The sequence below is a fragment of the Mesorhizobium sp. M0991 genome, from assembly GCF_040318915.1.
GTDB lineage: Bacteria > Pseudomonadota > Alphaproteobacteria > Rhizobiales > Rhizobiaceae > Mesorhizobium.
Map to the genome: position 1 here is coordinate 230067 of NZ_JAMYNE010000006.1, position 53047 is coordinate 283113.

Below are 53047 nucleotides of genomic sequence, written 5' to 3' on the forward strand. Positions count from 1 at the left end.
CATCTGTCCTCTCTGCGTCCGGTAAGGCTGCGGGCGAGGATGCTCAAGCCCAGAACCGTCAGGGTGATTATGAGTGCGCCGGTCCACGCCAGCTGCTGCCATTCCTCGTAAGGGCTGAGAGCGAACTGGAAGATGGTCACCGGCAGGCTGGCCATCGGCGCGTTGATATTGCTGCTCCAGAACTGGTTGTTGAGCGCGGTGAAGAGCAGCGGCGCCGTCTCGCCGGAAATGCGTGCTATCGCCAGCAATATACCGGTGACGATGCCGGACAATGCGGCGCGATAGGCGACCGAACGGATCACCACCCAGCGCGGCGCGCCGATCGCGGCACCGGCTTCACGCAACGCGTTCGGTACCAGGTTGAGCATGTCTTCAGTGGTGCGCACGACCACCGGAATGACCAGGATGGCAAGCGCCACGGCGCCGGCAATGGCCGAGAAATGTCCCATTGGCCGCACCATCAGCTCATAGACGAACAAGCCGATGATGATCGACGGCGCCGACAACAGGATGTCGTTGATGAAGCGGACGACGGTGGTGATGCGCGAAAAGCGTCCATACTCGGCCATGTAGGTTCCCGCCAGCACGCCGATCGGCGTGCCGACGACAACGGCGATGATCGTCATCAGCAGGCTGCCCGCGATGGCATTGAGCAGGCCGCCGGCCTCGCCGGGTGGTGGCGTCATCTCGGTGAAGACCGCGAGCGAAAGCCCGGCCGTACCCTTATAGACCAGCGCGCCGAGGATGAGCGCCAGCCAGGCAAGCCCGATGCCGGCGGCGACGACGCAAAGCGCCATCATCACCGAATTCCTGGCTTTGCGGCGGCTGTGGAGCGATGAGGATGTCGACATCGGTCAGGCTCCCGTACGGGCGTCGATCCGCATCAGCATATAGCGGGCGGCGGCAAGGATCAGGAAGGTGATGACGAACAGGATCAGGCCGAGCGAAACCAGCGAGGAGGTGTAGAGGTCGCCGTCGGCCTCCGTGAATTCATTGGCGATGGTCGCCGAGATCGTCGTGCCCGGCGCGAACAGAGAGGCACTGATGCGGTGCGCGTTGCCGATGACGAAGGTCACCGCCATGGTCTCGCCGAGCGCCCGGCCGAGGCCAAGCATGACGCCGCCCATGATGCCGATGCGGGTATAGGGAATGACCACGCGCCGGGTCACTTCCCAAGTCGTGCAACCGATGCCGTAGGCCGATTCCTTGAGCACCGCCGGCACTGTATCGAAGACGTCCTTGGTGATCGAGGTGATGAAGGGCAACACCATGATGGCGAGGATCAGCGCCGAGGTCAGAAGGCCGATGCCGTAAGGAGGGCCGGCAAAAAGGCTGGATAGTCCCGGCACGCCGTGGAAGATGTTGATGATGAAGGGCTGTATCGTCGTCTGCAGGAACGGCGCGAACACGAACAGGCCCCAGATACCATAGATGATCGACGGAATGCCGGCCAATAGCTCGACCGCTATGCCGATCGGGCGCCTGAGCGGGCGCGGGCAGAGCTCGGTGAGAAACACGGCAATGCCGATGCCGATCGGAACCGCGATCAGGATGGCGATGGCCGCCGTTACCAGGGTGCCGTAGATCGGCGCCAGTGCGCCAAATTTTTCCGTGACCGGATTCCAGCTCTCAGTCGTCAGGAAAGAAAAACCGAAGGACGACAGCGCCTGCCATGAGCCGGCAAACAGCGAGATCGCGACACCGCCGAGGATGACCAGCACCAGAATTGCGGAAGCGCGGGTGAGTCCGCGGAATATGGCATCTGTGAGCGCGAAGCGCCGGACCGTAGCTTCCCTCGCCCGGGCTGCTGCAGATGATGGCATGGCATCGGAAGCGATGGTCATTGGGTCCTCGCGATTGAAGGCAACAGGGAGGGCGCCGTCGACGCCCTCCCTGAAGGACATTACATAGCCGAGTAGAGCGGCTTGCCGTCGCTGCCGACGACTTCCTTGGCCCACATGGCCTTGACGCTCTCGACCACCTTGTCGGGCATCGGAACGTAGTCCAGCTCGCCGGCCATCTCGTCGCCCTTGTCATATGCCCAGGCGAAGAATTTAAGGGCTTCGGCGGTGGTCGCGGCGTCGTCCGGCTTCTTGTACAGGAGTATCCACGTCGCCGCCGTCATCGGCCAGGACTCGGCGCCCGGCTCGTTGGCGAGGATGACGCCATAGCCCGGCTGCGAGCTCCAGTCGGCATTGGCCGCTGCCGCCGAGAACGCCGCCGCGGCAGGCTCGACCTTCTTGCCGTCCTTGTTGATCATGTCGGTGTGGGTGAGCTTGTTCTGCTTGGCATAGGCGTATTCGACATAGCCGATCGCGCCGCCGGTCTGGGAGACGTTGTTGGCAACGCCCTCATTGCCCTTGGCGCCGATGCCAACGGGCCATTCCACGGCCTTGTCGACGCCGACCTTTTCTTTCCAGTCCGCGCTGACGTCGCCGAGGTAGTATGTGAAGTTGAACGTCGTGCCCGAACCATCGGAACGGTGAACGACCGCTATCGCTTGCGAAGGCAGCTTGACGTCGGGATTGAGCTTCTTGATCGCCTCGTCATCCCAGCTCGTGATCTTGCCGAGGAAGATGTCGGCCAGCGTCGGGCCGTCGAGAACCAACTCGCCCGGCTTGATGCCTTCGAGGTTGACGACGGGAACGATGCCGCCCATCACCATCGGGAACTGAGCCAGTCCGGACGCTTCAAGCTCTTCGCCTTTGAGCGGCGCATCCGAAGCGCCGAAGGTGACGGTCTTGGCCTTGATCTGCTTGATGCCGCCGCCGGAACCGATCGACTGGTAGTTAAGGCCAACGCCTGTGTCTTTCTTGTAGGTGTCGGCCCACTTCGCATAGATCGGGTAGGGGAAGGTGGCGCCGGCGCCGGAGATGTCCGCGGCGAGCGCGGCGGACAGGGTGAGGGTGGTCGTCGCCGCAGCCATTGCAATCGCAACGGCCGCCGAGCGGATGAAATGTCTCATGTGGCCTGCTCCTGTTCGGAATATGGTCTCTCGGCGCCATTCCTCCGGCGCCCGCTGAGGCCAATAGCCCCCGATTATTACAGTCGCATGACAGTTTCATGTCGCTCCGGTAACGTCGTCCAGCCGGGTTAAGAAGGAGCGGCCGCGGCCTTTGTCGGCATGGGCCGCGGTTTGCCGCTGGAATCAGCAGCTTGCGTGAATTCCGGCCGGCATCGTCTGCTCGGCGATCGCAGCAACCGGCTTTAAAAGAAAAAAACCGGACGGGAGCGCGTTGCATGCAGCCAGAACGTGTCATGGCCGAGCCATCGCCGAAACAGGTCCGTTGGGGTAAATCTGACCCTGTTTCTTGCCGGCGGTCGCTGCTCCCGCCCGTAACTGGAGGAGCGGAACTTCGAATATCCCATTGTCGCCACTGAGCGCGGCTTTGGTATGGTGCGATCGCACCATGGCTTTACGCTGGAAGCGTTGACGAATCGAGCAGGGCTTCGACTGGAAGTGCGACGACTTCTACTTCACCCTATCTACTCCCTCCGCACTATTCCGCCGGTTGTCGGTTAGGCCGAAGCAGCGTTATAAGCTTGCAGGGGTGTTGCTGATGTTTCGACGGATTCTGCCTGTCTTCCTGTGCCTGGCGCTGCCTCTGGGAAGCGGCTGCGCGCGCAGCTATGACGGCACTGTGATCATTCCCAAGCCGCTCGATGTTCGCCGGTTCTGGGACCGGCCTTCGCCGCAGGCGCAAACCGAACAGTCGCAGTTGGAGACCGACGTCTTTCCAGTGGCGCCGCAAACGCCGAAAAGGCCGGCGGTGCGCAGGAGCGCAGCTTCCGTTGCAGCGCCACGGAGGAGGGTCGCCAACAATCCGCCCATGCTGTCATCGCAGCCGGCGAAGCCGCTCACCTGCAGGAATGTCAGCGAGCCCGGCAAACGGGCCCGCATGGTCTGCGAATAACCAGCCGATATCGGTCGATGCGCACGGCTCCAGGCCTTGAAGCGGCTATTCGGCCAGCCGTTCGCCGTTTCGCCCGCCTAGGTCAGTCCGCCGGGAAAAAGGCCGGGCCGACCACTCTCACTGGCCGCGCTCCGATCGCCCTTTCGATCGACTGATGCTGGGCAGCCCCTTGCACCTCGGCAGCCGGCGTTTTGGCCCCTGAGGGAGCGGCACCGGCGGCTTCGATCCCGGACTCAGGAATTTCCGCGACGACATCAAAATCCGGCTTTGCCGTCGGCAACGGAATGATGGCGTTGGTCATGTTGGCCGGTGTCACGGTTCGTGCCCTGAGTTCGGCGACGCGCCGGTAATAGCGCTTGACGTCACAGGCCTTGAAGTTCGCGTCGTCGCGGTACCGGAACGCGGCAGGTAGCTCCACATAGGGCTTTCCCGACTCGAGCGCGATCATCTCTTCGGTCTCGCGAGTGGCGTCGCTCAGCGTATAGAGGTCGACGCCGGCATCGTCGCAGATATAGCGGCACTGATCGACCGTTTCCTTCAGATCGTCGCTCTTGGCGAACTGCGATTTTGGCGCGGGGAAGAAATATCCGTCCGACAAGCGAACGCAAAACAGCATCCGATTGCCGCCAATTGTTGCGCCTGCGGACTGGGTTTTGGGTGCTGTGCGCTGCTGCGCCGGCTGTTTCTTGGCAGCGGGGGCGGCGCAACCCAGCGCGACAAACCTGGCCTTCAATCCGGACGTGTCCCTGCCCGAATTCGACAGTCTGGCGATCTGCCGTTGCACCTCCGCCTTGCTGGCGACCAGGTCGGCGCAAGGGTTGAAGAAGAAGCCGGCCGTTTTCGCCGTGCATCGGCGCTGTCTCTCCAGCCTTTGAATCGCGGCGAGTTGCCGGCGCAGTTGGGCAAGCTCGGGGCTGGTCCCGGCGCCGCGCCCCGCCGAAAGCAATTGGCTCCTGATGGCGCCGCAGCTATCCGCATAGGAGGAGGACGTACCGAGCGCAACGGCTATTGCCAACACCAGCATCAAAATCGTGAGAGGCCAGAAGCGTGTCATTGGAACGACCATTATCCTTGTTGCGCCGAGAACAAGATTTCTTTGTCGACTATGGATAAGTACTGGCTAAATCAGTTTTATCTAATTAAAGTAGACCACGCCGCCGCCAGAGACTTTAGTTCTAGTGTATTATATCCACTGACGTAAATTCAATATTACATTTTTATTTCAAGATTGAGACGAACCGGCAGCAACGCCGGCGGACGCCCGCCACGGCGAAGTTTGATGCGCGCGGCTGGTTCCGCAGCGCGATCAATCCGGCGTTACCGGCCGGCCGTTGCTGAAACCTTAGCCCCAAGTTCGGCGTTGAACGGCCAAAGGAGGAGACCGCAAATGTCGATCCACTTCACTGTCGCGGACCTGACCAGGAATCTGTTCCATTCACTTGGGTTGGACCATGAACGCGCACCGAGGCCACTCGACCACGAGCAGAGGCTTTTGCTGGAGTGCTATCTCGCCGGCCAGATACCGGAATCGGCCTGGAGCGACTATGTCTTCGAGATGCCGGAACTGGCGCGACATGTCGAGGCCAGACGAAGCCGCCACTAAAGCGCATCGCGATCGATCGGGCCTCATGCGACGCGCTTAGGTTCTTGTTTTATGCATGTCGTTGTCGCAAAACCGCTGCACACTTTTGCGCGACATGCACTAGATCCCGAAAAGTGGAATCCGGTTGTCGGAAAAGATCAAGGCGAAGCCTGCACTCGCGTTGCAGGCTGTTTTTGTTTGGGCGAGTTGAATTGCAGAGTGAACACCTTGCCCGGGATGCCTTCAGCCAGCGCCGGTGAAAGGCTCAACGGCAGGCAATGGTCCACGGCCGCAATCGCCGCATCGACAAAAGCCTGCCGTGCCTTCTCGTCGCCGGCCACGCGGATGGCGGTCGGCTTGGGCCGGCCGATCAGCGTGCCATTGCGCCTGAAGCTGAAGCTCAGGGTGACGGTGGAATTCCCGGCATTCGCCGGCGGGGTCCAGCACGCCTGGATGGCAGCCCCGACCTCGGGCATGGTGTTGAGCGTCGCTGCATTCGATTGACCGGCTGCACCCGCCAGCATGGCGCCTGCAATCACCACCATTCCAGCAATGCTTTTCATGACAGGGCCTCTGTCCTTGAACCGCCCTCGAGGACGTGACTAACTTCGATGGTAGGGCCGACATCGGCGATGACAAGATGGCGGCAACGCGCTTCATCAGCCATGCAGGCGTCGTGAAGCGCCGTCAGCCGCAACTTCGGCAGGCTGCAACAAGCAAAAGGCCGGCGAGTAGCCGACCTTTGCTTTCCATCCGCGCCAGTACATCCGTGGTCGCGGGCTGGAGGTAAATACCAGTAGAAAGGGTTTCGGTTAACGAAACCTTAAGCTCCCCACATCGTGCAAACAGGGGAGAGCAAAAAAGAATTACCCCAGATCATTACCGGCTCCTGCAGAACGTGCGCACAATCGCCGGCCTGCAGGTGCCTCAGGCGTTGGCCTGCGACCGCACATAGGCGATATAGCCGCGTACATCGCCGGCCGGCTCGGCATAGGCCTTGCCGAGCTTCTTCTCGATCGCCGCCATATAGTCTTTTGCCCATTGGGGCAGCGCATAGTCGATGACGGCGAGGAATTCGAGCGTCGCCGCCAGGCGGATGTCGGCGATCGACGGGTTCTTGCCGCCGATGAACGGCTTGCCGTTCCTGAAGAAGCTGTGAAACACCTCCAGCGGCTCGGCTATCGCTTCTATAGCGGCCTTTTGGGCTTCCGACTTCTTGTCGGGATGAGCGTCGCTGTGGCCGACCTCGCCGGCATATTGCGGGAAATTCAGTGCAGGATAAGTGGCGCGCGCCACGTAGGGGTAGAGCGTCCCGATCAGGTAGAACATGGCACTGTCGATCATTGCCCGCTTGGCCGGGGCCTTGGGATATAGTTTCTCCAGCCCGTGCTTGTTGGCGAGGTACTGCATGATGGCGCAGCTTTCCCACAAGACACCTCTCGGCAGGCCCTTGTCCTCGATCATCGGCGTCAAATGGGCCGGGTTTCGCGCCATATATTCGGGCGAGCGCGTATGGCCCCATACGTCGGTCTCGGAATGGTCGAGCCCGGCGGCGCGTGCAAACACCCGAACGCTCATATTGTTGACGCTCGGCTTCAGCATGCTGAGCATCAGCGCCGGCTTTTTCGCCGGTTTCGCCTTGGCCTTCGCGGCCTTTTTGGCGGAGACCTTTGCCGCCGGCTTTGCCACTTTCGCCGCTGACTTGACGGCAGCTTTGGCCGCCGGCTTCGCTCCTGGCTTGGCTGCCTTGGCGGCGGGCTTTTTCGCACTCTTCGTTGCTGTCTTTGCCATTATGTCCTCCCTTTGTTTGGCGTGTCGTCAGTATGGATTTTTCGGTGCGCGATCCTCCGACAAGGTTGCGCGCGAGCGCTCGACAAGCGCTTGGATCGCATCGGCAAGGTGCACTTCGGCGATGTTGTAGTCGCCGCGCGCGAGGCGGATCTTGTGCGCCTGCATCAGCACGTCGGCATGGGTGAAGCCCGCCGGCGGCTCGAAACGGTAGGAGGCGAGCTCAATCAGCAGGCCGAGCGGATCCTCGAAATAGATCGAGTCCATGAAGCCGCGATCCTTGACGCCGCTGTGCTTGATGGCGCGCTCGTCGAGCCGGGCGACCGCCTGCAAAAAGGTGACGCGCGACACCGCAAACGCGATGTGATGGACGCAGCCCGTATCGGTCGGCGTGCGCCGCTTGACCGGCGTGCGGCTTTCGTCGGTGAAGACGGTGATCAGCCGGCCGTCGCCCGGATCGAAATAGAGATGGCTTTCGCTGGCTTTGTCGAGATTGGGCTGCTCGAAGATGAAGGGCATGCCGAGCACGCCTTCCCAGAAATCGATGGAAGTCTGGCGCCCGGCGCCGACCAGCGTGATGTGATGGACGCCTTGCGATTGCAGTTTTTGCATTGCCTTCCTCCCGGCCACGCCGTCTTGCCGCCGAACGGAAGTTCGGATGCCCAGTCGCGCTTGGATCAGCGCCCGGCATGTGACCACGCCCGGCCTCGCCTGCGCTCCGCATTCCGCATCCTGCAGGAGTGCGGCCGGAGCTTTGATGAACGGATGCTAATTCAATCCGAGGCGTTGCGCCAGAAGCGCTGAGTTTCAAGAACTCCACGCAGGCACCAAGAGCGGCACCGGGATCGCGGACGCCTTCGCCGAGCTCGCCGAAACGATCCGTCGCCGGCAGCTGTAATGGTGCGGTAGCCCGCAGGTCGCTGGGTTTCCCGAGCGGCCGGTTTGGCGACGGCAGGTCAAAGGGGCCTCGTTGACGCATGCCGCGCCTGGTTCGGATTACGAGCATCCGCGGCCCTTAGATGAAAATCACATATTCTTCATCGGCACGTCGGGATCGACATGTCCCCCATCGGCAGTGATCTTCAGCCTTGAGAGGTAGTGCTCCCATCCCCTTCGGTGGCTGTCACGCTCCTTTGCGTTCGGCAGTCCGCTGTGCGTGAAGCGGATCAGTGTCCCCGCATCCCTCGCGATCAGGTCGATCTCGACATGGCTGGAGCCGGGCGGCACGGTCTCGTTGTCTTCCCAACCAAAACTGTAGGCAAGACGGTGGACCGGGATCACCTCGGTGAACTCACCGCGCGCCATATGGCGACCACCGACATTGACGAGGAACAGACCGCCCGGCGATGCATCCAAATTCGCTTCGGTCCCGATCCATCGCACGATCTGGTCCGGATCCGTCAAAAGCGCGAACACGGTCGCTTGTGGCGCGGCGACCTCAATCTCTGTGTAAACCGATTCCGCCATCGCTCACTCCAGGTCACATCCACTCCGAATGCCGTGCATGATTGAAGCGAATGTGGGGAGTTGCAAGAAGATGTTCGAGGCGTAAGCATAAGCCGGTGCCGAGTGACCTTCTACCGATGCTTCTCGCAAACTCGCTTTCATTCCTTCTGGACGACGCCGCGCATATTGGCGACGGTGGGCGACTTCTATTGCAGCTCTCAACGCATTTGATGGAAGACGGCTTGCCGATCATCGCCGGCGCGCTGGCGCAGGACGCTCCCGACCCGATCATTTCACGCCGCATCTGGCTCTGGCGAGCGCCTGGGGGTGAAGTGGTCGAGGCTTTGGGGATAGGCGCCGACCGCCAGAATGCCGATCCCCGGCTCGTGCTGCGGGAGTGGCTTGGCACGACGCGGGCGATCGTGTTCGACGAGCGAGCGGGCGGTGTCGCACCGACTTTGGTGTGGGCGTTCGATCATACTCCAGATGAGGCGCAGTCAGAGCTGCTGCGGCAAATCTCCCGGTTTGCTGCGGCTCCGATGACCGCACTCGCAGAACGGTCCGCGAAACGCGCATTGCTCGAAGCATATTTGGGAAAGCGCAGTGCAGCACATGTGCTCAACGGTCATTCTCGTCGAGTAAAGGGAGAGACGATACGGGCTGCGCTTCTGTGCGCGGACCTTCGAGGTTTCACCGATCTATCCGAGGTTCATGATGCAGACGAGATCGTATTGGTACTTGATGCCTGGTTCGATTGCGTCGCCGGCGCGGTGCACGCATTTGGTGGTGAGGTTCTCAAGTTTATAGGTGATGGCGTCCTCGCGATTTTCCCGATTGGCGAGCGCGATGCAAATGCCGCATGTGACGCTGCGGTACGCGCCGTGAAGGCCACGCGCGCCGGGATAGATCATCTCAACCAAACTCGGCGCCGCAATGGCGGCCCTGAGCTCGGATATGGCATTGGTCTGCATGTCGGCGAGATACTCTGGGGGAATATCGGCACTGCCGGCAGGTTGGACTTCACCGCGATCGGCAAGGCTGTAAATCTTGTCAGCCGCATCGAAGGGCTGTGCAAGCCGTTGGGACGGACGGTGCTCGCGTCGACAGTGTTCGAGGCAGAAACTACCGAGCCGATGATCGCCATGGGCAGTCATCCGCTCGGAGGAATAGCAGGCGCGCAAACACTTTTCGGCTTGCCGGAATAGATCGAATGATTGAGCGCGCCGTGGATGTGTCGTTCGCAGCATATCTTGGTATCGTGCGAAGCCATGACTGAGAGAAATTCGAACGGCAAAGAAGCTACAATACTGCAACTGGAGTATGGCGCGTTTAGAGCCCAGCCATGCGCGTCGCGCGCAGCTTCGCTGGCCGGTGCTAAGGGCCGAGTATTCCCGGCATCCACCCTTCGAGGGAGAGGCGCCTTCGCCGAGCTCGCCAAAACGATCCGCCGCCGGCAGCTGTAGCTCAGGTCGGCTCCAGGCAGTGCCGACCAGCGTGATGGACGCCTTGCGATTGTAGTTTCTGTCTCTGGCTCCTCCCCGCGTGGCATCGACTGCCCTCCGCTGCGCCAGGAGCGGCAATGAGCCAAACCCGCCGCGACCCAAGGCGATGGATCGGATTGATGGTTTGCCGAGAGCTTGGAGAGACTTGGTACGCCCAAGGGGAATCGAACCCCTGTTCCCGCCGTGAGAGGGCGGTGTCCTGACCGCTAGACGATGGGCGCGTTCAAGAACCGGCGATATAGGCTGACGGCTGGCAAAAAGCAACTAGGCTTAAGGCAGCCTGTCACGCCGGTGAAATATCCGCTGCAAGCCTAGCGTTTTGACTCGATCAGGTCCCAGAGATTGCCATAGAGATCAGCGAAAACCGCCACAGTGCCATAGGTCTCGTGCCGGGGCGCCTCACGGAATTCGACGCCCTTTTCGAGCATCAGCGCATGGTCACGGGCAAAATCGTCGGTTTCGAGGAACAAAAAGACTCGCCCGCCGGTCTGGTTGCCGACGGCGTGCCTTTGCGCATCGCCGGACGCCTCGGCGAGAAGCAGCCGCTCGCCCTGCCCGTTGCCCGGCGTGATCGTGACCCAGCGTTTGCCGCCGCCAAGATCGACATCTTCGGTGAGGACAAAGCCCAGCCGGTCGACATACCACGAGATCGCCTCGTCATAATTTGCGACGATAAGCGCGACGGTGGCAATGCTGCGGTGTTCGGCAAAACCGGTCATTTGTTCCTGATCGAAAAACGGCCGATGATGCGGCGCTCGGTGATGTCATAGACGAAGATGGCGCGGCTGCCGTCGGCCAGCTCGGCGTCGATCGAGAGGTGATTGCCGGAGAGCGATTGACTGATCACCCTGGCGCCGACCGGCAGCACGATGTCGCCGTTGACTGGCTCGCCTGCCGGCACCTGGATGTCGCTGCTCAGCGGAGGGCTGACAGGCGGCGCGTTGCGCGCTTTGTAGACAAGCGCCGCGATCACCACCATAAGGGCGAGGAACAGCAGGCCGAGATTTATGGCGACGAAGTGGACGAGCTTCCTCCGCACCTTTTCGACCTCGGGGTCGAGCGGCTTTTCCTCGTCTTCGTCGGCAAGCGGCCGGGCCATGGCAGCAGATTCCGGAACTGTTTTCGATGAGCGCTCATAACGAAGAGGCCAGACAATTAATAGGGGCCGGACCGATCGTGCTGGAGGCGGGCGCCGATGCGGCCGGCCAGCGGCTCGACCAATGGCTTGCGGCCAGGCTCGGCCCCGACATGTCGCGCAGCCGCGTGCAGATGCTGATAAGGCAGGGCGCGGTCAGGATCGGCGGCAGGCAGGTCGACGAGACGAAGCGCAAGATGGCACAAGGTGACAGCGTGTCGGTCGATATGCCGGAGCCGGAACCGGCGGAGCCGCAAGGCGAAGAAATTGCGCTGGACGTCCTCTACGAGGACAGCGCGCTGATCGTCATCAACAAACCGGCCGGGCTGGTCGTGCATCCCGGCGCCGGCAACTGGACCGGCACGCTGGTCAACGCGCTGATCCATCATTGCGGCGACAGCCTGTCGGGCATCGGCGGGGTGAGACGGCCGGGCATCGTCCATCGCCTCGATAAGGAGACCAGCGGCGTCATGGTCGTCGCCAAGACCGATCGCGCCCACAAGGCGTTGTCGGAGGCCTTTGCCGACCACGGCCTGACCGGCGATCTCGAGCGGGCCTATCTGGCGTTGGTCTGGGGCATACCGGCGAGGCCGACCGGGACGGTCGACGCGCCGCTCGGCCGCGCCGCCGACCGGGTACGCCGCGCCGTGGTACCGCAAGGCCGCGACGATGCCCGCCATGCCATAACGCATTTCACCGTCGTCGAGCGCTTTGGCGAGCAGCAGCAGGAATTCGCCACGGCGAGCTTGGTCGAATGCCGGTTGGAAACCGGCCGCACCCACCAGATACGCGTCCACATGGCTCATATCGGCCATCCGGTGATTGGCGATCCCGAATACGGCCAGGCTTTCCGCACCAAGGCCAATCGGTTGCCCGAGCCGCTAAGGAGCAAGGTAAAGGCGTTTCCGCGACAAGCTTTGCACGCCCGCCTCCTTGCATTTCGGCATCCGGATACCCATTTAACGATGAGGTTCGAAGCACCGATACCGTGGGACATGGAGGAACTCGTCGACGGCTTCCGCAAGCTCTGAACCAACCACCCGAAAACCTGACCGGCGTTGTTCACTTCAACGTGACACACTGTTTCGTGTTGAACAAATGCCTGTCTTTCTGGTTTTGTTCCTATATATGTCGGTTGGCGCGAATGTGCCTTTGGCATTCGCGCCACATGCCCGCCGCGTTTCGGGGGCATCACTCCAATAGAGAGGGGGCGCTATCATGGCCCAGTCATTACCCAGTATCGTTTCCGGCGAAGGCGGTCTCAGCCGCTACCTGGAAGAAATCCGCCGCTTTCCGATGCTTCAGCCGCAGGAAGAGTACATGCTCGCCAAGCGCTACGCCGAGCATGAGGACACCACGGCTGCGCACAAGCTCGTCACCAGCCACCTTCGGCTCGTCGCCAAGATCGCCATGGGCTATCGCGGCTATGGGCTGCCGATCGGCGAGGTGATCTCGGAAGGCAATGTCGGCCTGATGCAGGCCGTCAAGAAATTCGAACCGGAGCGCGGCTTCCGTCTCGCCACCTATGCGATGTGGTGGATCAAGGCCTCGATCCAGGAATACATCCTGCGCTCGTGGAGCCTGGTCAAGATGGGCACCACCGCCAACCAGAAGCGCCTGTTCTTCAACCTGCGCAAGGTGAAGGGCAAGATCCAGGCGCTCGACGAAGGCGATTTGAAGCCCGATCAGATCACCGAGATCGCCACCCGGCTGAACGTCTCAGAAGCGGAAGTCGTGTCGATGAACCGCCGTCTGTCGGGCGACGCCTCGCTCAATGCGCCCATCCGGGCCAGCGAAGGCGAATCCGGCGAATGGCAGGACTGGCTGGTCGACGACCACGAAAGCCAGGAAGAGATGCTGATTGAGCAGGACGAGCTGGAAAACCGGCGCGGCATGCTGTCCGGCGCTCTTGCTGTGCTCAACGACCGCGAACGCCGCATCTTCGAGGCGCGCCGCCTCGCCGATGAGCCGTTGACGCTGGAAGAGCTGTCGGCCGAGTTCGATATCAGCCGCGAGCGCGTGCGCCAGATCGAGGTGCGCGCCTTCGAGAAGGTGCAGGACGCGGTCAAGGCCGCAGCCAAGCGCCAGATGCAGGCGCTGCGCACCATCGAGGCGCAGCCGGCGGCATAAGGCGTTCCAAGAGAAACAAATAACGGCGGCGTCAGGTAACTGGCGCCGCCGTTTTGTTCTAGCGCGCCGCGTTCGACCGGCCTTGTGCGACGCGCTTTAGTTTCTTGTTTTAGGCATGTCGATATCGCAAAACCGCTGCACACTTTTGCGCGACATGCATCAGCGGTTGCCGGTTCCGCGGCGCCTTCGCGGATGTCCTATGCGCCGCCATAACTGCTCAGTAGCCTTGCCATGGCGTGTGCAGACGATCTCATTGATAGCGGCATTATCGCAATTTTCCCCAAGCCCTGGAAACCGCAACGCTGCAAGCTGTGGCGACAATGTTCCGGCGCCGACCGCGGCATTCCACAACCCGGCGCTTGCGGCAGGCGGGTGCGACAACGGTCCGCCGGGGCTGCGCCGGGCAGTTGAGCTCGTCTATTGAAAACGAAAGGCAGTATGACGATGACGATTTCTGCGTTTCTGACCGCTCTCGTATCCGAAGGTCCGCCAGCCGACCGAGCGAAAGACATGGCCCTGTATGGATGGCTAATTGGAAGCTGGGAAATGGACTCGGTCCACTACCTCGACGACGGCACAATCCAAAAATGGGATGGCGAATGCCATTTTGGCTGGGTGCTCGAAGGCCGCGCGATTCAGGACGTTTGGATCAGGCCCAAGCGCCCTGCGCCGTCGACGATGTATGGCACGACCTTGCGCATCTTCGACCCTGGGATCGATGGCTGGCACATCATATGGAACGACCCGCTCAACCGGGATCACTCGCGCCAGATCGGCCGGGCCGAGGGTAAGGACATTGTCCAGCTCGGCAATGACTCGCGCGGTCTGAAAACTCGATGGCGTTTCACTGAGATCGCTGCCAACAGCTTCCATTGGATCGGCGAGGAGAGATCTTCCGAGAGCGATCCTTGGCAAATCACGTATGAACATTTGGCCCGCCGAACAAAACCCTGACGCAGGACTGGCTGGCATCCGCGCCGCTCCTCATTCGGCTGCCGCACCTTATCCTCGTAAGTTACCTATCGGAGGCACACATCGCAAAAATCGAATCAGGATCAATAACTTGGATGACCATCTCGGAACGATGAGGGCGGCGCCGAGTTTGAATGGCATTGTAGTGCCAGCGACCCATCTCCTCACAGGCAATCGAGCGGAAATTTCAGATAGCGCCGCCCGTTGGATTCCGGTTCCGGCAGGCGTCCGCCATTCATATTGACCTGCAGCGCGTGCAGGATCAGCCGCGGCATCGGCAACGTCCTGTCGCGGGCTTGGCGGAGCGCGACGAAGTCGGCTTCCGTCTTGCAGCCGGCAACATGGATGTTGCCGGCTTTCTGCTCCGCGACCGTGCTTTCCCAGCGCGCTTCGCGGTCACCCGGCTGGTAGTCGTGACCGACGAACAGACGTGTCTCGTCCGGCAGTGCCAGAATATCCTGGATCGAGTGCCAGAGCCGCTCGGCGCTGCCGCCGGGAAAGTCTGTCCTTGCGGTGCCGCTGTCCGGCATGAACAGCGTGTCGTGGATGAAGGCGGCGTCGCCGATGACGTAAGTTATCGAGGCCAGTGTGTGGCCCGGCGAAAACAGCACTCTTGCCGGAAGGCCGCCGACCGAAAAAGTTGCGCTGTCGGCGAACAGCCTGTCCCATTGCGAACCGTCGGCGGGGAATTCCGGCCAGTTGTAGATCACCTTCCACAATTTCTGGACGTCGATGACCTTTTCGCCGATTGCCGTCGGCGCTCCGGTTCTCCCCCTCAGATAATGGGCGGCGGAGAAATGATCGGCATGCGGATGCGTGTCGAGGACCCACTCGACCTCCAGCCCGCTTTCCCTGACGAAGTCGAGCAGGGCGTCGGCGTTTTTCGTTGCCGTTGCACCGGACCTTTCGTCGAAGTCGAGCACCGGATCGATGATGGCGCATTTGCGGGTCGCCATGTCGGCGACCACATACTGGACGGACCCGCTCGGCTTGTCATAGAAGCCGGTGACCTGCGACCTGGCCGATAATGCGTCCAATCCCAGCCTCCTTCGCCCCTCACCACGGCAGGAAGGATTTTCTCTGCCACGGCAAATTAAAGGCATGGTTGTCCGTCAACCAGGCATCGTCAAGCACCCCATGCTCACACGGCCAGGAAAACCAAAAATTCTCTGTGCCGCCTCTGCCTGCTCAGGCAGAAGGCTGCTTGGTTTTCCTGAGATATGGCAGGATCGTCTCATAGGCGCCGAAGCGCTTGATGGCATCCTCATTCGAGACGGCAGCGGTGATGATGACGTCCTCGCCCTGCTTCCAGTTCGCCGGCGTCGCCACCTGGTGCTTGGCGGTCAGCTGCATGGAATCGATGGCGCGCAGGATTTCGTCGAAGTTGCGGCCGGTCGTCATCGGATAGGTGAGAACCAGCTTGATCTTCTTGTCGGGCCCGATGACGTAGACCGAACGCACCGTGGCATTGTCCGCGGGCGTGCGGCCTTCCGAGCTCTCGCCGGCACCCGCCGGCAGCATCTCGTAGAGCTTGGCGACCTTGAGATCCTTATCGCCGATCAGCGGGTAGTTCACCGAATGACCGGTCGCGGTCTTGATATCGTTCTGCCATTTTCCGTGGCTTTCGACGGGATCGACCGAGATGCCGATGATCTTGACGTTACGCTTCCTGAACTCGCCTTCGAGCCCGGCCATCGTGCCGAGTTCGGTCGTGCAAACCGGCGTAAAGTTCTTCGGATGGCTGAACAATACCGCCCAGCCGTCGCCGATCCATTCATGGAAGCTGATCGGTCCTTGCGTGGTCTCAGCGGTGAAGTCCGGTGCGATGTCGTTGATACGAAGGCTCATGGCGTGTCCCTACCTTGTGAGTGCAGATCGCAGCCGGCGTTGACCGGCGCTGCTTTTGCCTTTCTACCACTCCGGCGTCATCCTTCAAACGGCTGTTGCGCCGGCATCAAGGCCGGCGGCGAAATATTTTCATTGCTTCTCGGCAAATGCAGCAGGAATCTTCGCTGCGCTGGCTCAGGCCTTGTTCACTGCCAGCGTCGTCGCCAGGTCTTCCATGCGCTGGGCCAGCGCGCCAAGCGCCCCGGTCAGCACGGAATCGTTCTTGTCGGCCTTGGTCAGTGCATCGTCGCGCGTCTTGCGCAGCGTCAGCACTTCGCTTTCCATGCCCTTGACCCGCTTTTGCAGTTCTGAAAGCTCGTCCATGACCATGATGCCGGCCATCACGGTCAGCCGCTGGTCGCCGATCTCGCCAAAAGAATCCTTCAGATGCGAGACATAGCGGTCGAAGCGCTCGGCAAGATCGATCAGATGCTCTTCCTGGCCCTCGTCGCAGGCCATCCGATACTGCTTGCCGTCGATGGAAACCGTGACTTGTGCCATTGGCCTACCTGTCCAGTACCGCGCGGATGGTTTCCATAGCTGTAACCAGCCTTCGCGACACTTCCTTGTTGGCATCTTCCAGCCGTTCGGCGCGGGCCTCGGAATTGTCGAGCTCCTGCGCCAGCCGCGAGCGGTCGGCGTTCATCCGCTGCACTTCGGCCTCGGCTTCCGAATAGTCCCGCTCGTGCTCGAGCTTGGCCGCGACGGCGTTTTCCAGCCCTTCGATGGCCTTACCCAGCCTGGCAATGACTTCCTTGAGGGTCGTTTCCCCGGTCATGGCTTTCGTCCTGCGCCCTGCCCATCACCGAATCATCCACGTTCAGAACGCGTTATCCCTGAAACATTACGCGCCGTGTGAACCGCCCGTCAATAAAGCTGTCGCGACTGTCCCCTGCTAACACTAATGTAAGTGCTGCATGGCCATCACAAGACCGGCAAAAGCACACCGATTTGTTGACTAAAAGGCCGCGCCTGCTATGTGTCGCGCACCCTTTTCAAGGGCTCTCCCAAGGCCCAAACCCCCATTTTGGAGGAAGCATGACCTCGCGCGAACAACATGACCGGATGGCCAATGCGATCCGTTTTCTCGCCATGGACGCCGTCGAGAAGGCAAATTCCGGCCACCCCGGGCTGCCCATGGGCTGCGCCGACATCGCCACGGTGCTGTTCACCCGCTTTCTCAAATACGATCCGAAGAACCCGCATTGGCCGGACCGCGACCGCTTTATCCTGTCGGCCGGCCACGGCTCGATGCTGCTTTACTCGCTGCTCTATCTGACCGGCTACGAAGACATCACCATCGACCAGATCAAGCAGTTCCGCCAATTGGGGTCGAGGACGGCGGGCCACCCGGAATACGGCCATGCCGCCGGCATCGAGACGACGACCGGCCCACTCGGCCAAGGCCTTGCCAACTCGGTCGGCTTCGCGCTCGGCGAGCGCATCATGAATGCCGCTTTCGGCAACGACCTCGTCGACCACTACACCTATGTGCTGGCCGGTGACGGCTGCCTGATGGAAGGCGTATCCCAGGAAGCCATTGCGCTTGCCGGACATCTGAAGCTGAACAAGCTGATCGTCTTCTGGGACAACAACAACATCTCGATCGACGGCCCAGTGTCGCTGGCCGACAACACCGATCAGGTCGCCCGCTTCCAGGCGTCCGGCTGGAACGCCAGCCATATCGACGGCCAGGACCCGGAAGCGATCGCCTATGCCATCGAGGCGGCCCGCCACTCCGACAAGCCGACGATGATCGCCTGCAAGACGACGATCGGCTTCGGCGCGCCGACCAAGGCAGGCACCAACAAGGCGCATGGCTCGCCGCTCGGCGCCGAGGAAATCGCTGGCGCCAGAAAATTCTTCGGCTGGGATTATCCGCCGTTCGAGGTTCCGGCCGATATCCTTGACGCATGGCGTACCGCCGGGCGGACCGGCGTCAAGGCGCGCACCGACTGGGAAAGCCGCCTTGCCAAGGCCGACGCCCAATTGCGCGCAGAGTTTGAACGTCGCATCAGCGGCACGTTGCCGGCCAACTTCGACGCTGTCATTGGCGATTACAAGAAGAAGCTCGCGGCCGACCAGCCGAAGGTCGCCACCCGTAAGTCATCGGAAATGGCGCTGGAGGTCATCAACGGCGCCGTGCCCGAAACCATCGGCGGCTCGGCCGATTTGACCGGCTCCAACAACACCAAGACCAGCCAGACCAAGAACATCACTGCCGACGATTACGGCCAGCGCTACGTCCATTACGGCGTTCGCGAGCACGGCATGGCGGCCGCGCTCAACGGGCTGACATTGCATGGCGGCATTATCGCCTATGGCGGCACCTTCATGTGCTTTTCCGATTATGCCCGTCCGGCGATGCGGCTTGCTTCGCTGATGGGCATCCGCTCGATCTTCGTCATGACCCATGATTCCATCGGCCTTGGCGAAGACGGCCCGACCCATCAGCCAGTCGAACATCTGGCAGCACTTCGCGCCATTCCAAACCACAATGTCTTCCGCCCGGCTGACGCGGTGGAAACCGCGGAATGCTGGCAGTTGGCCATTGAATCGGAAAAGACGCCTTCGACATTGGCGCTGACCCGGCAGAACCTGCCGACGGTACGCAACGACTTCGTTGCGGAAAACCTCTCCAGCCGCGGTGCCTATGAACTTGCCGCCGCCAGTGGCGAGGCGGCTGTGACGATCTTCGCTTCGGGCTCCGAGGTGGAGATCGCGCTGGCCGCCCGCGAGGCCTTGGAAAAGCACGGCCACGCGACCCGCGTCGTCTCGGTGCCGTGCTTCGAATTGTTCGACAAGCAGAGCGCCGACTATCGCAGCAGGACGATCGGCAATGCGCCGCTCAAGATTGCCATCGAAGCCGGCATCCGTCAGGGCTGGGATCACTTCATCGGAACCGACGGCATCTTTGTCGGCATGACCGGCTTCGGTGCCTCCGGCACCATCGAACAGCTCTACCCGCATTTCGGCATCACGGCCGAAGCAACGGTGAAGGCGGCGGAAGCCCGTCTGCACGGCAAATGAAAGTGAGCCCCGCCCGGCAAAGGCTGGCATAGCGGTTTTGCCGGGCGGCGGGGCACTAATCGATTTAAATCCAAGCCTCGGCGGCTGGATTCTTTGCCCGTCCGCCGTTATGAAGCTGCGGACTTGATCTTCGGCCTCCAACTCCCAGGGAGAGAACAATGACCGTCAGAGTTGCCATCAACGGATTCGGCCGCATCGGCCGCAACATCCTGCGCGCCATCCATGAATCCGGCCGCAAGGATATCGACGTCGTCGCGGTCAACGATCTCGGCCCGGTCGAGACCAACGCGCATCTGCTGCGCTTCGACAGCGTGCATGGCCGCTTTCCGCACGAGGTGACGGTTGACGGCGACCAGATCATCGTCGGCAAGGAAAAATTCAAAGTCACCGCGATCAAGGATCCGACGCAACTGCCGTGGAAGGAGCTCGGCATCGACATCGCGCTCGAATGCACCGGTATCTTCACCGCCCGCGACAAGGCCGTCGCCCATCTGACCGCCGGTGCCAAGCGCGTTCTCGTCTCCGCTCCGGCAGAGGGCGCCGATCTCACCGTCGTCTATGGCATCAACCACGACAAGCTGACCAAGGACCACATCGTCATCTCGAACGCCTCCTGCACCACCAACTGCCTGGCGCCGCTGGCGGCCGTGCTGAATGAGGCGGTCGGCATCGAGAAGGGCATGATGACGACGATCCATTCCTACACCGGCGACCAGCCGACGCTGGACACCATGCACAAGGACCTCTACCGCGCCCGCGCCGCCGCGCTGTCGCAGATTCCGACCTCGACCGGTGCTGCCAAGGCCATCGGCCTGGTACTGCCCGAGCTCAAGGGCAAGCTCGACGGCATCTCCATCCGCGTGCCGACCCCGAACGTCTCGCTCGTCGATTTCAAGTTCATCGCCAAGCGGCCGACCACCGTCCAGGAAATCAACGACGCGGTGATCACTGCCTCGAACGGCAAGCTGAAGGGCATCCTCGCCATTACCCGTCACCCCAATGTTTCGATCGACTTCAACCACGATCCGCATTCCTCGATCGTGGCGCTCGACCAGACCAAGGTCATGGACGGCAACTTCGTTTCGGTGCTGTCGTGGTACGACAATGAGTGGGGCTTCTCCAACCGCATGGGCGATACCGCCGTCGCCTTCGGCAAGACCATCGCCTGATCGCAGAACCATCTTCTCGACCTGGAAGACGCCCGGCTCAGTCCGGGCGTTTTTCGTTGCAGCACCAACCGCCGAGGCACGCTCCGCCGCTCGGGGATGCCAAAACTTTCGACGATCGGCAGCGTGGGGCAAAAAGCCACGCTGCTGCCTTGCAGCGGCCATGTCTTCGCCCCACTCTCCCGTGATGCCGGAGCATATCGACTAGGGGCGACCAACGAATGGAGCATGGTATCTATCTGGTGACGCTCGTTGGCGCAGCTCTTGTCGTTGCTGCCGCGTTTTCGAGCCTGATCGCCTTCCGTTTCGGCGCCCCTCTCCTGCTGCTGTTTCTCTGCATCGGCCTCGCCACCGGAACCGACGGTCTCGGCATCCATTTCGACAATGCTCGAGTTGCTTATTTTGCCGGCTCATTGGCGCTGGCGGTCATCCTTTTCGATTCCGGCTTCGGCACGCCGCTCAACGCCTTGCGGCAGGCGGCCGGGCCGGCGCTGTCGCTGGCGACCTTCGGTGTCCTTTTGACCACCGGCCTGTTCGGCGCCGCCGCCTATTATCTGCTCGACCTGACCTGGCTGGAATCCTTCCTGCTCGGTGCCGCCGTCGCCTCGACCGACGCCGCGGCGGTGTTCTTCCTGCTGCGCGCCGGCGAGATCAATTTGCGCGAGCGCGTGCGGTCGACGCTCGAGGTGGAATCCGGCACCAATGACCCGATCGCCATCTTCCTGACCATCACGCTGGTCGAGGTCATCGCCGCCAACACCCACCCCGAGGCCAAGGTGCTGGTCACCGATCTTGCCGTCGGCTTCCTTGTCAACATGGGGCTCGGCGCGGTCATCGGCATTCTCGGCGGCATGGCCATCGTGCGCCTTGTCGATCGCCTCAATCTCGATCACGGCCTGCTGCCGATCTTCGTGCTGACGCTGTCGCTGATGGTGTTCGCTGCCGCCGGCGCCGTCGGCGGCTCCGGCTTCCTGGCGGTCTATCTCGCAGGCCTGATTGCCGGCAATTCCGATATCCGGGCCGTCACCATCCTCAAGCGCTTCCAGGACGGCATGTCGTGGCTGGCGCAGATCATCATGTTCCTGATCCTCGGCCTGTTCGCGACGCCTTCGCAATTTCCGGCGATCCTGGTGCCGGCAGTGCTGCTCGGCCTGTTCCTGATATTTGTGGCACGGCCAATCGCGGTCTGGCTGTGCCTGGTGCCATTTCGGCTGCCACGCCCGGAAGTCGCCTTCGTCTCATGGGTCGGCCTGCGTGGCGCCGTGTCGATCCTGCTTGCCATCACGCCGCTGCTCGGCGGCCTTGAGAACGGCCGCCTCATCTTCAACACCGCCTTCATCATCGTGCTGGTCTCGCTGATCATCCAGGGATGGACCGTCGGCCCGCTGGCGCGCCGCCTCGGCCTTATCGTGCCGGCCCGCCTGGGACCGCTCGACAAGGTCGAATTGGAGCTGCCGGGCTCCGCCCATCATGAGCTTCTCGCCTACCGCGTGGCACCCGGCAGCCCGGTGGCGCGCGGCGAACGCATTCCGCGCTGGGCGCGGCCGTCGCTTGTGTTGCGCGACGGACGCTCGATGCGCTTCCAGGACATGGGCCGGCTGGCGGCCGGCGACCATGTCTACATCTTCGTGCCAGACCGCTATCCGCGCCTGCTCGACAAACTGTTCGCCAGCCGTGCCGTGGTCGATCCCGAGGATGCGGACTTCTTCGGCGCCTTCGCCGTCGATCCGTCACGCTCCGCCGAGGAACTGGAGACCGCCTATGCGCCGGGCCTGACCGAAGCGGAACGCAAGCTCAGCATTGGCGACCTGGTCACTACGCGGCTCGGCGGCCACGCCGAATACGCTGACCGCGTGCTGCTCGGTCCGATCGAGCTGATCGTCCGCGACGTCGACGACAAGGGCAGGATCACCGGCCTTGGCCTGTCCTTTGAGCCGACCGCGCCGGTGGCGCGCGTTCCGGTATTCCTCAGCGCCGGTGAAATCCGCGACCGCATCGCCGCGTTCATCCGCAACCGGCGTAAGCCGGCTGAAGCGCAGGCTGTCGAGGCGGCGGCCGAGATGGAACCGGTCCCGCAGCCCGTGGTGGAAAAGACAGCTGGCGAAGGCTGACCGCTGTCCACCCGAGCCGCGGAACCCTGCCGCGAGGCTGAAGAATGGCTCGGCAACTGGCGTGGCGGGCCCATGTGGTCCGACATCGCCGGAAAGGATCCCGATCGGTCGGCTGCGAGGGCATCCGGCCTATCAGTCGCCAATTCTCCGGCGCGCCATAGGGGCGCTTTAATTGTTGCGGGCCGCGACGAACTCCGCCGCTTGTTTCAGAAGCGCGGCTTGTTCGCCAAAAGGCTCGAGCAGCGCATGAGCCTGGTCGACGAGGCCATGGAGCTGGTCCCGCGCCCAGCCCGGTCCGTGCAGCGCGACCAGCGTCGCCTTGCCGGCCGCGGCATCCTTGCCGGTCGCCTTGCCCATCTGATGCGCGTCGGCGGTCAGGTCGAGCAGATCGTCGGCAAGTTGAAAAGCAAGCCCGATCGCCGAACCAAATTCGGCCAGCCTTTCGCGGTCGCCCGACGGCGCGCCGGCAAGGATGGCTCCCGCTTCGCAGGCAAAGCGGATCAGCGCACCGGTTTTCATCGCCTGAAGCCGGATGATGCCGGCCTCGTCCGGCCGGCCTTGTTCGGCCTCGAGATCGAGCATCTGGCCGCCGACCATGCTTCCCGCCCCGGCGGCGCGGGCCAGTGCCAGCACCAGCGCTGCCCTGCGCTCGGCCGGCAGCATTGTCGCCTCGTCGGCAAGGATGTCGAAGGCAAGCGTCAGCAAGGCGTCGCCCGCAAGAATGGCAGTCGCCTCATCGAAAGCCCTGTGTACGGTCGGCTGGCCGCGGCGCAAATCGTCGTCGTCCATGGCCGGCAGATCGTCATGGATGAGCGAATAGCAGTGCACGCATTCGAGCGCCGCCGCGACGCGCAGCGCTGCCTCGCCGTCGGCTGAAAACAGTGCAGCACTTTCCATGACCAGGAAGGGACGCAGTCGTTTGCCGCCGTTCAGCACGCCATGTCGCATGGCCGCCATCAGGCGTTCGGGCCGCGCGACCTCGCCTGAAAGCGTCCGTCCGTCGAGCAACCGCCTCAGCAGCGCCTCGAGCGGAACTGCCCGGGCAATAAGTGCAGCTTCGAACGCCATTTGGTCGTCTTTCGTCATGGTCGGGAGCGGTAGCCGACACTCAGACGTTGCGCAAGAAGCCAAGCGCCATTATGCCGGGGGGCAGGGAGTAGCGCGGACTGGGTGGCTTGGCGGAACCGATCGTCGATCACGAAACCGAAGGGTTGGACATGGCGAGACCGAGACGCGGCAGCCGCATCGGTCTTCAACGCTGGGTCCGGCGCGGCATCGCCGTCGCCGTCGTGCTGGCGCTGGTGCCGGTGGTGCTGACCTTCCTATACCTGCCGTCATTCGTGCATCCCGTGTCGACATTGATGCTGAAGGACCTGGCGACGTTTTCCGGCTACGATCGGCGCTGGGTTTCCATCGACGATGTCGCGCCGGTGCTGGCATATTCGGTCATCATGTCGGAGGATGGGCAGTTCTGTTTCCATCGCGGCGTCGATCTGGGCGAGTTGCGCGGCGTCGTCGACGATGCGCTCGCCGGCGAGATGACGCGTGGCGCCTCGACCATCACCATGCAGACGGTAAAGAACCTTTATCTATGGTCGCGGCCGTTGGGCTCGGTCCGTAAGGTCGTCGAACTGCCGCTGGCCGTCTATTTCGATGCGGTGCTGTCGAAACGGCGGATCATGGAGATCTACCTCAACATCGCCGAATGGGGACCGGGCATCTACGGCATCGAGGCCGCCGCCCAGCATCATTTCGGCGTCTCGGCAAAACAGCTGTCGCGCCGGCAGGCAGCGCTGCTTGCCGTCACCTTGCCGAACCCGATCGTGCGCAATCCGGCGAAGCCCGGGCCGGGACTGAGGCGGCTTGCCGCGTTGATCGAACGGCGCGCAGGCCGCGCCGGCGCCTATGTCGGTTGCCTGCGATAGTGTCAAAAAAAAACACGGCGACGCTGGCCAAAACGCCATCGGGCGTGTATAGGCAGCCGACTTTCTCAGATTCCGGCCCCTGATGTGGCCCTTTCACGAGGGCCGCCGGGGCGTTTTGACCATGTAGTGGAGCATATCCATGGCCGTTCCGAAACGAAAAACCTCTCCGTCGAAGCGCGGCATGCGCCGTTCTGCCGACGCACTGAAGGCCCCGACCTATGTCGAGGACAAGAACTCCGGCGAGATGCGCCGTCCGCACCATATCGACCTGAAGACCGGCATGTATCGCGGTCGCCAGGTTCTGGAGCCGAAGGAAAGCTGAGAGAGCTCTCGACGGTTTATGGGTTGCGAAACGACCGGCCATTGGCCGGTCTTTTTGCGTTTGCGACAACTGATCGTATCAGCCGGGCCTGGCATTGTTGTTTCACGCCGTCTTTGTCCGTGTTTGCTGGCCACACGAAAATTCTTGACGGCGAACGCCGGGCGCACTCTACAAAGATCAGTCCAACCGGAGCCGCCACATGTTCGGTGCCATCCCGCTGCTGATCGTGCCTTTCATCCTCTACAATCTCGGGCTTCTGGGAATATTCGGCAGCGGCGACGATCCGTGGGCGACCGAAATGTTTTCGGTCCGGATGATGTCGGGTGGGGTGTTCTCGATGACCCTCGGCGATCTCATCGTGCTGATTGCACTGATCTTCTTGTTCGTCGAAGTGGTGAAATCGACGCGCACGACAAATGCCTCGATCATGGACCACCTTTTGTCGACCTTCGTCTTTGTGGCCTATCTGGTTGAGTTCCTGCTGGTGAAGGGCGCCGCCCATTCCGTTTTCTTCACACTGATGGTCATAGCGCTGATCGACGTGCTGGCCGGCTTTTCGGTGTCGATGCGGTCGGCCAGCCGCGACATCAACATGAATTAATGATCCCGGCTCAGCCCGGGTCGGCGCTAAAGCCAGCCGCCTCGATGCCGGCGATGGCTGCCGTTTCGTCATTGTCGGACGTGTCGCCAGAAATGCCGACGGCGCCGATGATCGTGCCGGCCTCGTCGCGGATCAGCACGCCGCCGACGACCGGCAGGACGCGCCCGCCCGACACGTCGGAGATGCCGGCGATCAGATGCGGGCGCTCCTTGGCGAAAGCTTCGACCCGGCGCGAGCCCATGCCGATAGCGAGCGCGCCATAGGCCTTGCCGGCCGACATTTGCGGACGCAGGAACGAGGCGCCGTCCTGACGCTGGAACGCGACCAGATGGGCGCCGGCGTCGAGCACCGAGACGCCAAGCGGCCTGAGCTTGAGCTCGGCACCCTTGGCAAAGGCGGCGGCGATGATTTCAAGGGCTTTGTCGAGCGTCAGTGCGGTCATGGCGGTCTCCTAAACGCGCCAGTTATCAACCGGCAGAAAGATCCCAGTGAACTGTTTGGCGTGCGAAATGAAGTATGCGTCTGGGCGCGCCGGCTTATTTTTTCTTGGCGCGAGGCTTCTTCACCGGGGCCGGAGGCGCATTGGCCAGGTCTTCCGCTTCCTTGGCGAGGCGCAGCGCCCGCAGCTTGTTGGTCTTGGCCTGGCGAGCGTCGCTCTCGGCGACATATTCCGCCATCGCCTTCTGGCGAACCGTGGCTGCCTCTTCCTGTTTCTTGAAACGCAAATCGGCCCGCGCACGGGCAGTGTCCTTAGAGTTCTCGACCAAGAGCGTTATCCAATCCCGTGAATTATCTTCAGTCCCTTGATAGCAGAGCCAGCCCGCAATTGGGAAAATAAGTTGGTCATCGCACCGGATCGCAGCCGATGCCCCGCGCGTTGCGGGCGATCACCGCATCGTATCCGGCCTGCAAAGTCGCGCGGACGGTGGGCTCGAATGGGGCAGGAGACGCACCCAGATGCTCGTGGCGCAATTCGTTCATGAACTTATCCCACATCGGCGGGCCGCCCTTTTCCAGAAGTTCGGCACGGATAGAGAGCTCTTCGCTGACCGGCAGCCAGACGCGGCCCCAGGCGCCGAGATGCGCCAGGATCGGCACCAGCGTGATCGCCATTTCGGTCAGACTGTAGATCGCCTTCTGCTTGTGGGAGGGATCATCCGCCTTGGTCAGCATGCCGAGCCCCATCAGCCGCTTCAGCCGGTCGGCGAGGATGTTGGAGGCGATGCCCTCCATCGAGCCGTTGAGCAGTTCGCGAAAGTGGCGTCTGCCGCCGAAGATGATGTCGCGAAGGATGATCAGGCTCCACCGGTCGCCGAACACTTCGAGCGACAGGTTGATGGGGCATCCGGACCGACGATCGATGTTCATGCGAATCTCCAAAAACCGGTTGCATTATCGTATCGGTTTTAATATCGTGCAACTGATTGCAAATTGCAATCGGATTGGAAGCCCAAGGAGGAAGGCCATGAGAAACGCCGAACACCCCGAAATCGTATCCCAGACCTTCGGCGATCCGGCCCATCCGGCGGTATTGTTGATCATGGGCGCCATGGCTTCCATGCTCTGGTGGCCGGAAGCGTTTTGCCGGAAGCTGGCCGGCGAGGGTCGCTTCGTGATCCGCTATGACAATCGCGATACCGGTCGTTCGACCAAATACGCGCCGGGCGAGCCGCCTTATACATTCGACGACATGGTGGACGATGCCATCCACGTCCTTGACGACCACGGAATCCGAACGGCGCATGTGGTCGGCATGTCGATGGGCGGCATGATCGCGCAGCTCGTTGCGTTGAAATATCCGTCGCGTGTCACTTCGCTGACGGTGATCAGCAGCTCGCCCCTGGGCATCGACACATCGCATCTGCCCGGAACCACCGAGGCCTATAGGAAACATTCGGCCGAAGGCGCCAAGGTCGACTGGGCGGACCGGGGCCAAGTGGTCGATTTCATCGTCAAGGACGCGCATGCGCTCACCGGTGCCGCGCACTCTTTCGACGAGCAGCGAACGCGGGCTTTCGTCGAACAGGATTATGACCGGTCCGGCGGTTTTCTAAGTGCGACCAATCATTTCATGCTCAAGAGTGGCGAAGATGGGAGCGGCGAAGACTGGACGGGTCGGCTGCGCGACATGAAAACCCCGCTCCTCGTTATCCACGGCACCGACGATCCCATCTTTCCAGTCGAGCATGGCGCCGCTCTTGCCGACGCGGTCGCCGGTGCAAGGCTGCTCCGGATCGAGGGCGGCGGCCACGAGCTGCATCCCGACGACTGGGCCGCGATCATCGATGCCATCGTCACCCACAGCCAGGCCAAATAGGGCCGAGCGTGACCCCGACACCGAATTTCCGCGAGACGAACCCCCTAAGGAACGACAAACAATGTCCCTTACTATGCATCTTCATCCACTGGCCTCCTTCTGCTGGAAGCCGCTGATCGCGCTCTATGAGAACGGCACGCCATTCACATCAGTCGTTGTCGATCTCTGCAATGAACAGTCGCGCGCGGCGTTCCTGAAATTGTGGCCGCTCGGCAAGATGCCGGTACTGCGTGATGAAGCGCTGGACCGGACCGTACCGGAATCGACGATCGTCATCGAATATCTCAACGCGTATTATCCTGGGCCGGTCGAACTGATCCCCGCCGATCTCGATCTCGCTCGCCAGGCCCGGCTCGCCGACCGCTTCTATGACTTCTACGTCCAGGAACCGATGCAGAAGATCGTCGGCGACCGGCTGCGGCCGGAGGGCAAGACCGATCCGTTCGGCGTCGAGCAGGCCCGCGCCCAGCTGCGCAGCTCCTACGCCATCATCGAACGGGACATGCCGTCGAGGACATGGGCGGTGGGTGCGAGCTTCACCATGGCCGACTGCGCTGCCGCCCCCGCGCTGTTCTACGCCAACAAGGTCGAGCCGTTCGGAGACGAATATCCTGCGGTTAGGCGCTATCACGACCGGTTGCTGCAACGCCCCTCGGTTGCCCGTGTGATCGAGGAAGCGCAGCCTTATTTCAAGCTCTTCCCCTACAACAATGGCTAGAGTAGTCCATCGTTTCACGGAAACGCCGAACGCTCTATCTCTTTGTTTTTGCGCAATTCCGGACGGAAAACCGTTTCACACTTTTCCGGGAATTGCTCTAGGCCCGAAGCTGCACAGTTGCCGACGCGCTGATGACGCCCCTCAGCTTCCGGGTGAGCCGAGCTGCTCCGCGTCCCAGAACTGGTCGAGCCAGATGTTGAGCTTCAGGAAGCCGGCATTGCTGACCGTATAGACGCGCCTGGTGCCTTCCGGCTTGGCGTTGACCAGCCCGGCATCAAGCAGCACCTTCAGGTGCTGCGAAACGGCCGGGCGGGACACCGGCAAGCCGGATGCCAATTCGTTGACGGTCTTCGGTCCGCGCCGGAGCTCTTCCAAGAGATGGCGCCGGTTGGGATCGGCAATCGCCATGAAGGCGTCGGAAAGCATCATGCCTTATTTGTGGGACAAAGCGCCTCGAATCTCAACTGTCGGTTTCAGCTTTTCTGCGCGGGTCGAGCCGCAACGCTTCCGGCGTCACCGAGCGATCGGCCGGCTGGGTCTTGAAGGCATCGCGGCCTTCGATCGGCACCGGCGCACGACGGCTGATCCGCAGCAGCGTATAGCCGGCCAGGCTGAGATGCGCGAGCGCAGTAGCCAGGAACAGCCCCTCGGGGCGCATCCAGCCCATCAGGCCGGCGGCCACCAGCGGACCGATCATCGTGCCGAAGCCATAAAGCAGCAGCAGGCCGCCCGACACTTTGACGAAGTCCTCCGATCGGGCATGGTCGTTGGCATGCGCCACCGCGATCGAATAGAGCGTGTAGGCAAAGGCGCCGTAGGCGGCGGTGCAGACGATGACGAAGACGCCGGAGCGCGGTTCGAACAGGAAGATGGCGATGGCAAACAGCGCAGCGCCGAAAGCCGCACCCGCCAGCACGAAACGACGGTCCGTTGTGTCGGAGAGCCGTCCGGCCGGAAGCTGCATGGCGGCGCCGGCAATGACCACGAGGCTCATCATCAGCGCGATCTCGGCTGTCGAGATGCCGATGCGAGCGCCATAGACGGCACCAAGTGTACCCCAGGCGCCGTTGGCGATGCCGATCAGCACGCAGGCGATCGCCGAGACCGGCGAATTGATGTAGAGCCCTTTGACGTCGAGCGACACGTCCTGCAGCGGCTTGGGGTGCGACGCCGTCGAGACCGCCGTCGGGATCAGCGACAGGCAGAACAGAATGCCGGTGATCATGAACAGCGACGCCGATTTCACATCGCCGCCGGCAACGATCATCTGACCGCCCATGATCGAGGCATAGGTGACCATCATGTAGAGGCCGAAGACGGTGCCGCGGTTTTCGTTGGTGGCCTTCTCGTTCAGCCAGCTTTCGATGACCATGAAGGCGCCGGCCATGGTGAAGCCGGTGAAGGCGCGCAGCAGGATCCAGGTATATTCGTCGATGATCAGGCCGGTGAGCAATGCGACGATCGCTCCCGATGCGGCAAAGGCACCGAAAGCCCTGACATGACCGGCGCGGCGCACGATGCGTGGCGCAAAGAAGCAGCCGGTGACGAAGCCGCCAGCCCAAGCCGTGCCCATCAGGCCGAGCGATGCCGTCGAGAAGCCCTCCACCTGACCGCGCAGCGGCAACAGCAGCCCATGCAGCCCAGATGCCGCCAACAGGAACGCGGTGCCGCGCAGCAGCGAGAGGATCGGTCTGTAGCTTGCGAACATTTTTCAATCCGGCTGGGGGGTTGGGGCACAAGTCTGGAGACAGCGGCATTCGGGCTTTTCGGCGGCGTGCCCGAGCTTTTGGAATTACCCGCAGTACTATCCGCGGCGAAACAGCGCCTCTGCCGCCGACTTGGTGGAGCCCTTGGTCTTGAGCTCGGCTTCCAGCCGGGCAATCTCGTCGCGCAGGATGCCGATCCGCTCGGACAATTCATCGACGGAAAGCAGCGACAGATCCTGCCCGATCTCGTGCGGGCGCGCTTTCTTCTTGGGTTCGTCGTCGAAGATCGCCATCGTCGCTCCTCCGTGATTGCCCATTTGCCTGATTTGCCAATGAGCATACATAGGGCAAGGGTATGGATGCAAATGGCCGGTAAGAGCTGGCACGAGAAACCGGCGAAGCACGACGGGAAAATTCATGGCGAACGCACAGAAAATTCCGGCAAAGATGATGGCGATCGCCATATCGGAACCGGGCGGGCCGCGGGTGCTGAAACCGGAAACCCGCGACGTACCGGTTCCCGGTCCCGGCGAGATCCTGATCCGGGTGCGGGCCGCCGGCGTCAACCGGCCGGACGTGCAGCAGCGCAAGGGCGCCTATCCGCCACCGCCGGGAGCATCGGATCTGCCGGGCCTGGAAGCGGCAGGCGAAGTCGCTGCCCTTGGTGACGAGATATCGCGCTGGCGCGTCGGCGACCGGGTCTGTGCGCTGACGGCGGGCGGCGGCTATGCCGAATATGTCAGAGTGCACGCCGGCAGCGTGCTGCCGCTGCCCGCCGGCTTTACCTACACCGAAGCGGCGGCGCTCCCGGAAAACTACTTCACTGTTTGGCACAATGTCTTCGAGCGCGGCAGCCTGAAGAGCGGCGAGACGCTGCTCGTGCATGGCGGCTCGTCGGGTATCGGCACCACAGCGATCCAGCTTGCTGCCGCTTTCGGCGCCTATGTCATCACCACCGCCGGCAGCAAGGAGAAATGCGAAGCCTGCCTGAAGCTCGGCGCCGACCGGGCGATCAATTATCGCGAGGAGGATTTCGTCGCGGCGGTCAAGGAGGCGACCGAGGGCCGCGGCGCCAACGTGATCCTCGACATGGTCGGCGGCGACTATGTGGCGCGCAACTACGAGGCTGCGGCGCTGGAAGGCCGCATCGTTCAGATCGCCACGCAGGGCGGGGCGGTTGCCAGCGCCGATTTCTCGAAACTCATGGTCAAGCGGCTCGTCCACACCGGCTCGACGCTCAGGCCGCGCACGGTCGAATTCAAGGCGGCAATCGCCGCAGCACTCGAGGCGCAGGTGTGGCCGTTGCTCGGCAGCCGCAAGGTGGCGCCCGTCATGGATATGATCTTCCCGCTCAAGGAGGCCTGGCGGGCGCATGAGCGGATGGAAGACGGCGAACATATCGGCAAGATCGTGCTCGACGTCGGCTAGGAACGTATCGTCCGAGACGCACGCCCCAACAAGCTGAATGAAAGCTTAATGCTGCAATGCAACAATTGCATTGCGGCCATGCAAAAGCGTCTGTTCAATTCCTGAGCAGCGATGCCTATTTACGCGTCATCGAAACGAATGATCCAACGAAATGGAGGACTACCATGAACCCGATCCGCGCTTTCCGTAACTGGCGCATGTACAACGAAACCGTGCGCGAACTGAACCGGCTGAATGCTCGTCAGCTCAACGACCTCGGCATCACCCGCGGCGACATCGAGAGAATCGCCCGCCAGGGGCTTTGATCTCGAGCACGATCCCACCCGAAGACCGGGCGCTGCTTTTCCGCAACGCCGAGCCGCGGTTCGGGATCACGTCTTAGAAGCCAGAGCCGTAGCAGACGGATTTCCGTCGCCGGTTCCGAGCCCGCCCGACCTTGGTCTGGCGGGCTTTGTCTTTTTGAAGCTTCGATTGCATGGCGTCATGTGCCGACCCTTCGCGGTCTGCTGGTCGCGCTGCCATGCCGTGCTTGACGCGCCTTCCAAAAACATTGCGAAACGGCGAGCGAGCGGTTATATAGACCGCGATTTTCCCATTTTGGTGGCTCTAAACCACCGCCCGCGCGGGAACGCGGGCGAACGAGAAGGATTTTTGTAATGGCCAATACGCTGCTGATGCCAAAGGCGACCGCCGTCTGGCTGGTTGACAACACAGCGCTTTCTTTCGAGCAGATCGCGCAGTTCTGCGGACTGCATCCGCTTGAGGTCAAGGCGATCGCCGACGGCGAGTCGGCGCAAGGCATCAAGGGCATGGACCCGATCATGACCGGCCAGCTCACTCGCGACGAGATCGCGCGCGCCGAGAAGGACCCGAACCACCGGTTGAAGCTCTCCGATCCCAAGGTGCGGGTGCCGGAATCCAAGCGCAAGGGTCCGCGCTACACGCCGCTGTCGAAGCGCCAGGACCGGCCCAACGCCATCCTCTGGCTGGTGCGCAATCATCCCGAGCTCAAGGATGCGCAGATTGCCCGCCTTGTCGGCACGACGAAGTCGACGATCGACCAGATCCGCGACAGAAAGCACTGGAACTCGGCCAATCTCCAGCCGATGGATCCGGTGACGCTCGGCCTGACGTCGCAGATCGACCTCGACATGGAAATCAACCGTGCTTCGCGCGGCCGCGAGCAGGCGCAGCCGGTCGGCGATACGCTGCTGCCGGCCGCCTTGACCGAACGGCTGGTGCCGGCGCCGGAAAAACCAAAGGACGAGGACCGCGAACTCGACGCCAACGCCGTCTTCGCCAAGCTTTCGGCGCTGAAGTCGAAGGACAAGGATACGGACGAAGAGGAATAGAGGTCTCGCATCCAAAACAAAAAGCCCGCTTTCAAGCGGGCTTTTTTGCGATCTTCCGTGTCAGCTTCGCGCTGCCCGGTCCGGCGCCATGCCATAATCCTCGCTGCGCTCCACCGCGCGATAGAAATCGGCGAGCTGTTTGCCGCGCTCCGGCTTGAAGGTGCGGCCGGCGATCACCACCGAAGCGATGCGGTCGATGCGGAAGGCGCGGAAATCGCCGCGCATCTCGCACCAGGCGACCAAGGTCCACACCTTGCCCCAGAACCACAGGCCGAGCGGGCGGATATCGCGCGCTGTGCTGCGGCCGGCCTCATCCGAATAGTCGATGGTCAGCACCTGGCGTTTCTCGATGGAGCGCTCGATCAGGTCGATGGCTTCGCGGGCGGCATCGCTTACCACCCACATCGGCGTGTGGATCTCGGTACGGGCGATGCGGTCCTTTTCGGCGTCGGGCAACACGGCGCCTATCTTGACCAGCGCCTCGTCGGCGGCTCGCGCCATGGCCGCGCCGCCAAAGGCGCGCACCATGCGGGCGCCGGCGACCAGCGCGACGATCTCGTCACGCGTGAACATCAACGGCGGAAGGTCGAAACCCTCCCTCATCATGTAGCCGACACCGGCCTCGCCGTCGATCGGCACACCGGTCGACTGCAGGTCGGCGATGTCGCGATAGATCGTCCGCTCGGAAACCTCGAGCCACGTGCCCAGCTTCTGGGCAGTGACCAGACGGCCACCACGCAGATGCTGCACGATCTGGAAGAGCCTGTCGGCGCGGCGCATCGTATGGTCCCTCGGCGTCTATCGTTCCAGCCCTTCGCGCTTGCGCTGCGCGGCGACGAATGCCGCGCCGAAGGACAGTTTCCTCGTTGTCGGCGTGCTTGCATCGAGCATCCGCCAGAACGGCGCAATGTCGCTCAGCGCCATGCCACGCTCAAGATCCTCGTTGGCGGCCTCGGCGACGGTGCGCAGATGATAGCCGATGGTGACCGGACATGTCACCTCGGCACCGTGCTCGATGCCGAGAGCGGTGCGCAAAGCGCGGATATCCATGTCCATGCCTTCGGGGATGGAGCGGATGAATGCATCGACCTGGCGAGCTGTAGGAACCAGCATTGGCTGGCCTTCGACGACGTCACCGATGGTGCGCGGCGACGGTTTTTTGCCGTTGATGCCAGGCGTGTTCAGCCTGTCGTTCCAGCTTTTCATCGATCGTCCTCTCGGCCATCCGGCTCCGGCGGCCATCGCACTATGGCACGAGCCTCCTGACACCATACTGTCAGGAGGCTTCAGCATGTCCATTTCAGCTCGTCGCCAGGTCGCATCCAAACGCCACGCAGAAAGCTTGCCTCAATTGCCGCCATTGCGGCGGTCGCCATACATGTCCGGCCAACCAATATCCTTGCGGATGTCCGCCGGCAGGGTATTCATGAACCGCTGGGTGCGGATCTCATTGCGCATCGTCCGGATCTTGCCGACATAATGCTGCACGCTACGCAGAATGGTAAAACCGTTCATTGCTGGTCTCCTCTCTTTCGATGCAGGCACTATCGCACACCCCTGCTGACAGCAGTCTGTCAGGAGGGTGCAGCTCTCGTGACCGGCATCCCGATTTGTCCACCGACCTGATCAGGCAGTGCCGAAAAAGAGCCTGCCGCAGTGGAAAGACGGCGATCGCGGAGCCGCTTTGACAGCCAGCCGCGATGCTGATCAAAGGCGGCATGTCGAAACTTCTCGCGCTCGTCATCATCGCCATGATGGTCATCCAGCTCATCAAGCCGCTCGGCTGGCCCGGGCTGAAGCGGCGCAGCGATTTCTGGAAGCTGGCGCTGCTGGCGATGGCGGCGATTTCGATTACGGCGGTGCTCGGGCACTGGACGTAGTGCCGGCGGCCCCGCTACGCGACGCCCGGTTCGTTGGCGACCACCAGGCTGACCAGATGTTCCGCCCAGGCTCGGTAGCCGGCTTCCGAAGCATGAAATCCATCCGATGCGAAGCCGGCATCGGCATCGGTGATCGGCAGGCGGGGCGCCGGTATGGCGCCGCGCTCGAGGCAAAGGCGCTCGCCCATCCGGTTCATTTCGGCGGCGCGGATTTCGAGGATGTTGCCGAGCAGCGGCGGCATTGCCGGCGCCCGGGTGAACTCCAGCACCGGCGACCATACGACGCGCGCCTCCGGCCATTTGGCGCGCAGCGCGTAGAGCAGGCCGCCAAACTCGCGCTTGAAGCGCGGTACCGAATGAAAATTCTTGGTGTCGTTGGTGCCGATCGCCAGCACGATATGCGTCCACGGATCGGCCGATAGATTGGGCAGCACATGATCGCGGATCTGGCCAGAGGTTGCCGAGTTGAAGCCGGCCGCCCGCCAGCGCACGGTGCGGCCGGTGCGTTGCGCAATCAGAACCGCCAGTTGCGCGGCCAATCCGTTTTCGGAATTGCCGATGCCTACCGAGGCGGCGGAGGAATCGCCAAGCACCAGAACCGAGATTGCTGGCGCCACGCCAGATATCTCGTGCATGACCGGACCTTGTGCCGGCAGCATGCGGGTGGTGCGGCGACGCACGCCAAGTCCTTGCCAGACATAGACCGGAAAGGCGAGCCAGGTGAGAAGGGTCGGAATGCGCCGCATGGCAAGTCCCTTTTAGGGCATAGCGAACAGCACTTAGCGCATGTTGCACTGAAGGTGAACGACCTTGCAGCGACACCCTTGTCGCCTCAATGGCAACCGTCATGCGTCCCGGATTGGTCTTCGTACTCGTCATGCAGCCGCACCCAGTCGCCGAGGCTATGATGCGGGCCAGTTTCGTTGCGGCCTTTCGGCGTCAGGTCGAGATAGTGATAGGCGCCGATCAGCGGATCGCCGCCTCGGGAGCGCGAGATGAAAGTCAGGAAGATGTCGCCTTTCTCGTCGCGATAGAACACGCTGGTGCCGGGAAGGTCTTTCGATCTCCGCGCGCGCCGCTCGAAATTGTAGGTCGTGTCGCCGGCCGCGATCTGCTTGTCCGTGAATGACACCTGCATATCGAAGTTGAAGTCCGAGGCGTAGGACGACACCCAGTCGAATTTCCAGCCCATGCGCTGCTTGTAAGGCAGCAATTCGGCCAATGGCGCCCGTGCTACCACGACAAGTGAGACGTCGTGGTGCCTGAGATGCTGGTTGGCGCCGTCGATATGATCGGCAAGGAATGAGCAGCCTTCGCAGCGATAATCGGCGCCCGGCCCGAACATGAAATGGTAGACGATCAGCTGGCTGCTGCCGCCAAACAGGTCAGGCAGTTTCTTTGGCCCTTGCTCGGTCTCGAAGACGTAGTCCTTGCGGATCTTCAGCCACGGCAATTCGCGGCGTTCGGCGGCGACGCGGTCGCGAAAGCGCGTCAATTCCTTTTCGCGCGCCAGATGCGCCTTGTGCGCCTGAAACCACTCTTCCTGCGATACGGTCTTGTTGTTTGGCATCGGTCTGCTCCTCTTTTCACGGAGGACGTTCGGCCGCGAGGAATGCCGACACCGAGCTGCATTTCAGTTGCAAGAAATTGCAGGCCTTGCTGCTTTCAAACAAAAACCCGGGCACGTGGCCCGGGTCGAGAGAAACGCAAGATGTTTTCGGTCAGGCGGCTTGCTCAAGCGTCGGCTGCCATTGTCCAAGCGCTGCCAGATGGTTCATGTGGGCGCGATGGGCGAAGGCGGCCTGCGCGGCGGCGACATTCGCCGCCTTACCGCTCCAGGCCTTCTGCGGAGCGGCCTGCAAGGCGCGGCCATAGGAAAAGGTCAGCTTCCAGGGATGCGGGCCGATGGCGTTGATGGCATTGAGGTTGGCGGTCGCCTCCTCGTCCGATTGTCCCCCTGACAGGAAGGCGATGCCTCCGATCGCGGCCGGCACCGTCTCGCGGAACAGTTTTATGGTCTTTTCGGCGACTTCCTCCGGGCTGCTGACCTTGCCCGATTTCTTGCCGGCGAGGACCATGTTCGGTTTCAGGATGGTGCCTTCGAGCACGACGCGGGCCGCATAGAGCTCGGTGTACAACTTTGTAAGTGTCGCCTTGCTGATCTCGTAGCACGTGTCGATGTTGTGGGCGCCGTCCATCAGCACCTCCGGCTCGACGATTGGCACGATGCCGGCTTCCTGGCAAAGCGCGGCGTAACGGGCGAGCGCATGGGCGTTCGAGCCGATCGACGTGGCGGAAGGCACGCCCTTGGCAACATCGATGTCGATCACCGCGCGCCATTTGGCGAAGCGGGCGCCAAGCTTGTAATAATCGGCGAGGCGTTCGCGCAGGCCGTCCAGGCCTTCGGTGATGGTGTCGCCGGGAAAGCCCGCTAGCGGTTTGGCGCCGGCGTCGACCTTGATGCCGGGGATAGCGCCTGATGCCTTGATGATGTCGACCAGCGGTGTGCCGTCGGCGGCCCTCTGGTGAATGGTCTCGTCGTAGAGGATGACGCCGGAAATGTACTTGGTCATTGCATCGCTGGCGCGGAACATCATCTCGCGATAGTCGCGGCGGCTGTCGGCGGTCGACTCGACGCCGATGACGTCGAAGCGCTTCTTGATGGTGCCGGAGCTCTCGTCGGCAGCCAGCAGGCCCTTGCCATTGGCCACCATCGCGGCGGCAATGTCCTCGAGACGTTCGCTCATCGTGCTTCTCCTGAAAGAATTGATCCGCGCCCAGCAGACCACCAGAGCAACGCAGGTTCAAGTCGAACCATTTCGCCGGAGAAGCGCGAATCGATTGAAAGTCGCGGGCGCACTCCTTCGCACTGCTATTGCTGCCGCAGTTAGCGCTTCAAGACGTCGACGCCGGGCAAGGGCTTGCCTTCCATCCATTCGAGGAAAGCGCCGCCGGCCGTCGAGACATAAGTAAAATCGTCGCTGACGCCGGCATGGTTGAGCGCCGCCACCGTGTCGCCGCCGCCAGCGACCGAGACCAGTCTGCCGGCCTTGGTGCGCGCTGCCGCGTGCCTGGCCGTCGCCACCGTTGCATGGTCGAACGGCTCGATCTCGAAGGCGCCGAGCGGCCCGTTCCAGACCAGCGTCGCGGCACGGTCGATCCATTCGGCAATGGTTTTCACGGTCTTTGCGCCGACGTCGAGGATCATGCCGTCGGCCGGCACGTCTGCTATGGCGACGGTCTCGTTGGTGGCGCCGGCCTTGAACTCCCTGGCGACAACGCCGTCGGCGGGCAGGATGATGGCGCAGCCGGCCTCGGCCGCCTCGATCATGATCTGCTTGGCGGTGGTCGCGAGATCATGCTCGCACAAGGATTTCCCGACGTCGGTGCCGCGTGCCGCGAGAAACGTGTTGGCCATCCCGCCGCCGATGACCAGCGCGTCGACCTTCTTCACCAGATTCATCAACAGGTCGATCTTGGTCGAGACCTTGGCCCCGCCGACGATGGCGACAACCGGACGGACGGGATTGCCAAGACCCTTTTCCAACGCGTCGAGCTCGGTCTGCATGGTACGGCCGGCGAAGGCCGGCAGCACATGCGCCAGCCCTTCCGTCGACGAGTGGGCGCGGTGCGCAGCGGAGAAGGCGTCGTTGACGAAAATGTCGCCGTTGGCGGCGAGCTTTTCGGTGAAGGCCGGGTCGTTCTGCTCCTCGCCCCTATGGAAGCGGGTGTTCTCGAGCAGCAGTACGTCACCGCTGTCCATGGCGGCGACGGCGCTCGCCGCCTTGTCGCCGATGCAGTCGGCGGCAAAGCCAACCGGACGGCCGAGCACGTCAGCCGTCGCCTTGGCGATCGGCCCGAGCGAGAATTCCGGCGCCGGTCCATCCTTGGGCCGGCCGAAATGGGCAAGCAGGATCACCTTGGCGCCCTTGCCGGAGAGCTCGGTGATAGTCGGCGCAATTCGCTCGATGCGGGTGGCATCGGTGACCTTGCCCTCGGTGATGGGAACGTTGAGGTCGACACGCACCAGCACACGCTTGCCGCTGATATTGCCGATGTCGTCCAGTGTCTTGAAGCCGGCCATGCTGATCCCTTTCACGAAAAATCGCGGGGACCTTACCCCGCATCGACGACGATGCAAGACCTGCCTAACGGTTCACGGAAAATATGATTCACGTGTCGAGGACGAAGTGCCCACGGGGAGCGAGATGGGGCAGCAATGGCGCGAAACGCACCGACATATGGCTTACCGATTGCGCACCACGATGCATGCGCCGCCCACACTGTGCAGTTTCTGGCAAATATCGTCGGCCTTGGCTTTGGTGTCGGCGCCGATCCGCACCGCATAGATGCCGCGCCTGCCGATCGGTGTGCGCACCCGGCTGACCACCGGATCGCGACCGCTGAGCAAGGCTGGAAACCGGCGCTTCACGTTGCTCCACTGATTGAGCGCCGCGGCCCGGCGGAAATTGCCGGCCACCTGCACGCCCCACGGCTTGATGTTGATCGACGACATCGGCACGGTTCTGGACATGATCACCGGCAGCTCGCGGCAAGCGGCAGAGAAACTCGCCTTCTTGTCGAGCGGCCGGATGACGCCGGCATACGCGGCATCGGTGAACTTGTCGGCCGGCTCGCCCATGACGTCCAAAACGTAGCTTTCGGTCTCCATCGGCAGGAAGCCGCCGGAATTCAGCCAGCGCGTCACCCGGCTCTCGCCGGCATTGTAGGCTGCGGCGGCGAGGCCGAGATTGCCGAAACCGGATTTCATTTCGGCGAGGTATTTTGCCGAGGCCGGGATCGCCTGTTCGATGTCGAAGGAATTGGCGAGCCCGCGCATCTTGGCGGTACCCGGCATGAATTGGGCGATACCCTCCGCGCCGACGGGGCTGACCGCATTGGGATCGAAACGGCTTTCCTTCCAGATCAGCCGGGCAAAGAAATCCCTGGGCAGGCCGTTCTGGTCGGCATGCGTCTCGATAAGATCGCAAACGCGATCGATCAGCTTCTGCTTGGCGGGCCGCGGCGGATCGGCCTGGACGGCTGTCGCCCAGCCCAGCCCGCAAATGACAACCAGCGTCGCCCCAAGCAAACGCCGCATCGAACTACTCCGCCGCGGCTTTGCCGTGTTGCCCAAACCGCCGTTCGATGTAGTCGGAAACCATTTTCTCGAAATCCGCGGCGATAGACGGGCCGCGCAGCGTCGCCGCCTTCTTGCCGTCGACGAACACCGGGGCGGTCGGCGTCTCACCGGTGCCGGGCAGCGAAATGCCGATATCGGCATGTTTGGATTCGCCCGGACCGTTGACGATGCAACCCATCACCGCGACCTTGAGGTTCTCGACGCCGGGATATTGTTCGCGCCACACCGGCATGTTCTTGCGCAGGTCGGCCTGAATGTTCTGGGCAAGCTCCTGGAACACGGTCGAGGTCGTGCGGCCGCAGCCCGGGCAGGCGGCGACGATCGGCACGAACTGCCGGAAGCCCATGGTCTGCAACAGCTCCTGCGATACCTGCACCTCGCGCGTGCGGTCGCCGTTCGGCTCCGGCGTCAGCGAGATGCGGATGGTGTCGCCGATGCCTTGCTGGAGCAGGATGCCCATGGCGGCGGACGAGGCGACGATGCCTTTCGAGCCCATGCCCGCCTCCGTCAAGCCGAGGTGCAGCGCATGGTCGGAACGGGTGGCAAGCTCGGTGTAGACGGCGATCAGATCCTGCACGCCGCTGACCTTGGCCGATAGGATGATTTTCTCGCGGGCAAGGCCAATCTCTTCGGCCATTTCGGCCGACAGGATCGCCGACTGCACGATTGCCTCGCGCGTCACTTCCTGCGCGGTAAGCGGAAAGCCCTGGGCCTGGTTGTCGTCCATCAGCCGGGTCAGCAGTTCCTGGTCGAGCGAGCCCCAGTTGACGCCGATGCGCACCGGTTTGTCGTATCGGATCGCCATCTCGACGATCGCCGCGAACTGCCGGTCTTTCTTGTCCTTGAATCCGACATTGCCGGGGTTGATACGGTATTTGGCCAGTGCCTCGGCGCAGGCCGGATGATCGGCCAGGAGCTTGTGGCCGATATAATGGAAATCGCCGACCAGCGGCACGTCGATGCCGAGCCGTTCCAGCCGCTCGCGGATGGCCGGTACGGCGGCAGCGCTTTCGTCGCGATCGACGGTTATGCGCACGATCTCGGAGCCGGCGCGATGCAGCGCCGCCACCTGCGCGACCGTCTGGTCGACATCGGCCGTGTCGGTGTTGGTCATCGACTGAACGACGACCGGCGCGCCGCCACCGACCATCACGCCGCCGACATCGACACCGACCGACCTGCGGCGTGGGAAGGGTGAGGAAAAATATCCGGTCATGCCGGCTGCCTTTAATCTTGAAGGTCCGGGCATGAGGTGGAGGAGCAAAGATGGCTTGTCAATGGCGACTGGCGCGCAGACCTGGCAAATCGGTAATGACAAGACGGCAGCTTGCCGCAAATCCACGAGTGTTTCCGGCAGCATAGCGATGCCACCGGAAAGATCGCGCGCCGGGCGGCGCTGCTAGTCCTGGAAGGGCTTCAGTGCGTCGTCGGTTTCGCCTTCAGTTTTTCAATCTCGTCCTTGAGCGCCAGCTTGCGCCGCTTGAGATTCACGATTTCGAGGTCGTCTACCGATGGATGGGTCATCGCATCGTCGATTTCCCGTTCGATGTCGCCGTGTTTCCGCTGCAGCTCATCAAGATGGGATGCAAGAGACATGATTGGTTCTCCCTTTCATGGTTTCCTCGATTGCAGCCGCCAGGGGCGCGTCCACCGCAGGCTCGCTTTCTGTGACGGCATAATGACAGTCTGCCACCATCGAGCACCGATGTCGAATGCTGCGTGGTAGCATTCCACGACAATATGAAATGTGGTATGGGCTGCGCGCCGGTGCAAGAAGACCCGGTCCCGCCCAATCAGGCCCATAGTTTGGGCGCCGCAGACGTGCAGACGGTAAAAATGTCCGATCAGGAACAGGCAGATATCCGCCTTGAATATTCCCGGCTGAAGCAGGAACACGCCGATTTCGACGCGGCCATCAATGCGATGATCGCCGTGAATTGCGACCCGCTGCAGATCCAGCGCATGAAGAAAAAGAAGCTTTTCCTGAAGGACAGGCTGATGGCGCTGGAAGACAAGATCATTCCAGACATTATTGCTTGAACGAACGCCGGCGCCGGCCTGTTGGAAGGCGACCTATGCCGCGATCGAAAGCCGTGCGGCGCGCTCGCGCAACAGCGCTATCAGATCGTCGGTCTTTACGGGCGAGGTATCGATGGGAACCACCAGGCACATCGTCGCCTCGACCCTGCCCGGCGCTGAAAAGACCGGCGCGGCCAGGCATTTTGTGTAGGCATCGACAAGGCCGGAGGTGACGCAGTAGCCGGCCGATTTGGCGACGGCGATGTCGGCTATGAAGTCGTCGAGCCGCAACCTGCGGCCGTCCGGCAGTACGAGATCGTCTTCCGAGACCATATCCTCGATCGCCGCCCTGTCGAAGCCGGCGAGGAGCAGCCGCCCGGACGCTGTCCAGGGAAGCGGTATTTGCAGACCCGTCGCCGAGCTGATCCTGAATGGCCTCGTTCCCGGGCTTGAATGGACGATGGTGTAGCGGCCGCTCTGCAACATGCACAACTCCGAGGTCTCGCCGGTCTCGCGCGACAAATGGTCGACTTCCTGGCGCCCTCGCCTGAGCAGGTCGTTGCCCCGTACATAGTCCATTCCGTAGAGATAAAGCTTCTTTCCGAAATAGACCCGATTGCCGTCTCCGGCCATCTCCAGCAGGCCAGCGTCGACCAGTGAGCGCACAAGCGTGTAAGTCGTCGAACGCGGCGCGTTCACCCCCTTGGCAAGATCGCCAATGCCGATTGCGCGCTGGGTCGCGTGAAGAAACTCCAGAATCTGCAGGACCCGGTTGAGGCCCTTCTCCCGGGAACCCGAATTCTTGTCCTCGTCCAGACCGACGTCCGATCGAGCGGCCAAGGCATTGCCATCTTGCATTATCGATTCCTGATGTTAATCTGTCTTGTACAGAGTACAGCAGTCTCTTGTAAGGGACAATGATGCCAGTTGCAACCGATGCTGTATTGCTGGTCCAAAGGGGAACACAACACGAGAGGAGGTCGTCGTGAACGACACATCCAAAAGGCGTGAATTTCTGAAACTGGGAATGGCCGGGCTTGCAACGGCCGGAGTGATGAGCGTCGCTACCGCGGTCGACGTTCGGAAAGCGGCGGCCCAGGCAGCGCCCGACAGCCTGCTGCGCACCGTTCTCGAGCGCGGCAAGGTGATCGTCGGCACCGGCAGCACCAACGCGCCCTGGCACTTCGAGAACGACGCCGGCGAACTGGTCGGCATGGACATCACCATGGGTCGCATTCTCGCCAAGGGGCTTTTCGACGATCCGACCAAAGTGGAATTCGTCATGCAGGATCCGGCTCAGCGCATTCCAAACGTGACCACCAACAAGGTCGACATCACCATCCAGTTCATGACCATGACCGCCCAGCGCTCGCAGCTGATCCACTTCTCCCGGCCCTACTACGTCGAAGGCATCGCCTTGCTGACCCTTCCGAACGCCGAAAACAAGACCTTCGACAAGCTGCTTGCCGGCGGTTCGGCGACCCGGATTTCCATCCTGCAAAACGTCGATGCCGAGGCAAACGTGCATATCGTCCTGCCGGAGTCGCAGGTGATGCAGATAGACACGCAGGCCAATGTGCTGCAGGCACTGGAATCGAAGCGAGTCGACGCCGCCGCGGTCGATCTGTCAACGGTGCGCTGGCTCGCCTCGCGCAATCCGGATAAGTACTTCGATGCCGGCAAGAGCTGGTTCTCGATGCTTTATGGTGCTGCGCTGCGGCAGGGCGACCTCGACTGGCTGACCTTCGTCAACCAGACCTTCACCATCGCCATGTTCGGCCATGAAACGGCACTCTACGACGCTGCGTTCAAGGATTATTTCGGACAGGAGCCGCCGGCGCGCCATCCCGGTTTCCCGGTCATCTGATGCAAGCAGGCGGAAGGACAACGTCCTTCCGCCTTCTCTCATCACAGCCCTCCATGACGAGGACGCATGGGTTATACCCTCAACTTCAACCTGATCTGGCGGCATTTCGACAAGCTCTGGGGCGGACTGCTGCTAAGCCTCGAACTGGCCGTCATCTCGATCGCGATCGGCATCGTCATCGGGCTCGTTCTGGCGGTCTGGTACGTGTCGGCCGGACGTGCGGTGCGGACCATCATCGCGGGCTATGTCGAGTTCATCCGCAACGTGCCGCTGATCCTGCTCGTCTATCTGGTCTTCTACGGCTTGCCGACGGTGGTCGACATTGCCTACAGCGCGCAAACCTCATTCATTGCCACGCTGTCGCTCTACAGCGGCGCCTACCTGGTCGAGGTGTTTCGCTCGGGGCTCGAGGCGGTGCCGCGCGGGCAGCTCGACGCCGGCAAGGCAATCGGCCTGACGCCATGGCAAAGGCTGCTCCATGTGCGCCTGCCGACGATGCTGCGCATAACCCTGCCGGCGCTTTCCAACACATTCATATCGCTCTTCAAGGATACGTCCGTGGCGTCGGTCATCTCGGTACCTGAACTCACCTATGGCGCCCAGTGGATCAACTTCAACACGTTCCGCATTGTCGAGGTCTATCTGGTGGTGACTGCGATGTACCTGTTGACCGGCTACGCGCTGCTTTTCGCGCTGCGGCTGGTCGAGCGCCGGTTCAAGGCGGCGCGCTGACATGCTGAGCCAGATCATCTACGCCTTGCCGTTCCTCGCCGAAGGCTTTGCCGTAACCTTGTGGGTGTCGCTGCTGGTCGTGGTGTTATCGCTCATCGCCGGCGTGCTGATGGGCGTCGGCCTTGTCTACGGTCCGGCTCCGCTGCGCTGGGCAGTGCGCATCTTCAGCGACACCATACGCGGCATTCCGATCCTGGTGCTGATCTTCTTCGTCTATTACGGCCTGCCCGCGGTGGGGCTGCATCTGGAATCCTTTTGGGCGGCCGTACTCGCCCTCACCCTGTTCAAGACCGCACAGGTCGTCGAATATTTACGCGGCGCCGTCGGCTCGATTCCCAAGGGTCAGTCCGAGGCGGCGATGGCGATCGGACTGACCTTTCGCCAGCGGCTGGCCTACGTCATTTTTCCGCAGGCGTTCAGGCGCTTCCTGCCACCCTGGATCAATGGCGTCACCGACGCGGTGAAGGGCAGCGCGCTGGTCTCGCTGCTCGGCATCACCGACCTCATGCAGGCGATCAACCAGGTCATCGGCCGCACCTATGAGGCGATGCCGCTCTACATTCTCGGCGCGCTCGTCTACTTCGCCGTCAACTACGCCCTCTCCTTGGCCAGCCGGCGCCTGGAGCGGCGTTTCTCCTTCATCCGGGAATAGCAAGATGTCCAACGCCTCGCACCAGAATCCGGCACTTCTCGATGTCACCGAGGTTTCCAAAGCCTTTGGATCCGTCGAGGTCCTGCGCTCCGTCAGCCTGCAGGTGACACGCGGCGAGGTGGTGACGGTCATCGGCCCCTCCGGCAGCGGCAAGACCACGCTGCTGCGCTGCGTCAACTTCCTGGAGAGCTACGACAGCGGCTCGATCCGTATCGATGGCAAGGAGGTCGGCTATCGCGAGACGGGAACACACCAGCGACGCAGCGAGCGCGACCTGGCTGCGATGCGAGCCGAGACCGGAATGGTGTTCCAGAGCTTCAATCTGTTCCCGCATTTGACTGCGGCCGGCAACATCATGCTTGGCCTGCGCAAGGTGCGCGGCAAGAGCAATGCCGAGGCCCGCACCATTGCCGAGCACTGGCTCGGCCGGGTCGGCCTCGCCCACAAAGCCGACAGTCTGCCGGCCGAGCTTTCCGGCGGCCAGCAGCAGCGCGTCGGCATCGCCCGCGCCGTGGCGATGGAGCCGAAGATATTGCTTCTCGACGAGATAACTTCGGCGCTCGACCCCGAACTGGTTGGCGAGGTGCTCGAGGTCGTGCGCAGCCTCGCCGAAGACGGCATGACGATGCTGATGGTCACGCATGAAATGGCTTTTGCGCGCGACGCATCGAGCCGCATCGTTTTCATGGCGGATGGCGGCGTCAGCGCCGTCGGACCACCCGCCGAGATTCTGGCGGCGGGGTTCGACAATGAACGCCTTCGCAGTTTCCTGGCGCGGTTTCGCGCCTCGCATTTTTGACATCGGACGGCGAAAGCTGTCGCAAGGAGCTTTTATGACGCCTTACATCCGGCTCGCGGAATTGGGCCTGACACTGCCCGAGCCGCCGAAGCCCATCGCCAACTTCGTCACTTATGCCGAGAGCGGACGGCTGATCTTCCTCTCCGGCCAGGGGCCGTTGCGCGCCGATGGCGCGCTCTGCACCGGCAAGGTCGGCGAGGATGTCAGCGTGGAGGAGGCCTATGATCATGCCCGTCTGACCGGCCTGAACCTGCTCGCCGTCATGCATGCGGCGGCCGGCGACCTCGGCCGCATCGTGCGCGTCGTCAAGCTGCTTGGCTTTGTCAATGCGACGCCGACATTCAGCGAGCACCCCAAGGTGGTCAATGGCTGTTCCGATCTTTTCGCCGCCGTCTTTGATACGCTTGGCGGACACGCCCGTTCGGCAATCGGTGTCGGCTCGCTGCCGGGCAACATCACAGTTGAAATCGAGGCGGTCGTCGAGATCGCCGCCTGAAATCTTTCGAAACAGGATCTACAGAGATGACGACCTATGCCGCTGACCGTTCCAACACGACAATCCGCGAACGGCTTGGCCTTCGCCCGATTATCAATGTTTCCGGCACGATGACGGCGCTCGGCGCTTCGATCATCGTACCGGAAGCAATTGCTGCAATGTCGGAAATCGCCTCGCAATGGGTCGAGATGGACGATCTGCAGCGCGCCGCAAGTATTGTGATTGCACGCCTCACCGGCGGCGAGGCCGGCTTCATCACCGCGTGCTGCGCCAGCGGCATAACCATGGCGATTGCCGGGGCGATGACCGGAACCAGCCTTCTTGCGATCGAGCGGCTGCCGGACGACACCGAGGGCCTCAAATCGGAGGTCATCGTCCAGCTTGGCCATATCGTCAATTATGGCGCGCCGATCGACCAGTCGATCCGGCTTGCCGGAGCCAAGGCAGTGCCTGCCGGCACGGTCAGCGTCACCCAGGATTATCATGTTGCCGACGCGATCCGGGACCGGACGGCGGCAGCCCTCTACGTCGTTGCGCACCACACCGTGCAATACGGCATGCTCTCGCTCGAGGAGTTCTGCGAGATTTGCCACGCCAGGGGCGTGCCGGTGATCGTCGACGCCGCCTCGGAATACGATTTGCGCGGCTTTCTGGCGCGCGGCGCCGACATTGTCGTCTACAGCGGGCACAAATTTCTCTCAGGGCCGACAAGCGGCATCGTGGCCGGCCGCAAGGATCTGGTGCGGGCCGCCTATCTGCAGAATCGTGGCGTCGCGCGCGCCATGAAGGTCGGCAAGGAGAGCATTGCCGGCACCATGGCGGCCCTGGAAGCCTGGGAACGGCGCGACCATGCCGGCATCCGCCGGCGGGAAGAAGCCGCACTGCATCTGTGGCAAACCGCATTGCAGGGCCTGCCCGGCATCGCAGCAAACATCATTCCCGATCCGACCGGAAATCCTCTCGACCGCCTGCAGGTGTTTGTTGCGCCCGAAAGCCGGTTCACCGCAGCCGGGCTGGCCTCGGCACTGGCGGCGGGCTCGCCACCCGTCATCGTTCGCAACCACGAGGTCGAGCGCGGTCACTTCTTCCTTGATCCGTGCAATCTCCATGCCGGCGAGGCGGAGATCGTCGCCGAACGCCTGCGGGCTATATTGAGCGCTGCCGATCGGCCCGCGGATGCGATGAAACCCGCTCGCAAGCAGTCCGCCGGCGCGTTGCGCTGGCCTGACTAGCCACGACGGCTCACCTGGCCTCCTTCTCCAGTCCGGCTTCGCCAACCACCCGCCGCACCATCACGGCACTGTGAATGACTGCCTTGTCCTCGAACGGGAATAAACCACCTCCTTCGCAGGTCTCCCAAGCAGACGCCATTTCCGGCGTTGCAGGAGACCGGTATGACCCACCACCACGACAATGAAGCTGACGGCATCAGCCGCCGTCATGCACTGGAATGCATGATCTGGGCCGGCACGGGAGTGCTGTGGACCATTTCGGCCGGCGTGCCGGTTTCGCTCAGCCTGCTCGGCGCGGCGCAAGCCGCCGAGGCCTTGGCCACCGGCTTCACTTTCCTCCAGATCTCCGACAGCCACATCGGCTTCGACAAGGCTGCCAACCCGCACGCTATCGACACGCTGAAGGAGGCCATGGGCAAGATCCAGGCGCTGCCGCAAAAGCCCGCTTTCATGATCCACACCGGCGACATCACCCATCTGTCGAAGGCCGCTCAGTTCGACAACGCTGCCCAGATCATCGGCGGCGCAGGCTTCGACGTGCATTATGTGCCAGGTGAGCACGACCTGATCGATGACGGCAATGGCCAGGCCTATCTCGACCGCTACGGCAAGGGCACCAAGGGCGCCGGCTGGTATTCGTTCGACCAGAACGGCGTCCATTTCATTGGGCTTGTCAACGTCGTCAACCTGAAGGCTGGCGGGCTCGGCAATCTCGGCGCCGACCAGTTGGCATGGTTGGCCGATGATCTGAAGGCGGTCACCGCCTCGACGCCAATCGTCGTCTTTGCCCACATCCCGCTATGGGCTGTTTATCCCGAATGGGGCTGGGGCACCGACGACGCGGCGCAGGCCTTGGCCCTGCTCAAGCGCTTCGGTTCTGTCACCATACTCAACGGCCATATCCACCAGATCATGCAGAAGGTCGAAGGCAACGTTACCTTTCATACCGCGCGCTCGACCGCTTTCCCGCAACCGGCGCCGGGCACCGCAGCCTCACCCGGGCCGATGACGGTACCTGCCGGCCAGTTGCGCAGCCTGCTCGGCACAAGCAGCGTGACGGTCAAGCAAGGCGGGCAGGACCTCGCCATCATCGACAGCACGCTGGCCTGAGGGGAAATGCAATGATCCGCTTTCCAGCCCGCCTCTTCGTCGTATCCCCTGTCGCGTTCGGTTTGGCGGCGATCCTGATAATGGTTGCTATGCCACTGAACGCAGCAGACCAGCCAATGGTCAAGATCGAGAACTTTGCCTTCACACCGGCGGTGCTGACGGTAAAGCAGGGCACTACCGTGACCTTCGAGAATGACGACGACATCCCGCATCTGGTGGTCGCCAACGATGCCTCGTTTCGCTCCAAGGCGCTTGACACCGGTGACACATATGCCTTCACCTTCACCAAAGTGGGCGACTATGCCTATTTCTGCGGGCTTCACCCGCACATGCAGGGCAGGATCACCGTCGCTCCGTGAGGATGTTCGGAAGGTTCTGCCCGGGATGCCGGGCGATGCGACGGTGTTGAACCAAGAGGCCGCGGCCGAGCGCTTTCGCGAGGTGGTTCTACCCCATCTCGCGGATGCGCTTGCGCTTGCCCGCTGGCTGACCGGCAACGCCGCCGACGCCGAGGATGTGGTGCAGGAGGCATGTTTGAAGGCGCATGCGGGCATCGCCGGCTATGCCGGCGGCAATGGCCGGGCCTGGCTGCTGGCGATCGTGCGCAACGCCTGTTACTCCTGGCTGGCGCGCAACCGGCCGCGCAGTATCGTCGCCGTCGGCGACCTGAACGATCTCGACGACATGACGGCTGCGCACGGCGTCGGCCTGCCGGATACCGACAGTCCTGAGGCAAGCCTGATCGCCAAGGTCGATGCGGCGGCACTCGAGGCGGCAATCGCCGCGCTGCCGCAGCAATTTCGCGAGACCCTGGTGCTGCGGGACATCAACGGCCTCAGCTATCGCGAGATCGCGACGCTGCTTGGCGTCCCGCTAGGCACGGTGATGTCGCGCCTGGCGAGGGCGCGCGGCCTGCTGATATCCCAACTTGGGAGGGCGCCATGAGCGCGCACAATGATGGACTGCCCGATGACCCGGCGGGCATGGAGCTGATGATCCATGCATTGGTCGATGGCGAGCTCGACGCAGCAGCGGCATTGGCCGTCGAGCGACGCATCGCCGCCGATCCGGCGCTCGCCGCTGAGCATGCCCGCATCGTTGCGCTGCAGAACGCCGTCGGCGGGCTGCCGAGGCCCGACGCCCGTGAGGATTTCAAGGCTCGCATCGCTGCAATCGGGACAGCCGGTACGGAGAAAGTGCTGTCGGCGCCGGCGCCCGCCGCTCGAGTGCTGCCGGCGCACAGAGCGGTGCACCGATTTGGCGCGTTCGACTGGCGCGCGCTGGCGGCGTCGATCATCGTTACCGCCGTGCTGGCCAGCGGCGCGACGCAATGGATGATGCTGAGCAGGGCGCCCGACAGCTTTGCCGCCGCGGTCGCCAGCGGCCACCGCCGCAGCCTGCTGGCAGCCAGTCCGGTGGACGTCGTCTCGTCGGACCGGCATACCGTAAAACCTTGGCTCGATGCCCGGGTCGGCCTGTCGCCACCGGCGCCCGATCTTGCCAATGACGGTTTCACATTGCTCGGCGGCCGGGTCGAGGTGATCGCCGATCGGCCGGTGCCGGCACTGGTCTACCGGCACCGCGAGCACCTGATCACTCTCGTCGCCGCGCCCGACGAAACCGGCTCGACAGCCGGACCGGTCGATCTTTCTGCTGGTGGCTTCTCGCTGGTCCACTGGAGCGACAGTGCCTTTTCTTACTGGGCGATTTCCGATACCGAACGGCCTGAACTTGACGACTTCGTCAACCGCTTCCGAGCAGCGGCCGCCCGATGACCACCGCCGCCCGTTAGCCATTTGCGTAGCGACCGAAACGGCACAAGCGGCTTTCCCTTTCTGGCCATCCTTGCGGCTCCCGACGAATTCCGCTAATGCGCGCCTTTGCCGCCGGGGAGCAGAAGCTTGAACGATCAACGCGCCGACGTCGCCATCATCATGGGCAGCCAGTCCGACTGGGCGACGATGCGCCACGCCGCCGAAACGCTTGACGCGCTTGGCGTTCCGCACAAGCGGCTGATCGTCTCGGCCCACCGCACTCCCGACCGGCTCTATGACTTCGCCAAGGGCGCCAAGGCGGCCGGCTACAAGGTGATCATCGCCGGTGCCGGCGGTGCGGCGCATCTGCCCGGCATGACGGCGGCGATGACGCCGCTGCCGGTGTTCGGCGTGCCGGTGGAATCGAAGACGCTGTCCGGCCAGGATTCGCTGCTTTCGATCGTGCAGATGCCGGCCGGCATTCCGGTCGGCACTTTGGCCATCGGCAAGGCCGGCGCTGCCAACGCCGCCCTTCTGGCTGCCGCGGTGCTGGCACTGAGCGACGAAAAGCTTGCCGCCCGGCTGGATAGCTGGCGCGCCGCGCAGACCGCCAAGGTCGCCGCAGAGCCCACGGACGCGCCGTGAGTCTGCTGGCGGGATCGACCATCGGCATCATCGGCGGCGGCCAGCTTGGCCGCATGCTGGCGATGGCTGCGGCCCGCCTCGGCTACCGCATCGTCGTGCTGGAGCCGCAGCCGGATTGCCCGGCGGCACAGGTCGCCAACCGGCAGATCGTCGCCGCCTATGACGACGCGGCCGCGCTTGGCGAGCTGGCTGCGGCCAGTGCCGTCGTGACTTATGAATTCGAGAACGTTCCGGTCGCGGCCGCCGCGGCACTGGCCTCTACGGTGCCGGTCTATCCGCCGGCACGCGCACTGGAAGTGGCGCAGGACCGGCTGGCGGAAAAGAAATTCCTTAACGGCATCGGCATACGGACCGCGGATTTCGGCCCCGTCGACAATGACGACGAACTGACGGCTGCGCTGAAAAAGTTCAACGGCAGCGGCATATTGAAGACGCGCCGCATGGGCTATGACGGCAAGGGCCAGCGTGTCTTCCGCAACATGGAAACAGGCGGCTTTGCCGGCACTTGCGAGGCGATGGGCAACGTGCCGTTGATCCTGGAATCCTTCGTCACCTTCGAGCGCGAGATTTCGGTGATCGCTGCGCGCGGCATCGACGGCTCGCTCGCCGCCTACGATCCGGCCTGGAATGTCCATCGCAACGGTATTCTTCACACTTCGACGCTGCCGGCCGAAGTAAAGTCCGAGACGGCGGCTGCGGCTCAAACGGCGGCGGCAGAGATCCTTGCGGCGCTCGACTATGTCGGCGTCATCGGCGTCGAATTCTTTGTCCTTGCCGACGGTTCGCTGCTGGCCAACGAGATAGCGCCGCGCGTCCACAATTCCGGCCACTGGACGGAGGCCGCCTGCACCGTCTCGCAATTCGAGCAGCACATCCGCGCCGTCGCCGGCCTGCCGCTGGGAAATCCCGCCCGGCAGTTCGACTGCGTCATGGAAAACCTGATCGGCGACGATGTCCGGCGCGTTCCTGAGCTGCTCGCCGAGCCCGATCTGATGCTGCACCTCTATGGCAAGGCCGAGGCGCGGCCCGGCCGCAAGATGGGCCATTTTACGCGCGTGAGCCGCCGCAGCTAGAGCATGATCCCGAACCGAAGGTCCGCGCTAGCGAAAGGTGGAATCCGGTTTTCGGAAGAGATCATGCTCAAACAAAAAGTTAGAACCTACGCTTACTGGATGTCGCCGCTCTCGTCCTCGTCGGGACTGGCGCAACTCACATCGCCTTCCGCGCAGGTCGAATCGGCGGTGAGCTGCTTGGTGCGGTCGTCGGTCAGCCGTGTCAGGCATTCCGATACCAGCATCGGATAGATCGAGCCGCCTTCGCTGTCCGCGGCGGAATAGCTGCATTCCGCGTCGCGAAAGGCGATCCAGGCGCGCTGCGCCGTCTGCAACAGCCTCCTGGCTTTTGCATCGCTTCCGCCGATGAGATCCTGGTAGGCCTTGTTGAGCTTAACGTCGGCGGATTTGGTGTCCTCGTCGGCGCAGATGTTCATCATCTGCTGGCTGTCGTCGTTGCGGTCGCATTCCTGCGCATGGGCAACAGAACCTGCCGCAAAGACGACAAGACAGGCGGACACAAGAATTCGGCGCATGATGATCTCCAATTCGCGGCAACCGCATCATTCCAGCCGTCTCAAGCCCGCGCAATGCCGCAGGCCCCAGCGGCGGATACTTTGATGATACGAAACGG

65 protein-coding genes and 1 tRNA gene (2 of these 66 only partly in view) are annotated in these 53047 nt (G+C 62.6%); 31 read left to right on the forward strand and 35 right to left on the reverse strand.

Annotated elements, in window-relative coordinates:
* Positions 1-3, reverse strand: the start of a protein-coding gene (gene pstB / locus NKH70_RS12185; protein ID WP_292655560.1) for a phosphate ABC transporter ATP-binding protein PstB. 801 nt of this gene lie to the left of the window's left edge; 3 of the gene's 804 nt are visible here — the first part of the coding sequence; its start codon is at positions 1-3; its stop codon lies off the left edge, out of view.
* A protein-coding gene (pstA, locus tag NKH70_RS12190) for a phosphate ABC transporter permease PstA (protein ID WP_023678532.1) crosses the window boundary here: on the reverse strand, positions 1-851 show its 5' portion. 1 nt of this gene lie to the left of the window's left edge; the window shows 851 of its 852 coding nt (coding positions 1-851); it begins with the start codon at positions 849-851; only part of the stop codon is in view: it crosses the left edge, with 2 bases visible at positions 1-2. Before pstA ends, pstB begins: the two co-directional genes overlap by 4 nt.
* Positions 852-854: 3 nt before the next feature.
* Positions 855-1844, reverse strand: a complete 990-nt coding sequence (gene pstC, locus NKH70_RS12195; protein ID WP_352451142.1) for a phosphate ABC transporter permease subunit PstC — start codon at positions 1842-1844, stop codon at positions 855-857.
* A 59-nt stretch (positions 1845-1903) separates the two neighbouring features.
* Positions 1904-2965, reverse strand: a complete 1062-nt coding sequence (pstS, locus tag NKH70_RS12200) for a phosphate ABC transporter substrate-binding protein PstS (RefSeq protein ID WP_352517601.1) — start codon at positions 2963-2965, stop codon at positions 1904-1906.
* Between the two features lie 595 nt (positions 2966-3560).
* Between pstS and NKH70_RS12205 the strand changes: the two genes are divergently transcribed.
* The gene (locus NKH70_RS12205) at positions 3561-3914 is read left to right on the forward strand and encodes a hypothetical protein (RefSeq protein WP_352910045.1); all 354 of its coding nucleotides are present in this window, start codon (positions 3561-3563) and stop codon (positions 3912-3914) included.
* Between the two features lie 82 nt (positions 3915-3996).
* Here NKH70_RS12205 and NKH70_RS12210 read toward each other — a convergent pair whose 3' ends face one another.
* Entirely contained in the window at positions 3997-4968 is a 972-nt protein-coding gene (locus NKH70_RS12210) for a DUF2865 domain-containing protein (protein ID WP_352910042.1), read from the reverse strand.
* Between the two features lie 333 nt (positions 4969-5301).
* Between NKH70_RS12210 and NKH70_RS12215 the strand changes: the two genes are divergently transcribed.
* Complete coding sequence (locus NKH70_RS12215) at positions 5302-5517, forward strand: hypothetical protein (RefSeq protein ID WP_352468942.1); 216 nt, start codon at positions 5302-5304, stop codon at positions 5515-5517.
* A 137-nt stretch (positions 5518-5654) separates the two neighbouring features.
* Here NKH70_RS12215 and tolA read toward each other — a convergent pair whose 3' ends face one another.
* The 4 genes from tolA to NKH70_RS12235 all read right to left on the reverse strand — a co-directional run bounded on the left by tolA (position 5655) and on the right by NKH70_RS12235 (position 8751).
* The gene (tolA, locus tag NKH70_RS12220; protein ID WP_352489333.1) at positions 5655-6059 is read right to left on the reverse strand and encodes a cell envelope integrity protein TolA; all 405 of its coding nucleotides are present in this window, start codon (positions 6057-6059) and stop codon (positions 5655-5657) included.
* Positions 6060-6423: 364 nt separating this feature from the next.
* Positions 6424-7287 (reverse strand): glutathione S-transferase family protein, encoded by an 864-nt coding sequence (locus tag NKH70_RS12225; RefSeq protein ID WP_352714298.1) that lies wholly within the window; start codon positions 7285-7287, stop codon positions 6424-6426.
* A gap of 27 nt (positions 7288-7314) precedes the next feature.
* The gene (locus tag NKH70_RS12230) at positions 7315-7896 is read right to left on the reverse strand and encodes a VOC family protein (RefSeq protein ID WP_292655582.1); all 582 of its coding nucleotides are present in this window, start codon (positions 7894-7896) and stop codon (positions 7315-7317) included.
* Positions 7897-8310: 414 nt separating this feature from the next.
* Positions 8311-8751, reverse strand: coding sequence for an SRPBCC family protein (locus NKH70_RS12235; RefSeq protein ID WP_023678521.1), 441 nt, complete (start codon positions 8749-8751; stop codon positions 8311-8313).
* Positions 8752-8867: 116 nt separating this feature from the next.
* Between NKH70_RS12235 and NKH70_RS12240 the strand changes: the two genes are divergently transcribed.
* Complete coding sequence (locus NKH70_RS12240; RefSeq protein ID WP_352476187.1) at positions 8868-9935, forward strand: adenylate/guanylate cyclase domain-containing protein; 1068 nt, start codon at positions 8868-8870, stop codon at positions 9933-9935.
* Between the two features lie 443 nt (positions 9936-10378).
* On the opposite strand, the gene NKH70_RS12245 is transcribed toward NKH70_RS12240, so the two are convergent.
* From NKH70_RS12245 to NKH70_RS12255, 3 genes are all read right to left on the reverse strand, one after another.
* Positions 10379-10453 (reverse strand) — tRNA-Glu (locus tag NKH70_RS12245).
* Between the two features lie 90 nt (positions 10454-10543).
* On the reverse strand, positions 10544-10951 hold the full coding sequence (locus tag NKH70_RS12250; protein ID WP_352910038.1) for a VOC family protein: 408 nt from the start codon (positions 10949-10951) through the stop codon (positions 10544-10546).
* Positions 10948-11331: a fimbrial protein gene (locus tag NKH70_RS12255; protein ID WP_352978986.1), complete on the reverse strand. Its 384-nt coding sequence runs from the start codon at positions 11329-11331 to the stop codon at positions 10948-10950. Before NKH70_RS12255 ends, NKH70_RS12250 begins: the two co-directional genes overlap by 4 nt.
* A 26-nt stretch (positions 11332-11357) precedes the next feature.
* Here NKH70_RS12255 and NKH70_RS12260 point away from each other — a divergent pair, with 26 nt between their 5' ends.
* The 3 genes from NKH70_RS12260 to NKH70_RS12270 all read left to right on the forward strand — a co-directional run bounded on the left by NKH70_RS12260 (position 11358) and on the right by NKH70_RS12270 (position 14451).
* On the forward strand, positions 11358-12398 hold the full coding sequence (locus NKH70_RS12260) for an RluA family pseudouridine synthase (RefSeq protein WP_352910033.1): 1041 nt from the start codon (positions 11358-11360) through the stop codon (positions 12396-12398).
* A gap of 187 nt (positions 12399-12585) precedes the next feature.
* On the forward strand, positions 12586-13497 hold the full coding sequence (gene rpoH, locus NKH70_RS12265) for an RNA polymerase sigma factor RpoH (RefSeq protein WP_023720954.1): 912 nt from the start codon (positions 12586-12588) through the stop codon (positions 13495-13497).
* Between the two features lie 438 nt (positions 13498-13935).
* The gene (locus NKH70_RS12270; protein ID WP_352910031.1) at positions 13936-14451 is read left to right on the forward strand and encodes a hypothetical protein; all 516 of its coding nucleotides are present in this window, start codon (positions 13936-13938) and stop codon (positions 14449-14451) included.
* Between the two features lie 182 nt (positions 14452-14633).
* Here NKH70_RS12270 and NKH70_RS12275 read toward each other — a convergent pair whose 3' ends face one another.
* From NKH70_RS12275 to NKH70_RS12290, 4 genes are all read right to left on the reverse strand, one after another.
* Entirely contained in the window at positions 14634-15506 is an 873-nt protein-coding gene (locus NKH70_RS12275) for an MBL fold metallo-hydrolase (protein ID WP_352978988.1), read from the reverse strand.
* Positions 15507-15657: 151 nt separating this feature from the next.
* Entirely contained in the window at positions 15658-16317 is a 660-nt protein-coding gene (locus NKH70_RS12280; RefSeq protein ID WP_023720958.1) for a peroxiredoxin, read from the reverse strand.
* 174 nt (positions 16318-16491) lie between these two features.
* The gene (locus tag NKH70_RS12285; protein WP_254816554.1) at positions 16492-16857 is read right to left on the reverse strand and encodes a cell division protein ZapA; all 366 of its coding nucleotides are present in this window, start codon (positions 16855-16857) and stop codon (positions 16492-16494) included.
* A gap of 4 nt (positions 16858-16861) precedes the next feature.
* Entirely contained in the window at positions 16862-17134 is a 273-nt protein-coding gene (locus NKH70_RS12290; protein ID WP_006200774.1) for a DUF4164 domain-containing protein, read from the reverse strand.
* 260 nt (positions 17135-17394) lie between these two features.
* Here NKH70_RS12290 and tkt point away from each other — a divergent pair, with 260 nt between their 5' ends.
* The 3 genes from tkt (at position 17395) to NKH70_RS12305 (ending at position 22663) form a co-directional block, all read left to right on the forward strand.
* Positions 17395-19386: a transketolase gene (tkt, locus tag NKH70_RS12295; protein WP_352910028.1), complete on the forward strand. Its 1992-nt coding sequence runs from the start codon at positions 17395-17397 to the stop codon at positions 19384-19386.
* A gap of 158 nt (positions 19387-19544) precedes the next feature.
* Positions 19545-20555 (forward strand): type I glyceraldehyde-3-phosphate dehydrogenase, encoded by a 1011-nt coding sequence (gap, locus tag NKH70_RS12300; protein ID WP_352910026.1) that lies wholly within the window; start codon positions 19545-19547, stop codon positions 20553-20555.
* A gap of 218 nt (positions 20556-20773) precedes the next feature.
* Positions 20774-22663, forward strand: a complete 1890-nt coding sequence (locus NKH70_RS12305) for a potassium/proton antiporter (protein WP_352910024.1) — start codon at positions 20774-20776, stop codon at positions 22661-22663.
* Positions 22664-22831: 168 nt separating this feature from the next.
* On the opposite strand, the gene NKH70_RS12310 is transcribed toward NKH70_RS12305, so the two are convergent.
* Positions 22832-23749: a polyprenyl synthetase family protein gene (locus NKH70_RS12310; RefSeq protein ID WP_352910021.1), complete on the reverse strand. Its 918-nt coding sequence runs from the start codon at positions 23747-23749 to the stop codon at positions 22832-22834.
* A gap of 80 nt (positions 23750-23829) precedes the next feature.
* On the opposite strand from NKH70_RS12310, the gene NKH70_RS12315 reads away from it, so the two are divergent.
* From NKH70_RS12315 to NKH70_RS12325, 3 genes are all read left to right on the forward strand, one after another.
* Positions 23830-24588 (forward strand): biosynthetic peptidoglycan transglycosylase, encoded by a 759-nt coding sequence (locus NKH70_RS12315; protein ID WP_352540340.1) that lies wholly within the window; start codon positions 23830-23832, stop codon positions 24586-24588.
* Between the two features lie 139 nt (positions 24589-24727).
* A complete protein-coding gene (gene rpmF, locus NKH70_RS12320) occupies positions 24728-24910 on the forward strand; it encodes a 50S ribosomal protein L32 (protein WP_006203806.1) in 183 nt (60 codons plus the stop codon).
* A gap of 199 nt (positions 24911-25109) precedes the next feature.
* A complete protein-coding gene (locus NKH70_RS12325) occupies positions 25110-25511 on the forward strand; it encodes a hypothetical protein (protein WP_023720966.1) in 402 nt (133 codons plus the stop codon).
* A 10-nt stretch (positions 25512-25521) separates the two neighbouring features.
* On the opposite strand, the gene NKH70_RS12330 is transcribed toward NKH70_RS12325, so the two are convergent.
* From NKH70_RS12330 to NKH70_RS12340, 3 genes are all read right to left on the reverse strand, one after another.
* A complete protein-coding gene (locus NKH70_RS12330; protein WP_352714321.1) occupies positions 25522-25953 on the reverse strand; it encodes a GlcG/HbpS family heme-binding protein in 432 nt (143 codons plus the stop codon).
* 94 nt (positions 25954-26047) lie between these two features.
* Positions 26048-26278: a hypothetical protein gene (locus tag NKH70_RS12335; RefSeq protein WP_023678501.1), complete on the reverse strand. Its 231-nt coding sequence runs from the start codon at positions 26276-26278 to the stop codon at positions 26048-26050.
* A 76-nt stretch (positions 26279-26354) separates the two neighbouring features.
* A complete protein-coding gene (locus NKH70_RS12340) occupies positions 26355-26879 on the reverse strand; it encodes a winged helix-turn-helix transcriptional regulator (RefSeq protein WP_352910016.1) in 525 nt (174 codons plus the stop codon).
* A 97-nt stretch (positions 26880-26976) separates the two neighbouring features.
* Here NKH70_RS12340 and NKH70_RS12345 point away from each other — a divergent pair, with 97 nt between their 5' ends.
* Together NKH70_RS12345 and NKH70_RS12350 are read left to right on the forward strand one after the other, a co-directional pair.
* Complete coding sequence (locus tag NKH70_RS12345; protein WP_352714325.1) at positions 26977-27828, forward strand: alpha/beta fold hydrolase; 852 nt, start codon at positions 26977-26979, stop codon at positions 27826-27828.
* A 61-nt stretch (positions 27829-27889) separates the two neighbouring features.
* On the forward strand, positions 27890-28546 hold the full coding sequence (locus NKH70_RS12350) for a glutathione S-transferase family protein (RefSeq protein WP_353025339.1): 657 nt from the start codon (positions 27890-27892) through the stop codon (positions 28544-28546).
* A 141-nt stretch (positions 28547-28687) separates the two neighbouring features.
* Here NKH70_RS12350 and NKH70_RS12355 read toward each other — a convergent pair whose 3' ends face one another.
* From NKH70_RS12355 to NKH70_RS12365, 3 genes are all read right to left on the reverse strand, one after another.
* Complete coding sequence (locus NKH70_RS12355) at positions 28688-28975, reverse strand: ArsR/SmtB family transcription factor (protein ID WP_023678497.1); 288 nt, start codon at positions 28973-28975, stop codon at positions 28688-28690.
* Between the two features lie 31 nt (positions 28976-29006).
* Positions 29007-30254 (reverse strand): MFS transporter, encoded by a 1248-nt coding sequence (locus tag NKH70_RS12360; RefSeq protein WP_352910014.1) that lies wholly within the window; start codon positions 30252-30254, stop codon positions 29007-29009.
* Between the two features lie 96 nt (positions 30255-30350).
* On the reverse strand, positions 30351-30545 hold the full coding sequence (locus NKH70_RS12365) for a DUF1192 domain-containing protein (protein WP_023678495.1): 195 nt from the start codon (positions 30543-30545) through the stop codon (positions 30351-30353).
* Between the two features lie 124 nt (positions 30546-30669).
* Between NKH70_RS12365 and NKH70_RS12370 the strand changes: the two genes are divergently transcribed.
* The 3 genes from NKH70_RS12370 to NKH70_RS12380 all read left to right on the forward strand — a co-directional run bounded on the left by NKH70_RS12370 (position 30670) and on the right by NKH70_RS12380 (position 33032).
* Positions 30670-31680, forward strand: a complete 1011-nt coding sequence (locus tag NKH70_RS12370; protein WP_352910012.1) for an NAD(P)H-quinone oxidoreductase — start codon at positions 30670-30672, stop codon at positions 31678-31680.
* Positions 31681-31844: 164 nt separating this feature from the next.
* The gene (locus tag NKH70_RS12375) at positions 31845-31985 is read left to right on the forward strand and encodes a DUF1127 domain-containing protein (RefSeq protein WP_352910010.1); all 141 of its coding nucleotides are present in this window, start codon (positions 31845-31847) and stop codon (positions 31983-31985) included.
* A 351-nt stretch (positions 31986-32336) separates the two neighbouring features.
* Positions 32337-33032: a DUF1013 domain-containing protein gene (locus NKH70_RS12380; protein WP_352714330.1), complete on the forward strand. Its 696-nt coding sequence runs from the start codon at positions 32337-32339 to the stop codon at positions 33030-33032.
* A gap of 60 nt (positions 33033-33092) precedes the next feature.
* On the opposite strand, the gene NKH70_RS12385 is transcribed toward NKH70_RS12380, so the two are convergent.
* The 3 genes from NKH70_RS12385 to NKH70_RS12395 all read right to left on the reverse strand — a co-directional run bounded on the left by NKH70_RS12385 (position 33093) and on the right by NKH70_RS12395 (position 34547).
* Positions 33093-33812, reverse strand: coding sequence for a helix-turn-helix transcriptional regulator (locus tag NKH70_RS12385; protein ID WP_023678491.1), 720 nt, complete (start codon positions 33810-33812; stop codon positions 33093-33095).
* Positions 33813-33830: 18 nt separating this feature from the next.
* Positions 33831-34238 (reverse strand): hypothetical protein, encoded by a 408-nt coding sequence (locus NKH70_RS12390; RefSeq protein ID WP_352910007.1) that lies wholly within the window; start codon positions 34236-34238, stop codon positions 33831-33833.
* 141 nt (positions 34239-34379) lie between these two features.
* A complete protein-coding gene (locus tag NKH70_RS12395) occupies positions 34380-34547 on the reverse strand; it encodes a hypothetical protein (RefSeq protein WP_254816537.1) in 168 nt (55 codons plus the stop codon).
* Positions 34548-34750: 203 nt separating this feature from the next.
* On the opposite strand from NKH70_RS12395, the gene NKH70_RS12400 reads away from it, so the two are divergent.
* The gene (locus tag NKH70_RS12400) at positions 34751-34912 is read left to right on the forward strand and encodes a hypothetical protein (protein WP_008873884.1); all 162 of its coding nucleotides are present in this window, start codon (positions 34751-34753) and stop codon (positions 34910-34912) included.
* A gap of 14 nt (positions 34913-34926) precedes the next feature.
* Here NKH70_RS12400 and NKH70_RS12405 read toward each other — a convergent pair whose 3' ends face one another.
* The 7 genes from NKH70_RS12405 to NKH70_RS12435 all read right to left on the reverse strand — a co-directional run bounded on the left by NKH70_RS12405 (position 34927) and on the right by NKH70_RS12435 (position 41651).
* Positions 34927-35658: an SGNH/GDSL hydrolase family protein gene (locus NKH70_RS12405; protein ID WP_352714334.1), complete on the reverse strand. Its 732-nt coding sequence runs from the start codon at positions 35656-35658 to the stop codon at positions 34927-34929.
* A gap of 86 nt (positions 35659-35744) precedes the next feature.
* Complete coding sequence (locus tag NKH70_RS12410; RefSeq protein ID WP_352910004.1) at positions 35745-36482, reverse strand: DUF899 domain-containing protein; 738 nt, start codon at positions 36480-36482, stop codon at positions 35745-35747.
* A 151-nt stretch (positions 36483-36633) separates the two neighbouring features.
* Positions 36634-37659 (reverse strand): class I fructose-bisphosphate aldolase, encoded by a 1026-nt coding sequence (locus tag NKH70_RS12415; RefSeq protein ID WP_352714338.1) that lies wholly within the window; start codon positions 37657-37659, stop codon positions 36634-36636.
* A 140-nt stretch (positions 37660-37799) separates the two neighbouring features.
* Positions 37800-38996 carry a phosphoglycerate kinase gene (locus tag NKH70_RS12420; RefSeq protein ID WP_352714587.1) on the reverse strand — a complete coding sequence of 399 codons (1197 nt, stop codon included), beginning with the start codon at positions 38994-38996 and terminating at the stop codon, positions 37800-37802.
* Between the two features lie 162 nt (positions 38997-39158).
* Positions 39159-40013 carry a lytic transglycosylase domain-containing protein gene (locus tag NKH70_RS12425; RefSeq protein WP_352910000.1) on the reverse strand — a complete coding sequence of 285 codons (855 nt, stop codon included), beginning with the start codon at positions 40011-40013 and terminating at the stop codon, positions 39159-39161.
* 4 nt (positions 40014-40017) lie between these two features.
* Positions 40018-41271: a flavodoxin-dependent (E)-4-hydroxy-3-methylbut-2-enyl-diphosphate synthase gene (ispG, locus tag NKH70_RS12430; RefSeq protein ID WP_352978995.1), complete on the reverse strand. Its 1254-nt coding sequence runs from the start codon at positions 41269-41271 to the stop codon at positions 40018-40020.
* A 200-nt stretch (positions 41272-41471) separates the two neighbouring features.
* Positions 41472-41651: a YdcH family protein gene (locus tag NKH70_RS12435; RefSeq protein WP_023678481.1), complete on the reverse strand. Its 180-nt coding sequence runs from the start codon at positions 41649-41651 to the stop codon at positions 41472-41474.
* A gap of 240 nt (positions 41652-41891) precedes the next feature.
* Between NKH70_RS12435 and NKH70_RS12440 the strand changes: the two genes are divergently transcribed.
* Positions 41892-42095, forward strand: a complete 204-nt coding sequence (locus NKH70_RS12440; protein WP_352465789.1) for a YdcH family protein — start codon at positions 41892-41894, stop codon at positions 42093-42095.
* A gap of 33 nt (positions 42096-42128) precedes the next feature.
* On the opposite strand, the gene NKH70_RS12445 is transcribed toward NKH70_RS12440, so the two are convergent.
* On the reverse strand, positions 42129-42932 hold the full coding sequence (locus NKH70_RS12445) for an IclR family transcriptional regulator (protein ID WP_352714344.1): 804 nt from the start codon (positions 42930-42932) through the stop codon (positions 42129-42131).
* Positions 42933-43059: 127 nt separating this feature from the next.
* Between NKH70_RS12445 and NKH70_RS12450 the strand changes: the two genes are divergently transcribed.
* The 12 genes from NKH70_RS12450 (at position 43060) to NKH70_RS12505 (ending at position 52434) form a co-directional block, all read left to right on the forward strand.
* On the forward strand, positions 43060-43941 hold the full coding sequence (locus tag NKH70_RS12450) for a transporter substrate-binding protein (protein WP_352465757.1): 882 nt from the start codon (positions 43060-43062) through the stop codon (positions 43939-43941).
* A gap of 66 nt (positions 43942-44007) precedes the next feature.
* Positions 44008-44673, forward strand: coding sequence for an amino acid ABC transporter permease (locus NKH70_RS12455; RefSeq protein WP_352714346.1), 666 nt, complete (start codon positions 44008-44010; stop codon positions 44671-44673).
* Position 44674: 1 nt separating this feature from the next.
* Positions 44675-45325, forward strand: a complete 651-nt coding sequence (locus NKH70_RS12460; protein ID WP_292655692.1) for an amino acid ABC transporter permease — start codon at positions 44675-44677, stop codon at positions 45323-45325.
* A 4-nt stretch (positions 45326-45329) separates the two neighbouring features.
* On the forward strand, positions 45330-46124 hold the full coding sequence (locus NKH70_RS12465) for an amino acid ABC transporter ATP-binding protein (protein ID WP_352465755.1): 795 nt from the start codon (positions 45330-45332) through the stop codon (positions 46122-46124).
* A 34-nt stretch (positions 46125-46158) separates the two neighbouring features.
* Complete coding sequence (locus tag NKH70_RS12470) at positions 46159-46620, forward strand: RidA family protein (RefSeq protein WP_292655697.1); 462 nt, start codon at positions 46159-46161, stop codon at positions 46618-46620.
* 26 nt (positions 46621-46646) lie between these two features.
* Positions 46647-47852: an aminotransferase class V-fold PLP-dependent enzyme gene (locus NKH70_RS12475; protein ID WP_352714348.1), complete on the forward strand. Its 1206-nt coding sequence runs from the start codon at positions 46647-46649 to the stop codon at positions 47850-47852.
* A gap of 162 nt (positions 47853-48014) precedes the next feature.
* The gene (locus NKH70_RS12480; protein WP_352714350.1) at positions 48015-48962 is read left to right on the forward strand and encodes a metallophosphoesterase family protein; all 948 of its coding nucleotides are present in this window, start codon (positions 48015-48017) and stop codon (positions 48960-48962) included.
* Between the two features lie 11 nt (positions 48963-48973).
* The gene (locus NKH70_RS12485; protein WP_352714352.1) at positions 48974-49321 is read left to right on the forward strand and encodes a cupredoxin domain-containing protein; all 348 of its coding nucleotides are present in this window, start codon (positions 48974-48976) and stop codon (positions 49319-49321) included.
* Positions 49322-49346: 25 nt separating this feature from the next.
* Positions 49347-49907, forward strand: coding sequence for a sigma-70 family RNA polymerase sigma factor (locus NKH70_RS12490; protein WP_353025342.1), 561 nt, complete (start codon positions 49347-49349; stop codon positions 49905-49907).
* Positions 49904-50737, forward strand: coding sequence for an anti-sigma factor family protein (locus NKH70_RS12495; RefSeq protein WP_352909991.1), 834 nt, complete (start codon positions 49904-49906; stop codon positions 50735-50737). The genes NKH70_RS12490 and NKH70_RS12495 overlap by 4 nt, the downstream gene beginning before the upstream one ends.
* A gap of 126 nt (positions 50738-50863) precedes the next feature.
* Entirely contained in the window at positions 50864-51361 is a 498-nt protein-coding gene (gene purE / locus NKH70_RS12500) for a 5-(carboxyamino)imidazole ribonucleotide mutase (protein WP_352714357.1), read from the forward strand.
* Entirely contained in the window at positions 51358-52434 is a 1077-nt protein-coding gene (locus NKH70_RS12505; RefSeq protein WP_352909988.1) for a 5-(carboxyamino)imidazole ribonucleotide synthase, read from the forward strand. The genes purE and NKH70_RS12505 overlap by 4 nt, the downstream gene beginning before the upstream one ends.
* A gap of 92 nt (positions 52435-52526) precedes the next feature.
* On the opposite strand, the gene NKH70_RS12510 is transcribed toward NKH70_RS12505, so the two are convergent.
* Positions 52527-52949: a lysozyme inhibitor LprI family protein gene (locus tag NKH70_RS12510; protein ID WP_352909986.1), complete on the reverse strand. Its 423-nt coding sequence runs from the start codon at positions 52947-52949 to the stop codon at positions 52527-52529.
* Positions 52950-53047: the final 98 nt, after the last annotated feature.

What these genes read in the sequence shown, in the direction of transcription:
- NKH70_RS12435 (WP_023678481.1), bottom strand. Translation starts at nt 41,651, where the DNA reads ATGTCTCTTGCATCCCATCTTGATGAGCTGCAGCGGAAACACGGCGAC.
- NKH70_RS12460 (WP_292655692.1), top strand. Translation starts at nt 44,675, where the DNA reads ATGCTGAGCCAGATCATCTACGCCTTGCCGTTCCTCGCCGAAGGCTTT.
- NKH70_RS12355 (WP_023678497.1), bottom strand. Translation starts at nt 28,975, where the DNA reads ATGATGCTTTCCGACGCCTTCATGGCGATTGCCGATCCCAACCGGCGC.
- NKH70_RS12235 (WP_023678521.1), bottom strand. Translation starts at nt 8,751, where the DNA reads ATGGCGGAATCGGTTTACACAGAGATTGAGGTCGCCGCGCCACAAGCG.
- rpmF (WP_006203806.1), top strand. Translation starts at nt 24,728, where the DNA reads ATGGCCGTTCCGAAACGAAAAACCTCTCCGTCGAAGCGCGGCATGCGC.
- NKH70_RS12495 (WP_352909991.1), top strand. Translation starts at nt 49,904, where the DNA reads ATGAGCGCGCACAATGATGGACTGCCCGATGACCCGGCGGGCATGGAG.
- NKH70_RS12210 (WP_352910042.1), bottom strand. Translation starts at nt 4,968, where the DNA reads ATGACACGCTTCTGGCCTCTCACGATTTTGATGCTGGTGTTGGCAATA.
- NKH70_RS12405 (WP_352714334.1), bottom strand. Translation starts at nt 35,658, where the DNA reads ATGCGGCGCATTCCGACCCTTCTCACCTGGCTCGCCTTTCCGGTCTAT.
- NKH70_RS12360 (WP_352910014.1), bottom strand. Translation starts at nt 30,254, where the DNA reads ATGTTCGCAAGCTACAGACCGATCCTCTCGCTGCTGCGCGGCACCGCG.
- NKH70_RS12390 (WP_352910007.1), bottom strand. Translation starts at nt 34,238, where the DNA reads ATGAAAAGCTGGAACGACAGGCTGAACACGCCTGGCATCAACGGCAAA.
- tolA (WP_352489333.1), bottom strand. Translation starts at nt 6,059, where the DNA reads ATGAAAAGCATTGCTGGAATGGTGGTGATTGCAGGCGCCATGCTGGCG.
- NKH70_RS12255 (WP_352978986.1), bottom strand. Translation starts at nt 11,331, where the DNA reads ATGGCCCGGCCGCTTGCCGACGAAGACGAGGAAAAGCCGCTCGACCCC.
- NKH70_RS12285 (WP_254816554.1), bottom strand. Translation starts at nt 16,857, where the DNA reads ATGGCACAAGTCACGGTTTCCATCGACGGCAAGCAGTATCGGATGGCC.
- NKH70_RS12225 (WP_352714298.1), bottom strand. Translation starts at nt 7,287, where the DNA reads ATGGCAAAGACAGCAACGAAGAGTGCGAAAAAGCCCGCCGCCAAGGCA.
- NKH70_RS12445 (WP_352714344.1), bottom strand. Translation starts at nt 42,932, where the DNA reads ATGCAAGATGGCAATGCCTTGGCCGCTCGATCGGACGTCGGTCTGGAC.
- NKH70_RS12415 (WP_352714338.1), bottom strand. Translation starts at nt 37,659, where the DNA reads ATGAGCGAACGTCTCGAGGACATTGCCGCCGCGATGGTGGCCAATGGC.
- NKH70_RS12485 (WP_352714352.1), top strand. Translation starts at nt 48,974, where the DNA reads ATGATCCGCTTTCCAGCCCGCCTCTTCGTCGTATCCCCTGTCGCGTTC.
- NKH70_RS12420 (WP_352714587.1), bottom strand. Translation starts at nt 38,996, where the DNA reads ATGGCCGGCTTCAAGACACTGGACGACATCGGCAATATCAGCGGCAAG.
- ispG (WP_352978995.1), bottom strand. Translation starts at nt 41,271, where the DNA reads ATGACCGGATATTTTTCCTCACCCTTCCCACGCCGCAGGTCGGTCGGT.
- NKH70_RS12380 (WP_352714330.1), top strand. Translation starts at nt 32,337, where the DNA reads ATGGCCAATACGCTGCTGATGCCAAAGGCGACCGCCGTCTGGCTGGTT.
- NKH70_RS12365 (WP_023678495.1), bottom strand. Translation starts at nt 30,545, where the DNA reads ATGGCGATCTTCGACGACGAACCCAAGAAGAAAGCGCGCCCGCACGAG.
- NKH70_RS12205 (WP_352910045.1), top strand. Translation starts at nt 3,561, where the DNA reads ATGTTTCGACGGATTCTGCCTGTCTTCCTGTGCCTGGCGCTGCCTCTG.
- NKH70_RS12310 (WP_352910021.1), bottom strand. Translation starts at nt 23,749, where the DNA reads ATGACGAAAGACGACCAAATGGCGTTCGAAGCTGCACTTATTGCCCGG.
- NKH70_RS12480 (WP_352714350.1), top strand. Translation starts at nt 48,015, where the DNA reads ATGACCCACCACCACGACAATGAAGCTGACGGCATCAGCCGCCGTCAT.
- tkt (WP_352910028.1), top strand. Translation starts at nt 17,395, where the DNA reads ATGACCTCGCGCGAACAACATGACCGGATGGCCAATGCGATCCGTTTT.
- NKH70_RS12250 (WP_352910038.1), bottom strand. Translation starts at nt 10,951, where the DNA reads ATGACCGGTTTTGCCGAACACCGCAGCATTGCCACCGTCGCGCTTATC.
- NKH70_RS12260 (WP_352910033.1), top strand. Translation starts at nt 11,358, where the DNA reads ATGAGCGCTCATAACGAAGAGGCCAGACAATTAATAGGGGCCGGACCG.
- rpoH (WP_023720954.1), top strand. Translation starts at nt 12,586, where the DNA reads ATGGCCCAGTCATTACCCAGTATCGTTTCCGGCGAAGGCGGTCTCAGC.
- NKH70_RS12465 (WP_352465755.1), top strand. Translation starts at nt 45,330, where the DNA reads ATGTCCAACGCCTCGCACCAGAATCCGGCACTTCTCGATGTCACCGAG.
- NKH70_RS12385 (WP_023678491.1), bottom strand. Translation starts at nt 33,812, where the DNA reads ATGCGCCGCGCCGACAGGCTCTTCCAGATCGTGCAGCATCTGCGTGGT.
- NKH70_RS12440 (WP_352465789.1), top strand. Translation starts at nt 41,892, where the DNA reads ATGTCCGATCAGGAACAGGCAGATATCCGCCTTGAATATTCCCGGCTG.
- NKH70_RS12510 (WP_352909986.1), bottom strand. Translation starts at nt 52,949, where the DNA reads ATGCGCCGAATTCTTGTGTCCGCCTGTCTTGTCGTCTTTGCGGCAGGT.
- NKH70_RS12340 (WP_352910016.1), bottom strand. Translation starts at nt 26,879, where the DNA reads ATGAACATCGATCGTCGGTCCGGATGCCCCATCAACCTGTCGCTCGAA.
- NKH70_RS12490 (WP_353025342.1), top strand. Translation starts at nt 49,347, where the DNA reads ATGCCGGGCGATGCGACGGTGTTGAACCAAGAGGCCGCGGCCGAGCGC.
- NKH70_RS12455 (WP_352714346.1), top strand. Translation starts at nt 44,008, where the DNA reads ATGGGTTATACCCTCAACTTCAACCTGATCTGGCGGCATTTCGACAAG.
- NKH70_RS12305 (WP_352910024.1), top strand. Translation starts at nt 20,774, where the DNA reads ATGGAGCATGGTATCTATCTGGTGACGCTCGTTGGCGCAGCTCTTGTC.
- NKH70_RS12475 (WP_352714348.1), top strand. Translation starts at nt 46,647, where the DNA reads ATGACGACCTATGCCGCTGACCGTTCCAACACGACAATCCGCGAACGG.
- NKH70_RS12410 (WP_352910004.1), bottom strand. Translation starts at nt 36,482, where the DNA reads ATGCCAAACAACAAGACCGTATCGCAGGAAGAGTGGTTTCAGGCGCAC.
- gap (WP_352910026.1), top strand. Translation starts at nt 19,545, where the DNA reads ATGACCGTCAGAGTTGCCATCAACGGATTCGGCCGCATCGGCCGCAAC.
- NKH70_RS12425 (WP_352910000.1), bottom strand. Translation starts at nt 40,013, where the DNA reads ATGCGGCGTTTGCTTGGGGCGACGCTGGTTGTCATTTGCGGGCTGGGC.
- NKH70_RS12280 (WP_023720958.1), bottom strand. Translation starts at nt 16,317, where the DNA reads ATGAGCCTTCGTATCAACGACATCGCACCGGACTTCACCGCTGAGACC.
- NKH70_RS12215 (WP_352468942.1), top strand. Translation starts at nt 5,302, where the DNA reads ATGTCGATCCACTTCACTGTCGCGGACCTGACCAGGAATCTGTTCCAT.
- NKH70_RS12350 (WP_353025339.1), top strand. Translation starts at nt 27,890, where the DNA reads ATGTCCCTTACTATGCATCTTCATCCACTGGCCTCCTTCTGCTGGAAG.
- NKH70_RS12290 (WP_006200774.1), bottom strand. Translation starts at nt 17,134, where the DNA reads ATGACCGGGGAAACGACCCTCAAGGAAGTCATTGCCAGGCTGGGTAAG.
- NKH70_RS12395 (WP_254816537.1), bottom strand. Translation starts at nt 34,547, where the DNA reads ATGAACGGTTTTACCATTCTGCGTAGCGTGCAGCATTATGTCGGCAAG.
- NKH70_RS12325 (WP_023720966.1), top strand. Translation starts at nt 25,110, where the DNA reads ATGTTCGGTGCCATCCCGCTGCTGATCGTGCCTTTCATCCTCTACAAT.
- NKH70_RS12400 (WP_008873884.1), top strand. Translation starts at nt 34,751, where the DNA reads ATGTCGAAACTTCTCGCGCTCGTCATCATCGCCATGATGGTCATCCAG.
- NKH70_RS12345 (WP_352714325.1), top strand. Translation starts at nt 26,977, where the DNA reads ATGAGAAACGCCGAACACCCCGAAATCGTATCCCAGACCTTCGGCGAT.
- NKH70_RS12270 (WP_352910031.1), top strand. Translation starts at nt 13,936, where the DNA reads ATGACGATGACGATTTCTGCGTTTCTGACCGCTCTCGTATCCGAAGGT.
- NKH70_RS12370 (WP_352910012.1), top strand. Translation starts at nt 30,670, where the DNA reads ATGGCGAACGCACAGAAAATTCCGGCAAAGATGATGGCGATCGCCATA.
- pstC (WP_352451142.1), bottom strand. Translation starts at nt 1,844, where the DNA reads ATGACCATCGCTTCCGATGCCATGCCATCATCTGCAGCAGCCCGGGCG.
- pstS (WP_352517601.1), bottom strand. Translation starts at nt 2,965, where the DNA reads ATGAGACATTTCATCCGCTCGGCGGCCGTTGCGATTGCAATGGCTGCG.
- NKH70_RS12240 (WP_352476187.1), top strand. Translation starts at nt 8,868, where the DNA reads ATGCTTCTCGCAAACTCGCTTTCATTCCTTCTGGACGACGCCGCGCAT.
- NKH70_RS12330 (WP_352714321.1), bottom strand. Translation starts at nt 25,953, where the DNA reads ATGACCGCACTGACGCTCGACAAAGCCCTTGAAATCATCGCCGCCGCC.
- NKH70_RS12375 (WP_352910010.1), top strand. Translation starts at nt 31,845, where the DNA reads ATGAACCCGATCCGCGCTTTCCGTAACTGGCGCATGTACAACGAAACC.
- NKH70_RS12230 (WP_292655582.1), bottom strand. Translation starts at nt 7,896, where the DNA reads ATGCAAAAACTGCAATCGCAAGGCGTCCATCACATCACGCTGGTCGGC.
- NKH70_RS12470 (WP_292655697.1), top strand. Translation starts at nt 46,159, where the DNA reads ATGACGCCTTACATCCGGCTCGCGGAATTGGGCCTGACACTGCCCGAG.